This is a genomic window from Anaerocolumna aminovalerica (assembly GCF_900115365.1).
In the GTDB taxonomy this organism is placed as follows: domain Bacteria; phylum Bacillota; class Clostridia; order Lachnospirales; family Lachnospiraceae; genus Anaerocolumna; species Anaerocolumna aminovalerica.
This window is the reverse complement of record NZ_FOWD01000002.1, coordinates 1-57,671: the sequence shown is the minus strand read 5'-3', so window position 1 is coordinate 57,671 and position 57,671 is coordinate 1. Positions and strand designations below refer to the sequence as shown.

Here is a 57,671-nt window from a genome sequence, read left to right as displayed (position 1 = left end):
AATCGGGCTTATTGTACTATTAATGAAGGCCTTGGAAAAGTTCTTCGTTTTGGTGCTTTTGATGAAGAAGTACTTACAAGGCTTCGCTGGATAGAAAAAGATTTATATCCGGTTTTAAAAGCGGCAATGGAAATAAAAGGTGAAATAGATATTAAGACGATGATAGCTCAGCTTTTACAGATGGGGGACGAAGGACATAATCGAAACAAAGCAGGCACATCACTATTGTTCCGTGAACTTACCCCAGCTATATTAGAGGCTGATCTGCCCAATGAGAAGAAAATAGCAGCCCTTAATTTTATTAACAGCAACGATCATACCTTCTTAAATATATCCATGCCTGCTTGTAAATGTACTATGGATCCTATTTTTGATATTCAATACTGTACAGTAGCAGCTACCATGTGCCGTAACGGTACTGATTTTGGAATCCGAATAGCAGGACTTGGAAAGGATGTGTGGTTTACAGCTCCCGCAGAAAGGGTAGAAGGACTTTTATTTCCGGGATTTACGGAAGAAGATGAAGCTTATGACTTAGGAGATTCCTGTATTACTGAGACAGCAGGAATTGGAGGATTCTGCATGGCAGCAGCACCTGCTATTGTACAGTTCGTTGGAGGCCAGGTATCGGATGCAAAGAATTACACCATGGAGATGTATGAAATAACAATAGGGGAGGGTACTGCTTATAAGATTCCGGGGCTTGATTTCCGCGGAGCACCTACCGGCATTGATTTGCTTAAAGTAATTGAAACCGGCATTCGCCCTATTATCAATACAGGTATTGCACATAAGGAAGCAGGTGTGGGGCAGGTTGGTGCAGGACTGGTTCACCCGCCGGAAGCATGTTTTAAAAAAGCGCTGGCAGCATGTGTGAATAAGTGGTCTTGATAGTAAACGCTGTAAATGTTACTTTAATTTCTCTATTTATTGCGGACCTAAAATATAACCGGGTAAAGGATATTCGGTTAAATATATGATTATTATAATGGTGCTAAAGCACCGGAATCGAGGTTAATATGAGTAAATGGTCAGATATAACAATATACGAACTTTCAATTCCTATTGGAATTAATACACCCCCGTGGCCTACCTATGAGCCGCTGCAGATGAAATTCTTTAAACGTCTTGCTCCTAATGGTGCCAACGGACAGTTAATAACCCATAGTAACCATGTAGGTACACATCTTGACGGTCCTCTTCATTTTGATACGGCAGGACGTGATATGGCATCCCTTGAACTTACAAAACTCTGCCATCCTGGTGTGGTTGTGGATTTATCGGATCAGGCTGAGGATTTTGGAATCTATACACCGGAAGATATTGAGAAGAGAGTTGAAGTAAGAGAAGGGGATATTCTTATTATAAACACAGGTTATCACAAATATGGATGGGATCAGCCGGAAGCGGACGAGAGACGTTATATGCTTCGACATCCCGGCCCCAGCCTTGATTTTGTACAGTGGGTCCGTGATAAAAAGCTTCGCTGGATTGGTGTTGACTGCGGCAGTGCAGACCACCCAATGAATACGAAGATCCGTGACTGGGAACCTATGGAAGCAGTAAAATGTGATGAGTTGTTCAAGGAACGCTACGGAAAGAGCCTGAATGAAGTATATCCTTGGCCGGATCGCTATCAGGCAATGCATATTGAACTATTTCGTAAGCCATATGAAGCCATACACGCTGAATGTCTTGGGGGCGAAATTGACAAACTTAGTAACAAGCGCCTTGTAATCGGATGTTTTCCTTGGAAATTGGTTGACGGAGAAAGCTGCATAGCCAGAATCGTTGCATTTGATGGTTTTGAAGATGCTTAAAAAGATATAATTACATAACATTATAAATTAAATACTAGAGAAAAAAGGCTGTACCATAACTTAGACATTCTAAGTGAGAAGGCTGAAAAAGTTCATTATTTTAAACTTGTTATTTTGTATTAAAATTCCTTTTGAATTATACATTTTACAGCTTGGCTGATTAATGTTCAGAATAACAAAGAGATGACTTTTTTAGCGGTTTTGGTGACAGCCTTTTTTGTTAAATCTATATGAACTGTTAGGAGGGGCCAATGAAAGAATTTCAATATTTGAGGCCGGAAACAGTAGAAGAAGCGGTTGCACTTCGTTGTGAGCACGAAGGACGTTCTGTTCTCTTAAACGGCGGAACAGATATAGTAATCCAGCTTCGCGAACGTCTTATTGCACCGGAGTTTGTTATTGATATTAAGCATATTCCGGGGCTTAACCAGATTACTTTTAGCAAAGAAGAAGGTCTGTATATCGGTGCATGTGTAACCATGAATGATATCAGTGATAATGAAGACGTTAGAAAATATTATCCGTTCCTCTCAGAAGCAGCTCACTCTGTAGGAAGTAAACAGGTTCGTAACCGTGCAACTTTAGTGGGCAATATTGTAAATGCTTCACCTTTGTGTGATACGGGAACGCCATTATATGTCTGTGAAGCAAATATATGCATAGTTGGAAAAGAAGGAAAACGAGAAATTCCAATTACAGAATTTATTACTTTTGTAAGGAAGACGGTTTTAAAGCCTGATGAAATTGTTGTCGGTGTTAAAGTTCCCTATATAGAAGGAGCAAAAGGTATTTTTACAAAAATTTCAAGACGTAAGGAAGTAGATTTGGCCACTATCTGTGGTACAGTACTTAAGATTGGCGATAATTATAGGATGGCATTCGGTGCAGTGGCACCTACCCCCATAAGACTGCCTGAGACGGAAAGCTTGTTACAGGAAAAGAAACTGACACCTGAGTTAATAGATGAGGCAGCAAAGCATGCTTGTACAGAGGTTTCCCCCATCAGTGATATCCGGGCATCAAAGGAATACCGTCTTGATGTTGTGGAAGTTACTGTAAGACGCAGCCTTGAACAGCTGGCATAAGGAGGTACTTGCTATGAAATATAAAGTTAATTTTTATGTAAATGAAGAACCTGTTGAACTTTATGTTGATGGGAATAAGACAATGCTAAATATATTACGTGATGAACTTTGTCTTACAGGTACAAAAGAAGGCTGCGGTGCCGGCGAATGCGGTGCATGCACTATTATTGCCGACGGCAAACCTCTAAATGCCTGCCTGGTTCTGGCTCCTGAACTTGATGGCATGCATATTACAACAATTGAAGGTATTACTAAAGATGGTGAATTATCAGAATTGCAAAAACAATTTGTTGAACTTTCAGCTTTACAGTGCGGTTTCTGTACACCGGGTTTTATTATGTCAGGAACAGCCCTGTTACAGGAGAATCCAAATCCTTCCCGTGAAGAGATTAAAACGGCAATTGCCGGAAATCTTTGCAGATGCACCGGATATGTCCGCATTATTGAAGCTATTGAAGAGGCAGCCAAAGTTTTAAGGGGAGGTGAACGGTAATGGAATTAAAGTATGTTGGCCAATCTTATGAACGTAAAGATGCTGTTAAGAAAGTGACAGGAGAGGCAGAATACGTTGATGATATACGCCTTCCCAGAATGCTTTATGCCTGGTGTGTCAGAAGTCCTTATGCCCATGCAAGGATTCTTTCCATTGATACATCAGAAGCAGAAAAACTTCCCGGAGTAAAATGTGTAATAACAGGTGATGAATATCCTAACCGTGCAGGACTTTATCTGGAAGACAGGTATTTTATGGCAAAGATAGGAGATACGGCAAAATATATGGGTGAGGCAGTTGCCGCTGTTGCCGCAGATACCCCGGAAATAGCAAGGCAGGCTTGTGATCTTATTAAAGTTGAATATGAAGAATTACCTGGGGTCATCAATGCAGTGGATGCCATGAAACCGGATGCGCCTTTAATTCACCCGGATCTCCATACATATAAAGTGGCACCTATATTTTATCCTGAAAAGGGAACCAATATCTCTCACCATTACGTGCTGAGAAAAGGAGATGCAGAGAAAGGATTTGCAGAGGCAGACTATGTATTTGAGAATTCTTTCTATATCCCTCATGTACAGCATGTTCCATTAGAGCCTCATGCAGCAATTGCAAAATATGATACAGATGGAAAACTTACTGTTTGGGCAAGCTGTCAGTCCCCTTACGCAGTTCGCCAGGCACTTTCCGTTGCATTTGCAATGCCTCTGAATAAAATACGGGTTATCTCACCTACTGTTGGGGGCGGTTTTGGATCTAAGGCCGGAACCACTCTTGAAGGAATTGTTATACCTCTTGCAAAGCGCTGTAAAGGGCGTCCTGTTAAGCTGCTTTATACCCGTGAAGATGAGTTCGTAAATGCTTATGTCCGTCAGGGTATGCATGCCAGAATTAAAGCCGGTGTTGGTAAGGATGGAAAGATTATAGCACTTCACAATGAATTTATATGGGATGGGGGGGCTTATACGGAATACGGTGTTAATATAACTAAGGCAGGTGGATGGGCATCAGCAGGGCCTTATGATATTGATAATGTCTGGACTGACAGCTATTGCGTTTATACCAATCATCCCGTTGGAGGTCCATACCGTGGTTTTGGTATGTGTGAAATTCATTTTGCCATTGAACAGAACATGGATATAATAGCGGAGAAAGTTGGAATCTCACCAGTAGAAATAAGAAGGCTGAATGGAATAAAACCTGGCGGATATACAGGAATGGGTGAGAGAATGGATGTTGCCGGACTTATGGACTGTATTGACCAGGTAGTTAAGGAGATTGAGTATGATAAACCTTGCCAGCCGGCAGGTCCTCATAAGATACGGGCAAAGGGAATTGCCGCAGGCTGGAAATCCCCTTCCATGCCTACCAACGCAGGTTCCTCAGCTATAATCCGAATGAATGAAGATGGTACTTTCTTCTTAATGAGCAGTGGACAGGAAATCGGTCAGGGTGCAGCAACGGTGCTTGTACAGATTGCAGCAGAAGTGCTTTCTGTATCTCCCGATAAGATTACCTTTTGTTCAGGTGACACGGACCATACTCCTTACGAGTGGCAGACAGTTGCAAGCCGGACTACCTATTGTGCAGGTAATGCAGTTAAGTTAGCAGCAGAAGATCTGGTAGATAAAGTGCTTGATCTTGCACAGATTAAGATGGGCGTAGTAAAAAGAGACCTGGAATTCAGAGATGGATATGTTGCACATAAGATCTATCCGGAAAGAAAACTTCCAATATCGGATTTTGCATTGGGGGTATCTTTTAATGATGGCAGCGGATACGGCGGTCCTGCAATTGGTGTAGGATCATTCACACTGGAGAATAACATAAATACCGATAAGAAAACCGGTATTGCAAAACATCATCCGGCAGCCTTTTGGACTATGGGCATGAACGGATGTGAAATTGAAATAGATACCGATACCGGTGCATGTAAAGTGCTTAAGATGGTATCCTGTTTTGACGCAGGAAAGGTTATTAATCCAACACTTTTTGCAGCACAAAGTGAAGGTGCAATGGTTCAGGCATTGGGTACGGCATTATTTGAGGAACTAAAGCTTCAGAACGGCAGGGTTCTAAATAAGAGTTTTGTAGATTATAAGATACCTACAGCAGATGATGCCCCTGAACTTATTGTTAAGTATGTTGAACATGCAGAGCCTACAGGACCTTACGGTGCAAGGGGGGTAGGCGAACCACTTATGGTTCCCGGTGCTCCATGTATTGCAAATGCCATTTATAATGCAATTGGTGTACGCTTTCACAGAATGCCCATAACTTCGGAAGATATTTTAAAAGCATTAAAGGAAAAGAAACTAAAACAATGATATTTTTAAATGTAACCTCTATACAAAAGCCGTTAATTTCAAATTGTAAATATTTATTATAATGGTGCTAAAGCACCGGAATCGAGGTTAAAATGTCAACAAAAAATCAATCTATTGGCTATCTGCCAGATGAGAGGCCGCCTATACTGGAACTCATCCCGTTTGCTCTTCAGCAAATCATAGTTATGTTTCCGGCTACTGTTTTAGTTGCACTACTTACCGGCTTTCATGTATCAACCACCATTTTTGCCAGTGGTTTGGCAACTTTATGTTTTATTTTAATTACCGGCAGAAAGATTCCTTTATATTATGGTTCCAGTTTCTCTTACATTGCTGCCATTGTTTCAATTATGGGTGCCGAAACTTTCTCTTCTTATGCACTGAATGACAAGATCTCCATTGCTCAGTTTGGTATTGTAATGTCAGGATTTGTATCTATTATTGCAGGAATTATTATTAAACGTTCGGGTAAAGCAACAATAGATAAAATACTTCCGGCAACGGTTACCGGTAGTATTTCTATTATTATTGGTTTATCTTTGGCAGTAAGCGCCATGGCAAATGCTCATTCCATTCCTTCTGGAGTTGCGGAAGGAGATACATTCCTTGCCACCAATATGGCATGGATTATTGCAATTATTACATTATTATCAACTATTTTATATTCTGTATACCTAAAAGGTAAATTAAGTCAGCTGCCTATACTTTTTGGCCTTTTTACAGGTTATATTGCTGCTGCAATTATTGGCGCCATAACAGGAATACCTTTTATTAACTTTAATACACTGGAAGCAGACGGTATATTCAGCTTGCCTGTCTTTACATTGCCAAAGCCTAATTTAGCTGCTATTGCAGCCATTATGCCCATTGCAATTGCTACCATACCTGAATCTACAGCCCATATTTATCAATTGGATATTTATGTAAAAGACTTAGCAAAGAAAAAAGGTTCTGATAAGATTTATGATCTTGAAAATAAATTAGGCCTTAACCTAATTGGTGATGGTATCGGCGATATTGTATCCGGCTTTATCGGAGGACCGGCAGGAACAAATTACGGGGAGAATATCAGTGCAATGGCTCTGTCTAAAATATTCTCAGTTCCGGTACTTATTGCAGCTGCTATCATTACAATGATTATTTCATGTTTTACACCATTAATAAATATCGTTTACTCTATTCCTACATCTGTAATCGGCGGACTATCTATTTATTTGTTTGGAGTTATTGGTGCTCAAGGTATTGCAATTATGATGGAAAAGAAAGTGGATTTATTTGTAGCTAAGAATTTGGCTGTTATTGCTATTATTTTAATTATTGGACTTGGAGGAAGTTTTGGTTTTCCTAACGGCATGATACCTATGTTTGGAGCTGAGTTTCCTGCTATTGCATCTGCAGCTGTAGTGGGTATCCTGTTAAACTTAATCCTTTCATTTGGGGAAAAACCAAAAAAAGCAGAATAAATAAAAATTGTCGTGGACGCTTTGCTCTGTTGTTTGTTGGGAACTCAGAAAGTGCTTATTAAAGCTTTCATATGACTCAATTTATATATTCAAGGATAACAGGGTGTATAAGATTAATTTTGCTACCTTACCCTGCCGGCCGGATTACGCAAAATTAATCCTATGCACCCTGTTATCCTAATTTAATTTATGAGAGTCATTACGAAACCTATAAGCACTTTCTGAGTTCAATTTATGTTGTGAAGCAAAGCTGTTATTGCCGAATTTATAGTAACTAAGAAGCTTAGCTATGAGAAAAATGTACACGCTTAATTTTATGTTTTTATAGCTAATGATCATACTTAATGAATTATTATATTTTAAGGTACTAAATTAAATACAAATTTCATTACCTAAACTTTACCTCAATGTATAAATTGTGTTTTGGAGGGTTCGATAAGGATTTTAATTCTTTTTAAAAGATACTTGATACTTAAGTAGAAAGAAATAAAATTTTTGAAGGTGTTAAAACTAATAGTACGAGATGAAGGAATAAAAGAAAACTATTCCATAAACAGCTTTGCCTCACTGTGTAAATTGAGAACTCAGATAGGTTAAATGGGTTTTCGTAATGACCTCAACAAAATAAATTAGGATAACGTGATGTATGTGATTGATTTTGCGTAATCCGGCCGACAGGGTAAGGTAGCAAAATCAATCATATACATCACGTTATCCTTCATAGTATAAATTGTCATTCGAAGACCCATTTAGCACTATCTGAGTTCTTCACACAACTTCAGGGTAAAGCGTACGTTACTGCGATAAATTTCTATTTAGCTTCTGATTTTTTTGGAATTTTACCTTTACCGTAGTAAGCAACTCGATAAAGTTCTTCCAGTTCAGATACCAAAGGAAGTCTTGGATTGGCAGTGGTACATTGATCACCAAAAGCAAGATCAGCAAGAGCCGGTAATTTCTTTAGGAAGTCGCTTTCATCCAAACCATACTCTTTTAAAGTTGCAGGAATTCCAAGGTATTTATTCAACTCCTCTACTTTCCCGGCCAACATTTCTACGGCATCGTCATTATCCTTTGGAGCGAATCCAAGCTTCTTCATTAATACAAATATTTTATCACCTACGATATAACTTTCATATTTGGGGAAGGAATTAAATTTGGTCGGGCATCCTTCACCGTTATAGCGAATTACATGAGGAAGCAGGATAGCATTAGCACATCCATGAGGAATATGGTATTCTCCACCTAATTTGTGGGCAAGTGAATGGTTTATTCCAAGAAAAGCGTTTGTAAAAGCCATACCTGCCATGGTAGAAGCATTATGCATCTTTTCCCTTGCAATAGGGTTGGCTGCACCTTGATCGTAGGAAGCTTTTAGGTACTGGAAGACCATATCAATTGCATGAATAGCAAGTGCATCTGTATAATCGGAAGCAAGTACGGATACATATGCTTCTATAGCATGAGTCAGTACATCCATACCGGTCCAGGCAGTGGACTTCTTTGGAACCGTCATAACAAAATCAGGGTCAATAATTGCTACATCCGGAGTTAATTCATAATCTGCCAAAGGATATTTTTTATTTTCTTTTTTATCGGAGATAACTGCAAAAGAGGTTACCTCAGATCCTGTACCGGATGTGGTAGGGATTGCTACAAATTTAGTTTTATTACCAAGGGAAGGGAATTTATATGCCCTTTTACGTATGTCTAGGAATTTAAGAGACATATTTTCAAAATCTGCTTCCGGATGTTCATAAAACAGCCACATACCCTTTGCTGCATCAATTGCAGAACCACCACCCAGGGCAATGATGACATCAGGATTAAATTTTCTCATGGAATCCACACCTTTTAAGATGGTTTCCAAGCTAGGATCCGGTTCAACCTGGTCAAATATTTCACAATGTACATAATCGGCGCGTTTTCTTAACTGATACAGTATCTTGTTAACATAACCTAATTCTGTCATGGATGGATCAGTAACAATAAATGCTTTTGATATTTCTGGCATCTTAGATAAGTAGGAGATGGAACCAGATTCAAAATATATTTTACATGGAATCTTAAACCATTGCATATTAACCCTCCTCTTAGCTACCCGTTTGTAATTTACTAAATCTCTGGCTGATACATTATGAGTAGTTGAGTTACCGCCATAGGTACCGCAGCCCAGAGTAAGAGAAGGAACATTAGTGTTATACAGATCACCGATTGCACCATGGGTAGAAGGAGAATTTACGATGATACGCCCTGTTTTCATTCTTGAGGAGAATTCGTTGATGACATCATTATTATTAGAATGAATAACTGAGGAATGGCCAAGTCCTCCAAGATCAATCATTTTCTCACAATATTGGAAACCTTTCTCAACATTCTCTGCCTTTAAGACAGCAAGAACCGGTGATAATTTTTCCTTAGACAGTGGATGGTCAGGGCCAACCCCCTCTAACTCGGTACATAATACTTTAGTTTCTGCAGGAATCTGTATACCTGCCATAGCAGCAATAGTAGCTGGAGACTTACCTACAATTGCAGGGTTAACATTACCGGTTTCAGGGTTAATGACTACCGGTTCCAAAAGTTTGATTTCATCCTTGGTAGCAAAGTAACATCCCGCTTTCTTCATTAAACCTACCACTTCTGTATAAACAGAGGCTTCTATAATAACTGCCTGTTCAGAAGCACATATCATACCATTATCAAAGGATTTTGATAAAACCAGATCAGTTACGGCACGTTTTAAATTGGCAGTTTTTTCGATAAAACATGGTACGTTACCAGGACCTACGCCAAGGGCAGGCTTTCCGGCTGAATAAGCTTGTTTCACCATGCCGGCTCCACCGGTAGCTAATATCATGGAAACCTTAGGGTGCAGCATTAATGCCTGAGTAGCTTCTAAGGATGGATATTCCACCCATTGTATACAATTCTTTGGTGCACCTGCTTTTACAGCAGCATCTAACAAGGTTTTTGCGGCGGCTGTGGAACACTTTTGAGCTCCTGGATGAAAACCAAAGATAATAGGATTTCTGCCTTTTAAACTGGTGAGGCATTTGAACATAGTTGTGGAAGTAGGGTTTGTTACCGGTGTTACACCAGCTACCACACCAACCGGCTCAGCAACGGTCATATAATCTTCTTCTTCAACATCCTCAATTATTCCCACTGTTTTCTGATGTTTAATGGAATGCCATACATATTCAGTAGCAAATATATTCTTAGTTATTTTATCCTCGTAAATACCTCTCTTAGTTTCTTCTATTGCCATTTTTGCAAGTTCCTGTTGCTTTGCCAGTCCGGCAAGAGCCATTTCATGGACAATATTGTCGATTTGTTCCTGATCTAATAATAAAAGTTCATCTAATGCTGTAAGAGCATTATTTACTAAATTGTCAACATGTTCCTGGGGTGTAGGCTGTGTATTTTTTGTCATATTGGTAACCTCCTAATTTGCTTGTTAAAAATTTAACAATTGGTACAGATAAAAATATAGCAGATAAAATGGCCCTTGTAAAGAGTTATTTTTTTAAACATATTGATATTATGTTAAAAGATAAAATAAAAATACCAATAAATAATACAATAATGTATTATTTCTATTCATATTAATGAAACAAATTTTGGAAGTTAAAATTTGGTTTATATATTATGTATAGTGCATATTTATATATAAGGAATTCTTATTAAGCATACTGTGGAAATATAACTTTTAATATTCACTTTTATATGCTATAATACAACAAAAAGTCAGTGGAGGTAGAAAGATGTATTCGTTTGAAGATATTAAAACTTTTGATCCAGAGCTTGGGGAAGCTATGAAAAAGGAAATAGGAAGACAAAATGACCATATCGAATTAATTGCATCTGAGAACTTTGTAAGTAAGGCAGTTATGGCAGCTATGGGAAGCCCCTTAACGAATAAATATGCAGAGGGATATCCGGGAAAGAGATATTACGGCGGATGTGAATATGTTGATATTGCTGAAAATTTAGCTATCCAACGTGCCAAGAAATTATTTGGATGTACTTATGCAAATGTGCAGCCCCATTCTGGCGCCCAGGCTAATATGGCGGTATATTTTGCATTAGTAAAACCAGGTGAAACAGTACTGGGTATGAATTTAGCACATGGGGGACATTTAACACACGGCAGTCCGGTGAATATGTCAGGTACTTATTATAATATCGTTCCTTATGGTGTGAATGATGAAGGCTTTATTGATTATGATGAACTAAGAAGAATTGCCCATGAATGTAAACCAAAGATGATCATTGCCGGTGCCAGTGCTTATGGAAGAAAAATTGATTTTAAGAAATTCAGAGAAGTAGCTGATGAAGTTGGTGCCTTTCTAATGGTTGATATGGCACACATTGCAGGTTTGGTTGCAGCAGGCTATCATGAAAGTCCCATACCATACGCTCATGTGGTAACCACTACAACTCATAAAACATTAAGAGGACCAAGAGGCGGTATGATCCTGTCCAGTGAAGAATTTGCCACGGAACATAAGCTGAATAAATCCATCTTCCCAGGAATTCAAGGGGGCCCATTAATGCATGTAATTGCTGCAAAAGCAGTTTGTTTTAAAGAAGCATTGGATCCAGGCTTTAAAGATTATGCAGGAAGAATTATTGATAATGCACAGGCATTGTGCAAAGGTTTAATGGATAGAGGATTTAAAATTGTATCCGGTGGTACAGATAATCATCTTATGTTAGTAGATCTTACAAATAAAGATGTTACCGGAAAAGATGCAGAAAAACTATTGGAAGCTGCCAATATTACATGTAATAAAAATACTATTCCAAATGATCCGGCATCTCCAAATGTAACAAGCGGTATCAGACTTGGAACACCTGCTGTTACTACAAGAGGAATGAATACAGCGGATATGGATGTAATTGCAGAAGCAATTGCCCTGTTAATTGAAGATGTTGAGTCAAATAAAACGAAAGCAATGGAATTGGTTAAGACATTAACGGATAAATATCCATTGTATTAATAGAGATACTTTGTACTATCGTTTATACTGAGTTGTTGCATAACTTAGGTTATGCAACAACTTAATTTTGTGTAAAGCTGTTTTTCCTGTATTATTCGGTAACAACAATGTAAAATTCAAAGGGAAATCCCGTAGCTTCTTTTGTTAAAAAGTCTACGTTATATCCTATACCATCTTTGTAGAAGAACCCATTGGTCAATTCCATAATGGATTGGTAATCCCTTGCGAATAATTCATCATAACCTTCATGCTATTTTCAGAAACGTCCATTTACGATTCCCTTCTTTGAAATAAATGAAAAGACCTTCAAAAGCATGTATTAATACAGATTTTCCATACTTTAGAAGGTCCAGTCTCTTTAAAAGATAAGTATTATTTAGTCCAGTTCTCTATCTTTGTTCATAATTTTTAAATAACACATGGTTCCAAATACGATGCTTACAATCAGCACACCTGCAATGCAAACATATTTTACAATTTTGGTTACATCAATATTAAGAGATGAACCTGATTGCTCTACAAGAGCGTTGTTTTTTCCCTTACACATAAGAATCCTCCTTGCACAAATTTATTAATATCCAAGTTCTTCACCAACCAGTATTACCTTGATTCTTCCCGGAATTCTGGATTTTCTGGTTATTACAATCTGGCAACAAAGGCAGTCTTCTGTCAGGCAATTGGAACATCTGCCCAGTTCCGCACATGGCGTATGTTTATTCAAACGCACAGCATTTGGCGGTGTTGCCATATTTCTAACACGTTCAATACCAGTGTTTACATCGGTTACTATTTTATTCATACCGGCAACTATAATTACATTCTGAGGACCTGCAATAAGACAGGCGACCCGATTGCCGCTGCCATCAATATTAATCAGCTGACCATCCAAAGTAATGGCATTGGAGCTCATAAAGAAGTAATCACAAGTTACTATTTTGCCATACATAGCATCTCTTTCTTCCTGTGTTTTTGCAGAAGATCTGTCATATAGTATGTAATCGGAAGCTTCAAACTCTTGTATAAGCCCTATTTCTATTAAGGTTTCGGAGCCGCCCCAGGAAACGGAACAGCCTGGTGTTAAGAACCGTTTCGCCATCATTAGTGCTTCTTCTTTGTTTTCACAATAGTAACCTTCTATACCACGCAGATTGAATTTTTCTATAAGACTGTCAGCTAAGTTCTCATAGTTTTGTTTCTTCGGTAACATGAACACTCCTCCTACTATTTTTTAGGCATTATATTTTTTAACAAAACATACTCCTACAGCGCCAGGTCCGGTATTTGTTCCAATGGTTACACCAATTTGAAAGATAGGGTAGGTAACTTTACGGCCGATTAATTCTTCTAGTAGTCCTTGTACATAAAGGGTATCTTCTTCTGTTGTGGCATTAGCAAGACAAAAATCATAATCCTCATACTTTTCGCCAGTCTCTTTAAAATACTCTTCTGTCATGAACAATATTTTTTGAAGTGCTTTCTTGCGTCCTCTTATATTGGAGTAGGGAATTAATTCGCCGTCATGTAACTGAATCATTGGTTTTATATTTAACAGGGTCCCGGCTAGAGAGGCTACTTTGCCTATCCGCCCGCCTTTGGCCAGATATTCTAAGGTATCAACGGTAAACATGATTCTTGAAGTGTCTTTTATTTCATGAAAACGCTTTACGGTATCCTCAATAGAGTAACCGGCATTTCTCATATAAGCTAATTGAAGCAATACAATGCCTTGACCGGCAGTTGCCTGAATGGAGTCTAATATATGGATTTTAGCTTCCGGATATTTTTCTTCTAAAATTGATTTTGCATTTACAGCAGATTGATAAGATCCGCTGAATTTTTGTGTCAGGCATAGACACAGCACATCATGACCTCTTTGAATGGCCGGTTCAAAATGATTTATATAATCTTGAACGGAAGGCAATGAAGTTTTTGGAAACACATTCTGAGAGGTTAATATATTGTAAAATTTTTCATTACTTATTTCTGTATTTTCTTTAAAATAATTTTCCTGATCAAATGTGACATAAAAAGGGACTAATGTAATGTTTTGTTCTTTAATTAATTCTTGGGGTGCATCGCAAGATGAGTCGCTAAATAATTCGAATTCACTCATACTGAACTCCTTATCGTATTATATTTACAATAATTATATACAATATAGCGAAAAAAGTACAGTAAAATATACTATTAGTCATGTATCACTTTCTTAAATCCCTATTGTTCAGAAAGATTTATTACTCTATTTTAATAAATGGAGCACTTTTAAAAACGAAAGAGTTATGCTATGATATAAGGAGTAAATTATTAGAGAATTAGGTGAAAAAATAAAAAGCGATTTTTAATATCCTGGCTTTATGTGTGCTAAAGCCCTCAGATGGAAATTTGGATGAAAAAGCAATGTTTTTTAACCGGTAATTTGTGCTGGTTCGCACAAATTACTTTATCCAAAGTGCTAAAGCACCAGAATCCAGGTTAAAATGAAAGTTAAGAGAAAGTTGGATAAGATACATGTCTAAAAGTTTATACATCTCGGAAAAACCCAGTGTAGCACAGGAATTTGCCAAGGCACTTAAGGATAATTTTAAGAAACAGGATGGATATATGGAATCGGATACATCAATTGTAACCTGGTGTGTAGGTCATCTTGTAACTATGAGCTATCCGGAAAGTTATGACCCTGCTTTAAAAAAGTGGACGGTAGAAACCCTGCCTTTTCTGCCAAAAACCTTTCGCTACGAAGTGATTCCCAATGTAAGCAAACAATTTAATATAGTGAAAGCCTTATTAAACCGACCTGATGTGGATCGTATATATGTGTGTACTGACTCAGGAAGAGAAGGAGAATATATCTACCGATTGGTGGATCAGATGGCAGGAGTACCTGCAGATAAAGATAAAAGGCGTGTATGGATTGACTCTCAGACAGAAGAAGAGATTTTAAGAGGAATCAGGGAAGCAAAGCCTTTAAATGCTTATGATAATTTATCGGATGCTGCTTATTTACGGGCAAAAGAAGATTATCTGATGGGAATTAATTTTTCCCGGATACTGACTTTAAAATACGGTTATAACATTAATAATTATTTAGGAAACGGTAAACGTTCTGCTATTTCAGTAGGCCGTGTTATGACTTGTGTTCTGGGAATGGTAGTTAGAAGAGAGCGGGAAATACGGGCATTTGTTAAAACTCCCTTTTATAGGGTTTTAAGTACTTTGGATGCTTCCGGCAGAACTTTTGATGGTGAATTCAGAGCAATAGAAGGTTCTAAATACTTTAACTCCCCCTTATTATATAAGGAGAATGGGTTCAAAGAGCGTAAAGATGCAGAAGAGTTAATCAGGCAGCTGATTAATAGAGAACCAAATCTAATAGAACAAAATGAAAACGGGAAAACAAGTTTAACAGACACAATTTCAGAAGAAGAACAGCTTCAAGCAGAAATTGTCAGTATAGAAAAGAAAAAGGAGAATAAGAATCCTCCTTTGCTTTATAATCTTGCCGAACTTCAAAATGAATGTTCCAAATTATTTAAAATCAGCCCCGATGAAACCTTAAAAATTACACAGGAGCTTTATGAGAAGAAGCTGGTTACTTACCCAAGAACAGATGCCAGGGTATTATCTACCGCAGTAAGTAAAGAAATACATAAAAATATCGGAGGATTGCGGGGATACATTCATGGAAAGGAATATGCTGCTGAGATTCTTGAGAAAGGCACTTATAAAAATATTGCCAAGACCAGATATGTAAACGATAAGCAAATAACCGATCATTATGCCATTATACCTACAGGACAGGGATTTAATAATTTAAACACGTTATCAGCAACCAGTGGGAAAGTCTATGAAACTATCGTTCGCAGATTTTTAAGCATATTCTATCCTCCGGCAGTTTATCAAAAGATCAGTTTGACTACTAAAATAAAAAGTGAATGTTTTTTCTCCTCCTTTAAAGTATTGGTGGATGAAGGGTATTTGAAAGTGATAAACCATTCCTTTAAAAAGAATAATTCCAGTGATGCGAATCAAAAGACTTCTAAGGAGAATACAGAAAATAAAGACAATCAGGGAGAAGAAGAGGAAGAAAGTTTTGATACAGGTTTCTTTGAAGTTATTAAGGGACTGAAAAAAGGTATGCTCTTATCCCTGAAAGCTATGACTATAAAGGAAGGGGAAACAGCCCCGCCAAAACGCTATAATTCCGGTTCTTTAATACTGGCCATGGAGAATGCGGGCCAGCTTATAGAAGATGAGGAATTACGTGCACAAATTAAGGGAAGCGGCATTGGTACCAGTGCAACACGTGCGGAGATTCTGAATAAATTAATGAAAATTGATTATTTGAATCTGAATAAGAAAACCCAGATAGTTACCCCCACCCAGTTAGGAGAAATGATCTATGATGTGGTGAACTGCTCTATCAAGTCCTTATTGAATGCGGAATTAACAGCAAGCTGGGAAAAGGGACTGACTTATGTTGCGGAAGGCAGCATTACCAATGAAGAATACATGGAGAAGCTGGAAGGTTTCGTAAGTCGAATGACTAATGGAGTGAAAGGATTAAATAATCAGAGTATATTATTGCAATATTTTAATGAAACAGCGAAAAACTATAAATAAACTGGTCGATTGAATTTCCTGATACATCTAAGCCTGCTTTGTAATTTTGGTTATGAAAATTAAGTATTGAGATACTGTTTTCTGATGTAAAATCTGAGAGCTGATTTATTATTAAATTTCACATATATCAGGTGGTGCCAGACACCACCTGATATTTTGTTGACAGTTTAAAGGTTTGCGAATATTATATAAATATAAAAATGCAGGAAGGTAAAAAATATGTATAATGATATGCAAATTAGTAATATGTATGATACCACCCAAACAATAGCAAAAGAAATATTTAATGGAGTTACATATCCCTGGGAGGTTTTATCAAAGATCGGAGAGTTCATAATATCTCTTGGCAATCAGCTTTCGGAGGAAGAATATGATAAAGCAGGGGAGAATATATGGATTGCAAAAACAGCTAAAGTGGCGCCAACTGCTTATATTAACGGACCTGCCATTATTGGAAAAGATGCTGAGATACGTCATTGTGCATTTATACGGGGCAATGCCATTATCGGCGAAGGAGCGGTTGTAGGTAACTCTACAGAACTAAAGAATGTAATTCTATTTAATAAAGTACAGGTACCACATTATAATTATGTTGGAGATTCCATCTTAGGATACAAAGCACATATGGGGGCAGGCGCCATTACATCTAATGTTAAATCAGACAAAACATTAGTGACTATAAATTATAAGGGTGAAAAGATAAAAACCGGATTAAAAAAAATGGGAGCTATGCTTGGAGACAATGTAGAAGTAGGCTGTAATAGTGTGTTGAATCCGGGCACCGTGGTAGGAAAGTGCGCACATGTATATCCTTTATCCATGGTAAGAGGCTATGTTCCTGAAAAAAGCATATATAAGAAGCAGGGAGAGATTGTTTCCATTAATGAAAACTTCCTTTTGGGGTAGTAAGAATAAAAATTGTAGATAACTTACATAAAAGCTGACGAAGTAAAATAAGAAACCTAAAATATTAAAATACGCAAGGCGTAAAGATGGGAGTATTTGTATGTTTGATCAAAAATATCTGGAGTTACTGTCCGTTGAGTATCCCACCATTGGCTCTGCAGCCAGTGAGATCATCAACCTAAAGGCAATTCAGTGCTTGCCAAAGGGGACAGAATATTTCTTTAGTGACCTTCACGGAGAATACGAACCTTTTTTACATTTGCTTAAAAGTGCATCCGGTATGATAAGAGCAAAGATTGATAATATATTTGAGAATTCCATATCTGATGAAGAATGCAGTCAATTAGCTACATTAATTTACTATCCGGAAGAAGAGATTGAGAATATCAAGTGTCAAACGGATAATTTTGAAGACTGGTGTAAAGTGACTATGTACCGTTTGGTGCAAGTCTGTAAAGAAGTATCAAGAAAATATACCAGATCAAAAGTAAGAAAAAAGATGCCGGCTGATTTTGCCTATATCATTGATGAATTATTGCATGGCGATCATCTGGATATAAATAAGAAAAGCTATTACAGTAAAATTATACATTCCATTATTGATGCAGGAATGGCTGAAAAATTCATATGTAAAATCTGTGTTCTGATACAGCATCTTAGTATTGACAACCTGCATATTATTGGTGATGTATACGACAGAGGTCCCCGGCCTGACATTATTATGAATGAATTAATTAACTTTCATGATGTGGATATTGAATGGGGAAATCATGATATATCCTGGATGGGAGCAGCATCGGGAAATTTAGCCTGCATAGCTAACGTAATTCGAATGGGAGTCAGTTACAATACCTTTGATTTATTGGAAGACGGTTATGGTATTAATTTAAGAGCGCTTTCTATTTTCGCGCTGGAGACTTATAAAGAGGATCCTTGTGAAAGATTTTTACCTCATATTCTGGACGAAAATAAATATGATTATGTTGATGTACAACTGGCGGCGAAAATGCATAAAGCCATTACGGTTATTCAGTTTAAATTAGAGGGTCAGTTAATAAAAGAGCATCCGGAATACGGAATGGATGAAAGAAATGTATTGGAAAAAATTAATTATGAAAACGGAACCATTGAGTTAAATGGCAGCACCTATGAGTTGGTAGATAAAAATTTTCCTACCATATCTCCTGAAGCGCCGTTGAAGTTAACGGATGAAGAAGAAGTTTTGATCCGTACCCTTGCAGCCTCTTTTTCCCGCAGCAGATTATTGGAAAAACATGTAAAATTCCTTTATTCTAATGGAGGGGTTTATAAGTGCATTAATAATAACCTGTTATATCACGGATGTATACCTATGGAAAACAACGGAACATTTGCGCGGGTTAAAATCGGTGAGAAATTCTATAAAGGAAAAGAATATTTAGATTATATAACCCAATTAGCTTACAATGCTTATAATCTTCCTCTGAATTCACCGGATAAGAAAGAGGCAACTGACTTTATGTGGTATCTGTGGTGCGGTCCAAAGTCTCCTTTGTTTGGGAAAAGTAAAATGGCGGCTTTTGAGAATTATTTCATTCTTGAAAAAGAACCTTCGGAAGAAAACTTGGATCCCTATTACAGAGTGAGTTTAGATGAAGATGTCTGTAATATGATATTGGAAGAATTCGGACTTGATTCAAAATCAGGGCATATTATTAACGGCCATGTACCTGTTAAAATTATAAAAGGTGAAAAGCCTGTAAAGGCAAACGGAAAATTATTCTTTATTGATGGTGGAATATCCAAAGCTTATCAGCCAAAAACAGGAATTGCCGGATATACTTTAATATATAATTCCAAGCAGTTAAGTTTGGCGGAACATAAACCTTTTCAAAATGATCAGAACGGGATCATCAGAGACAATACCCCTAAGATTATGTCTGTAGAGATAATGAAAGAGCGGGTTACAGTGGCAAAAACTGATGTGGGGAAAAGGATTGCAGAAAAGATTGAAAGCCTAGAAGAATTATTAAAAGCGTATAAAGACGGAACTATTAAGGAAAAAAATTAGTACCAATTTTGGTACATATTTCAACAGGTGTAAAAGGGACGGCTGCATATTAAATTATTATCTGTGACAGGAATAATTTATATGCAGCCGCCCCTTTAAAAGGTTTTTTATGAAGGTCTAATCAATTTCTACTTTATCTGCATCCATATAAGGTGCAAGAGTAGATATCATTTTGACAACAGAATTGGAGTTATTAACTACATAATGAACCTCATTAGGCTCAATATGTATTAACTGCCCTTTTTTCACCGTATGCTTTACACCATCCACAAAGATATCAACTTCTCCCTCTAATATAAAAAAGTTTTCTTCCATTACATTGTGGTAATGTGCTTTAAAATCCTGACCGGCCTGAAATTGCACAACTGCAAAATTCGAACGTGGCCCTTTCATCAAATATTTTGGTCCGCTATCACCAAAGCGGTATTCCCTATCTTTTTCATCAATAATAAACATTTATTCTCCTCCTTCAATTAGATACAACTAGAATTCCCGGTATGAAAGTTTAATTTTTAGTTGGGAATCTGGTTTGATTTTTATGTCTGTTATACTCCCGGAGCATTCCACATATGCTTAGTTAACTTTCTGTCACTAAGAGAAAGCTGCGCAGAATATATTTCCCTCCAGTTCGTATACAAATGATTGTATATTGCATGATTTTCCTCATTAGGATGATATGTATTCTCTATTTTAACGATTCTTTTGGCTGCGGTTTCCACATCTTCATAAATTCCAACACCAATGCCTGCTAATATAGCCGCTCCAAGGGCAGTGGCTTCCTTTACTTTCGGAACATGTACCGGCAAGCCTAAAACATCAGCCACGATCTGACACCATAAGGTGCTTTTAGAAGCACCGGATGCAAAGATGATTTCAGATGGTTTCACTCCGGTAAGCTGGGATACTAAATCCATGTTGCCTTTTGTCACCATTGCAGCATTCTCCATAATTGCCCGGTAAAAAGTGAAACGGTTGAATTTTTCAGGATTTATCTGAAAATTGGTAAATCCAGGTGCAGCATGTTTCCAACATATGTAATTCATAACATCTGAAAAGGTACATAGCATACCATAAGAACCTGCCGGAATCTTTACTGCCTCTTCATTCATAAATTCATAAGCATCTTTTCCGGTTTCTAAAGCTTTTTGTTTTTCTAACTGGCAAAATCCATCTCTGTACCAACGCATAATCAAGCCCGGATAAAAGGCTAAGGCCTCATATTGCCAGAGCCTGGGTATTGCATGACAATTAACCCTTACACGGCACTGGTCATCTGTTTTTACATTATCAGTATTAAATTCATATTGCCAGAAACTTCCCCCGAAAACAGCAGCTTGGTTTGGTGACACAACACCTACTCCAATACTGCCAAGTTGCGCATCTCCGCCACCGGCAACTACAGGAATCCCTTCCGTTAATCCGGTTTCAGCAGCAGCCTCCTTAGTTACATAAGCTACAATGGAGCTGCTTTCGTAAACTTTAGGGAAAATATCTGTTCGCAAACCGCATTTTTCAGCAATGGATGTATCCCACATTCTGCTTTTCAAATCAAAAATACCAGTTGTACAACCATTACTGGGCTCTGCAGATAAAACTCCTGTCAGTTTAAAAATCAACCAATCATTGAACATTGTTACCGTAGCAGTTTTCTCATAAATCTCAGGCATCTTGTTCTTGACCCAAAGGATACGGGGAAGAGCACCCAGTGCGAATGTCTGGCCGGATACTTTATAAATATCCTGCTCTAAAGCAGAGGATTTATTGATTAATTCAATAACTTCATCATTAGAACGGGCATCTACATTAGCACATGCCCATATTTCATTTCCGTCCTTGTCATATAAAACAATGCCTTCTCTCATACAAGTTGTGGATATGGCTGCAATGTCCTGAGGATGAATGCCCCATTGCCCAATCGCTTCTTTGATACAGGAGGAAGTAAGCTGCCAATTGTAAACCCAGTCAAAATCCATAGAACCCGGAAAACGGGGATCTTCTTTATGTTCCCATTCTCTGGCGGATACAGCTACTTGATTACCATCCGTATCAAATATTACCGCCCTGACACTTCCTGTACCGGCGTCAATGGCCATTAAATATTTGCTACTACCCATATATATACCTCCTAATCATAATTAACATTATATTTAACAGATTTATAATTTGTCAGAATTACAAGAATCACGTTTTCCCCAAGTTGTTAATTTTGTTCTATTAAGTTTCGAGCAGTATCTTCATCTGTAATAAGTACATCTATATAACCGCCCTTTAATGCGGCTCTGATTGCGGGTATTTTATTTTCTCCTGCCGCAACGCCTATTACATTATCAAGTTCCTTTATGGTAGGTAATGATGTGCTGATTAATCGGGATTCATATTCGTTTTCTATCAGGTTTCCATCCTTATCTATGAAATGAGAAAGTATGTCACCTACAGCTCCCTTCATGCTCAATAAAAGGAAATCATTCTGGCTTAGTATGCCGGATTTAATAATAGTTGCATTATCATTCATTGCACCAATTCCTACGATTGTCATACTTGCCAACTTTGTCATATTTGAAATTTCTTGTATGGAAGTCTCATTCTTAATGGCTTCGGCCATTTCTTGCGATGAAGCAATTAAGGGCGATGGCATTAAATAAAGTTTAGCGCTGAATATATTAGATTGGGCATTTGGTAAATAGTAGTGTACTCCTCCTGTTAAGGATACATAGGATACAGCGCAGTCCACATTGGATGCTAAATGATTTAAAGTTCTTGATGGTGTATCCCCATAACCGAAGTTAATAAAGCAATTGTCGGTTATTCGATTACCTATATACATAGCGGCACCTTTTGCTATGGTCTCATTGATTTCGTCTTTATTTGGATTTGTTGGTACTATATAAGTATCTTTTAAATTAAATTTTTGGACTAATTCACGCTCTAAATTTAATCTTTTACTTTGATTGGAACGTATTTGAAATTGTACAATACCGGTTTTCCTGGCTTTTTCTAAAAGCTTAATAACCCTCATACGGGACATGCCCAGATGTTCTGCAATGTTTTGCTGGGTCATATCTTCCATGTAATAATACCAAGCGACCTTGGCCATTAGTATTTCTTCGAATTCTTTTTCCATTTTATCCATATAGAATCTCCCACTACTTATTTAGTTATAAAAAAGTAACTTGAAACAAATTTACAATATCAAAAGTTATGATGCTAAACATTTGATAACTTACAAATACAGTATATCAGTATGCAAATAAAATGTCAATAATAAACTATAAACATTAAAAACAAAATAACAGTAAAAGTTCCCGCTATGAGAAAAAGTGTTATTTAATTTGTATAACATAATATAAGAAGGGATTGCGGCAATTATTAATAATCACAATAAACATTGATGTTATTTCAAAATTATTAATCAAAAATGTTATATTATATATTGACAATGGATTTAAAATGGATTATTATTGAGACGTAATAGCAAACAAAATATACATAGCCAAACAAATGTAACGGTTTTTTAATGTATAAATTGTTTTAGCAAGTAGATAGGAGGAGGCAAAATGGGAACAATTGGGGAACCACCTATTAGCAATGGGATGATATCAATCCGGGGTATTTGTAAATGCTTTTCTTCCAATTCCGTGTTAAAAGGAATTGATTTAGATGTTCATTCAGGAGAAGTAATAGCCTTAATTGGTGGAAATGGAGCAGGAAAAAGCACGTTGATGAAGATTATTATGGGAATTTATCAACCGGATGGGGGAACTATTTACCTTAACGGTGAAAAAGTAAATATGTCAAAACCTTCTGTTGCTTTAGCCCATGGCATTTATTTAGTACCTCAGGAACCAATGTTATTTCCAAATATGTCAGTAGAAGAAAATATTGCCATAGGGTTTACTGATAAAAAGAAAGAATTACATACCAGAATTGTGGATATTATGAGTCAGCTAGGATGGGAGATCAGATTGGACAGAAAAGCCAATACATTATCCATTGCAGAACAGCAGCTGGTTGAAATAGTAAGAGGATTGTTACGAAATGCAAATATTCTTATATTAGACGAACCTACTTCATCGTTAACTTTTAATGAAATAAAATCTTTATTCCAATTAATTGAAGACTTAAAGAAAAAGGGAATATGCATATTTTACATAACCCATCGGCTTACAGAAGTTTTTGAGATAGCTACCCATGTTGCTATTATGCGGGATGGAATGATTACCCTAAAGGGACTGGTTACTAATTTTACCAAAGAGGATTTAATAAAAGGCTTGCTTCCTTCTGAGGCTAAGATTAAGAATACTGAAAAATCAGAAGATGAGATAGAATATTCGAAGTTAGAACCGGTACTTGAGGTAAAAAGTTTAAGCGGATATGGATTCAGGGATATCGACTTAGAAGTTTATCCCGGTGAAATTCTAGGGGTAGCCGGTGTAGTAGGTGCAGGCAGAACAGAATTTGCCACCACGGTCTTTGGAATGGACGAAGTGAAATCCGGTAATGTACTTTTAGATGGTAAAGATATAACAGGTCTTTCCACCAGGCAGGTGTTAGATAAAGGATTAAATTATGTTCCGGAGGACAGATATCTGAATGGAATATTTAAAACCGGAGAAGTTGGAATTAATATATCTTCTGCCTTTCTTAGAAATAGCAGTAAGTTCTTTCTAAATACCAATGCAGAAAAGAATTTAGCAGATAAATATATAAAGGATTTTAGAATAAAAGTAACCGGACAGGATCAAATTATGGGTTCGCTATCCGGTGGTAACCAGCAAAAAGCGGTTATAGCAAGAGTGCTTTCAACATCACCAAAGGTTGTAATACTGGATGAACCTACAAGAGGTATTGATGCAGGTGCCAGATGTGATGTATATGCAATCATTAATCAATTAAAGAAACAAGGAGTGGCAGTATTATTAATTTCTTCTGATTTTGAAGAAATTGTTGAACTAAGTGACCGGGTGGTTACTATGTATCAGGGAAGAATTAACCATCGGTTTAATAAGAAAAAGATTACTTTGGATAATCTGACTGCTGCTTCATTTGGAGTATACGAGGAGGGTAACGATCATGAAATTGGTGAATAGGATTTTTAAAGCCAGAGAAATTTCCTCCCTCGCGTTTCTAATTGCTATGTTTTTAATTGTTGGAGCAGTGAATCCGGCATTTTTACAAACGAAGAATCTTTTCTTAACCTTTAACGGCAGTGTTGTTTATATTCTTATGGCTGTGGGTATTGCATTTGTAATACTCAGCGGTGAGATTGATGTTTCCATTGGTGCCACTTTAGGATTATCTGCGGCAGTATCTGCAACTCTATTAAGAAACGGAAGTTCATGGGGAATAGCAATTGCTGCAGCTGTAGCAGTGGGAGTAATAATAGGTGTCATAAATGGAATAGGCGTTACGGTATTTAAAGTTCCTTCTATTATAATGACTTTGGGTGTAAATGGTGTGGTCAGAGGGTCTATATATGTGTATACCAACGGAAAATGGGTGGAAAATGTTCCATTTGATTTTAAATCATTATCACAAGCTACTTTTATGGGAACTTTAACTTATTTTCTGTTGGGGGTTATAGTTTTAACAGCAGTAGTACATCTGATACTTTCTAAGACGAAAAGAGGAAAATATTTTGCGGCGGTGGGAGATAATGTGTCAGGAGCAACTTTAATTGGAATTCCTGTTGAAGGAACCAAAGTAGCTGCCTACATAACAAGCGGAATATTTGCCGCTTTAGCAGGTCTTATGTATGTGAGCCGGGTTGGTTTTGTAACACCTACTGCAGGGAACGGATATGAAATGAAAGCAATTGCAGCATGTGTGTTAGGAGGTATTAGCTTAACAGGAGGGGTAGGAACGGTAATTGGCGCAGCAATAGGGTCTGTTATTATGTCATCTATTAGCCGTGTATTAGTATTTTTACAATTTTCATCAGACTATGATAATACAATAACAGGTATATTGCTTATTGTGATTGTAGTTGCAGACTCCTTAATTCAGAGACGCTTAGCTGAAAAGGCCCGAAGGAAACGACTATCAGCAAGAACTTTAGAAGAGGTGGGAGGTGGAAGCAATGAATAAAAAAGTATGGAAGAATAAATTGTTTCGTTGGGAGAGTGCACTGGTTTTAATACTGCTCACGGAAATTATCATATTTGGTTTGCTGAATCCAAAGTTTTTGCAGGCAAAAGTTTTACTTGGAAGTATTAACGACTTTATATCCATATGTATTATATCTTTATTTGTTACTTTTGTACTGATAACAGGGGGAATGGATATTCAAGCCGGCTCTATCGTTGGATTAACCTCTATCACCCTGGGGGTATTGTGGCAGGATGCAGGATTAAATATATGGGCAGCTGTATTTGTTGCAATCTTATTAGGAGGACTTTGCGGTGCAATAAGCGGGTTTTTGGTAGCTTTTACCGGAGTTCAGGCTATGGTTGTTACACTAGGAGGGCAGTTCTTATATTCGGGATTAGCCCTTGCAGTAGTAAACTTATCCTCCTCAAGTGCTTTTGAAGGGATAAGCGGATTCCCAAGTTCCTTTATTAAATTAGCTTCCGGTAGCATACTTGGAATACCCAATCAGGTTATTATTTTTATAGTTCTAATTGTGCTTAGTTATGTTCTTTTACATAAAACGAAGTATGGCAGGTATGTATTTTTATGCGGAATTAATAGAAATGCCGCCATATATTCCGGTATTAAAACCAAATTAATTATTATGAGTACCTACATTTTATCCGGTATGAGTGCTTCAGCAGCAGGTATTGTATTAACAAGTTATCTTGGATCTGCAAGGGCTGATTTAGGTAAAGAATTAACCCTTCCAATTATAACTGCCGTTGTTCTTGGCGGAACCTCCAATTTAGGAGGAAAAGGAGGAGTTATCGGAACCGCTTTGGCGGCTATTGTAATTGGTATTATGAGATTTGGTTTAGTTATGGCAGGTTTACCTACACAATATTTGGACATTCCCATTGGATTACTGTTAGTAGTGGCAGTTGCTGCCAGAACGATTTCCTGTAATCAGGGGTTAATGAGAAAGGTGAATAAATTATTGAAAAGGGCATAGTATGATGCCATGGTGCTAAAGCACCGGAACCTGGGTTATTATATTTTTATAATAATAAAAACTATATTATGTATTGAGGAGGAAAAGGGATGAAAAAAAGATTACTAAGTGTTCTGATCTGTGCGGCTATGGCTGCAACATTATTAAGTGCATGTGGTAAGAAGGAATCAGGTGCCGGAAAGGAAACAAGTTCACAAGAAACCAATGCAGACACAAAATCAAGCGGAGGCGAAGAAACTAAATCAGGTGATATTTCAGTTACATTCGTTCCAAAGTTATCAGGTAATGCATTCTTTGAATCTGCAAATGTTGGGGCTCAGGAATATGCAAAAAAAGTGGGTGGATATTCTGTTAAATATGACGGTAATCCGGAAGCTTCTGTAGCTAACCAGGTAGCCATTATTAACAATGCAATTTCTCAAGGATCAAATGGTGTATGTGTATCTTCCGTTGATGCAACAGGATTGGATGCAGCAATGAAGAAAGCAAAAGAGGCAGGACTTGCAGTTGTTACCTGGGACTCTGATGTTAGTGGTGATGCACGTTCTTTAATGGTTTCACAGGGAACTCCGGAACAATTAGGACAGATGTTAGTTGATATGGCAGCAGAAGGCATGGAAGATCCAAATGCAGAAGGAATTACATATGCTTGGCATTATTCACAAGCTACAGTTGCTGACCAGAACTCATGGCAGGTAGCAGGTGAAGCTTATATTAAAGAAAAATACCCTAACTGGACCAATGTAGCACCCAATAATTATTACAGCGAACAAGATGCTGAAAAGGCAATTTCTGTTGGTGAATCAATATTAACTGCACATCCGGATATTACAGCTATCATTTGTAATGACTCAACTGCTTTACCAGGTCAGGCACAGGCAGCACAAAACCTTGGTTTAACTTCTAAAGATGTTGTTATTACAGGCTTTGCAGCTCCAAACTCCATGAAAGATTACTGCCGTGCAGGTATCATTGAAAGATGGGGATTATGGGATTGCCAAATACAAGGTGCTATGGGAACCTATCTTGCTTATTGGTTAGCAGCCGGCAATACATTTAAAGTCGGGGACAAGATTGATATTCCTGAAATCGGTACAGTAGAGGTTATGCCTAATACAGTATTAGATCCGAAAGCGTATACAGCAGATGATTCCGGCGTTGTATTACTGCCTGAAAGAACCGTATTTGATATTAATAACATGGATAATTACGATTTTTGATTGAAATGTGAAGGTGCATTTTAATTATTGTAAAGTATTTTAATGTAACTTTTTAAGTATTTCCAATACAGGTTTAAACTTATTTCATATTGGAATTACTTACTGGGAAACTTCTTTTATTGAAACAAACAGGAAGGATGTTATTAATATTAATCCCTCATTAAAACCTTTCCAAAAAATCAGGCAAAAGCTCATATATTTTAGCTTGTAATATAGTTTTTTCTATACTGATTTTTTGGAGGTTTTAAAAAGTTAGAATCTTTCATAAAGCTTCATTAAGTTATTAAGATAAATTTAATTTTAAAACAACAGTAAGAATTAATTTTGGCAATAATAATTAGAAAATCTTAAAGTTAACAGTAAAATAAGGTAGAAAAGATATTAATGAAAATTGGAAGAAGAACAAATTAAACCGAAAGGTTATACTGAAATTGTAAATTATGAAAACATAAAGATATATTCTTTTTGTAATATAAATTAAGGAGGAAAATAATATGGCAGATGTAGATGGTTTAAAAGTTGCAAAGGACTACCATGTTGATAAACCTTTTGCTAAGCAAGGGGGATTTTATGTAAAAGGAATGGCAGATGTAGATTGGGGTATGAAAACCCGTTTGTCAAGTATCTTTAATCCGGAAAGCGGCCGTACTGTTATGCTTGCTTTCGATCATGGATACTTTATGGGATCCACCGCAGGACTTGAAAGGCTGGATTTAGTAATTCCACCGGTACTTGACCATATAGATGTATTAATGGCTACCCGGGGAGCACTTCGTACCTGTATATCACCCAGCACCGGTAAAGCAGTAGCTTTACGTGTTAGCTGCGGTTCCTCTATACTGAAAGATGATTTAAGCCATGAAGTAATTGGTGTAAGTATTGAAGATGCTGTTCGTATGAATGCGGCTTGTATGGCGGTTCAAACCTTTGTTGGTGCAGATGGTGAAAAAGAAAGTTTAGATAATCTGTGTAAAACAGTAGATGCAGGTATAAAATATGGGATTCCAACAATGGGTGTTGTTGCAGTTGGAAAACAAATGGAACGTACCGGCCGTTTCTTTAAATTAGCAACCCGTATACTGCCTGAATTAGGTGCACATATTGTGAAAACATATTATTGTGAAGACTTTGAAGAAATTACTGCGGCTTGCCCGGTACCTATAGTAGTTGCCGGCGGAAAAAAATTACCGGAAAATGAAGCGTTAACGATGTGTTATCGTGCAATTTCTGAAGGTGCAGCAGGTATTGACATGGGACGTAACATATTCCAGAGTCTTGATCCAGCAGCTATGGCTGGAGCAGTTGGCATGATTGTGCATAAAAATGCTACTGACAAAGAAGCTTACGAATACTTCTTGGATATGAAAAAGAATAACTAGGGTGTGTTTGAAAAATGCTTATTCCAAGGTGTGTGTCACACTTTGTGGGAGATTTGTTCCGAATAAGGGCGGCGTAGTGGGCTACGCCAACCGAATTTGGGGCAAATATACCGCAAAGTGGGGCATACAGATTGGGGCAATGATTTTTCAAACAGCCCTGGTATAATAATTTAACAAAATTATTTTATAAGCAAAATAAGAGGCTGCTACATGTTAAAGTATGTAACAGCCTCTAAAGTGCTTTACATTACAGAATGAAAAGACGCTATAGCGCCAGAATCAAGGTTATGCATTACATATACTGTGAAGGTGATTATGCAAATGATGAAATCAATTAAAACAAAACTTATAATTTGGTTTTCCATTCTAATATTAATATCATCCTCGGCCATTGGAATTATTAGTATACTCCTAGGTATAAATACTGTAACTGAAGAGGCAAAAAAATCCCTGGTTGCTTTATCAAAAGAAGCCGCCAACACCACTTACAGCAGAATGGAAAAAGAAACACAGGTGTTAGAAACCATAGCTTCCCTTGATGATATTCAAGATATGGATTGGAAAAAACAAAAACGCATTTTAAGTGATCAATTGGAATCAACGGAATTTCATGATTTGGGAGTAATGGAACCCGATGGAAAAGTTAAGTATTCCAGTGGAACCACAACTCAAATACAAGAATCAGATCCTTTAAGAAAAGCATTGCAAGGAGAAGAAAAAATATTAAGCTTTTCTGTTGACTTTAAATCCAATACGGTAATTTTAATATTTGCCACCCCAATTGAATATGAGGGTAATGTGGTAGGTGCTTTATTAGGCCGAAGAGACGGTAATACCTTAAGTGATATTACCGATGATATCAAATATGGTGAAAAGGGAAGTTCTTATTTGATAAATACAGAGGGAACCATAATTGCCCATACCGATCGGAATAAGGTTCTTAGCCAATACAATGCTATTAATTTAGCCAAGGAAGATGAAAGTAAACAATCAGAAGCATTCGCTACGAAACAGATCATTCAGGAAAAATCAGGAACTAGTGAATATACTTTAGAAGGCGAAAAAGTGTATTTTGGATATTCTTCTGTGCCAAATACGGAATGGATTATGGTGCTTACTGCTAATCAGGATGAAGTTTTAAAAAGTATTCCTGGTTTAGTTCGCACCAATGGAATTATAATTATTATTACATTAATAGTAAGTATCCTATTCACTTATTTAATTGGTAAGTCTTTTACCACACCTATTGTAGAAGTAGCAGTACATTTAAAATTAATCTCTCAATTGGACATAACGAAAGAAGTTCCTAAAAAACTTCTAAAGAAAAAAGATGAAATAGGAATCTTTGCAAATGCAGTAGAAGGTATTATAAGTAATTTCAGAAGAATAATATCGGAAGTTAATATTGTATCTGAACAAGTAACTGCTTCATCGGAAGAGTTAACAGCAACATCACAAAATGCAGCTACAGCTATTGATGAAGTAACAAAAACAGTAGAGGAAATCGCTAATGGAGCTTCTTGGCAGGCAGAAAATACGGAAGATGGATCTGCCAAAGCCATTCTATTAGGAGATGTAATCAGCAGTAATTATGAGAAAGCTGTCGCTTTAAATGAAGAGGCAGGAAAGGTTTCAATTGCAGTAAACCAAGGTATTAGTGAAATTGAGAAATTGCTGAAAATAACAGAAGAATGTAGCAACGAAACAAAAGAAATATACCGGGTAATACAATTAACCAATGAAAGTTCTCTTAAAATTAGTGAAGCAAGTAATGTTATCGATTCCATTGCAGAAGAAACGAATTTGTTAGCGTTAAATGCTGCTATAGAAGCTGCCAGAGCAGGAGAGGCAGGTAAAGGATTTGCAGTGGTAGCTGAGGAAATTAGAAAATTAGCAGAACAGTCTGCCAATTCAGCAAAATCAATTGAAAATATTGTTTTAGAATTACACAAGAATTCAATGAATGCTGTAAATTCAGTTGAAAGAGTATCCTCCATTGTTGAAGAACAAAATATAAGTGTTAAACACAGTAAAGAGGAGTTTGTTTTAACCGATGCTGCTATGAAGGTTGTTATTCATACCGCTGAGCAATTAAGGATTTCTGGAGAAGAAATGGATAAGATGAAAAATCAAATTCTGGATTCCTTACAAAATCTTTCTGCCATTGCAGAAGAGAATTCCGCCTCATCAGAAGAAGCCTCCTCAGCTATGGAAGTTCAGACGCAATCCATGAATGAAATTGCAAATGCCAGTGAGGAGTTGGCAGTTCTAGCCCAAAGCTTGCAAACAATTATTAAGAGATTCCATTATTAGTATAGGTTACCCATTGTAAAGTTTACAAAGCAGTGTAAAATGCCGCAAACCCGCATAGATACCATATTTTTGGCAGGGTTGCGGCACTTTCTTTTTCCTGTTTCGACATTTCACCCACATATCTAACATTCTCCCATTTCTAAGGAAACTTTAAAGTTTAATTCCTTACGGTTTTAACTTCGTTGTTATTAACCAGTATAGCGTCGTTATTACTAATGGGAGATAAATTCAAAGTGGAAGAATAGCTATCTATTATTTTCTGAGCAATTTTCTTAAAAGGCGGATTGGTATAATGGGGTACTGTGTAAAACTCCACTAAGCTTAAAGCTTTAAAATCTACCAAGTCCGGGGCTTTTTTAACGCTATCCATTCCCTTTACATATTCAATGTTCGCTGCTGTAACTATTGCCCCTACAGATTCTCCGATATAGAGTTTGCCTGCATTTACTTCCTCGATAATTATTTTATCTGCTCCGGTTCTTTTTAGCTCTTGCAACAGGTAAAAAGTATTGCCACCTGTTACATAGATAAAATCGTTACCTTTTAATTTGGCACTTATTTGATCAGTGGTAGCTGTGGATATTTCTAACTCATCAATAATTAGACCTAATTTCTCAAGTGCTTTTTTTCCCGCGTCTATATAAAAGACAACCTTTTCTACTACGCTTGCGGTAGGTATAAAAGTTACGGTTTTACCATTCAGGTTTTTTTCAAAGTCTGCGAATATATTGGCTACATCTTTGAAAGATGAAACTTTACTTAGAAAACGGTCAATATTTTATTCGAGGCTTTTATAACAAAGGAGAGGAATCTTTTATTACAAACTACTTTATAGGTTACGGTGAAAATATTTTATCCATACAACCCATATCACTCAAAAATCTAATTATTGAAAAGTTAGTTGTTCTCAAAAAATATTTCTCTGAAACATAAAAAGTTGCTAGATTAGAATTATTTGTCCTATTACTCTTATCCACCTTAACCTGAATTATTTCAGGCTTTTAATCAAAAAAAATAGAACCCTTCCAACTACAGCCTGTTTCTAATATTCTAACAACTTCTTCCAATCCTTCTTTATCCTCTTCATCAAATCTTTCCGTAACAGGGCTGTCTATATCCAATACACCAACAATCCTTCCATCACTATGAATGGGAATTACGATTTCTGATCTTGAGGCACTGTCACAGGCAATATGCCCGGGAAACTGATGAACATCCGGTACTAATTGGGTTTCGTCTTTTAAAACTGCAGTTCCGCATACACCTTTACCAATTGCTATATGTACACATGCAATTTTACCCTGAAAAGGCCCTAAAAGTAATTCATTATTATGCATAAGATAAAATCCTACCCAATTTATATCTGTTAAAGCTTCATTTAGAAGGGCAGAAGTATTACTTAAGTTTGGAATGACATGTGGTTCGTCTTCCAAAATGGATTTTAATTGTGAATGTATTAATGAATAACACTCCTTCTTATCAGAAGGATACATGGAATTTATTTCTTTCATAGCCGGCTCCTTTAATAAAAATAAATGAGATAAACTTGTAAACAAGTATATCTCATTTATTTCTATCAATCAAGGAATTCATTAGATTATGGTCATTTGTTTTTTATCGAAAACTGTTTCCATCTGTAATATGTGATACAAGAGAGTCCATTTCATCTTTGGAACGAACGGAGTGGGTTTGCTCAATAATCCGTCTCTTACCCTCAACATCCAGATTAGAAAAATGGTTCATTGCGGCAGGATTCTTTGCTAAAGCCATTCCTAAACCGATTGGTACTTCCGGGTGATTTAAATAATTTTCCATATAACCATCCCTTTCTGTATTTTTGTTTAAAATCATTAGTTATAGAATATAGTATGTCTTTATCTATCAATTTTATAATAGAAAATCCTTATTAAAAATGTTAATTAGTGGTTCTAATATAAGTTAAAAAAACTAATAAAAAACTAACGTTGAAAAATTAATTGTTTGTCCATTCAGAGGTATTTTATAGACATGTTTCGAATATAATGGACTAGTAAGAAAAGAATTCATATTGAGGCGGAGAAAAGAGAAGCCATTATTATAAAGAGCAGACACTCTTTATAATAGTGGCTTTTTGCGATTTTTCGATAAAAATAAACAAATATTTTGTTGATAAGTTTTTTTATGAAATTATGTCTATGTGCAAAGGCTTGTACATAGATTTAATTATAAAAAATAATATATAATAGGAGGTATTTATGTCAACTTTTTTAGCAGAACTTCTTGGAACAGCTACCCTGATTTTATTGGGTGATGGTGTTGTAGCGGGTGTAGCGCTTAACAAAAGTAAGGCAAAAGATGGGGGATGGATAGTAGTAACTATGGCATGGGCAGTAGCAGTTGCAACTGCAGCTTGGATTTTTGGGCCAATTAGCGGGGGTCATTTTAATCCGGCTTTAACTATAGCATTGGCAGCTATAGGTAATTTTGCCTGGGGTAAAGTACCAGCATATATTGCGGCTCAATTTATCGGTGCAATTGTAGGTGCTGCTTTAGTATGGCTTTCATATCTTGCTCACTGGAAAGAAACTGAAGATAAGGCTACAAAACTTGGGGTATTCTGTACTGCACCGGCAATCAGAAATGTTGGTGCTAACTTAATTACAGAAATCGTTGGTACGTTCATGTTAGTATTTGGCATCCTTGGTCTTGGGGAAACTAAGATGGCAGATGGTTTTGGAACGTTCGCAGTTGGTTTATTAATCTTAATCATTGGTCTCTCCTTAGGCGGACCAACCGGATATGCAATTAATCCTGCAAGAGATTTAGGACCTCGTATTGCTCATGCAATTCTTCCTATTGCCGGAAAGGGTGGTTCTGATTGGGGCTATGCATGGATACCAGTAGTTGGACCAATCATTGGGGGCTTACTTGGAGGTCTGTTATACACATTAATTTTCTAAAAGAACACCTACTAAAAATATTAAGAAAAATGGAGGAGTAAATCATGGGTAAAGACTTTATAATGGCATTGGATCAAGGTACCACAAGTTCAAGATGTATTATATTTAACAAACAGGGAGAAATGGTAGCAGTAGCACAAAAAGAATTCACACAGATATATCCAAAGGCAGGATGGGTAGAGCATGATGCAATGGAAATATGGGGAACACAGGTAGGCGTTGCAAAAGAAGCATTAGCAAAAGCAGGACTGGAAGCTGAAGATGTGGCAGCCATCGGTATTACTAACCAGAGAGAAACTACAGTTGTGTGGAATAAGAATACCGGAGAACCTATTTATCATGCTATTGTTTGGCAATGCAGAAGGACGGCTGAATATTGCGATGAGTTAAAAGCAAAAAGCTTTGATAAAATCATTAAAGACAAAACCGGTTTAATTGTGGATGCATATTTTTCGGGAACTAAAATCAGATGGATTCTTGAAAATGTTCCAGGTGCAAGAGAATTAGCTGAGAAAGGCGATTTGTTATTCGGTAATATTGATACTTGGTTAATTTGGAATTTGACAAAAGGTAAAGTTCATGTGACAGACTATTCCAATGCATCCAGAACCATGATCTATAATATCCATGATTTAAAATGGGATGAAGAAATATTAGCAGAACTTAATATTCCAGCGTCCATGCTTCCGGAAGTAAAGACTTCCAGTGAAGTATATGGTGAAACTGATGATACCGTATTTGGTTCACCTATACCAATTGCGGGGGATGCAGGGGATCAGCAGGCAGCTTTATTTGGACAGTTATGCTGCAAAGAAGGTATGGCTAAGAATACATACGGAACAGGTTGTTTCTTGCTTATGAATACAGGCAACCAACCGGTGGAATCCAAGAACGGTTTATTAACCACTATGGCTGCATGCTATAACGGAAAACCGGAATATGCACTGGAAGGAAGTATCTTTGTAGGCGGTGCGGTTATTCAATGGCTACGTGATGAATTAAGAATTATTAGTAATTCTGCAGAATCTGAGAAATTCGCAGCAGAAGTAGAAGATACCAATGGTGTATATTTAGTACCTGCATTTGTAGGACTTGGCGCTCCTTATTGGGATCAATATGCAAGAGGAACTATTGTTGGACTTACCAGAGGTGCAAAGAAGGAACACTTAATCAGAGCTGCCTTAGAATCCATGGCATATCAGACTTATGACGTATTAAATGCTATGGAACAAGATTCCGGAATCCGTTTACAGGCATTAAAAGTCGACGGCGGCGCTTGTGCAAATAATTTCTTAATGCAATTCCAGGCTGACGTATTAGATACACCAGTTGAAAGACCGGCAGTTATTGAAACTACAGCTTTAGGTGCAGCTTACCTTGCAGGTTTGGCAGTTGGATATTGGAAAGATTTGGATGACATTAATTCCAGCGGTATTGCACCAACAACATTTACTCCTGACATGGAAGCAGCTAAGAGAGAAAATGCTACGGCAGGATGGCATAAAGCTGTAGAAAGATCAAGAGACTGGGAAAAATAAATTGAAGAAATAGACCCTTTGCCTGATATAGTTATGCACACCTTCGAGAGTATAGAATAATATTATTTCATTCCATACTCTCGAAAGTCAATTTATCTATGAGGGCAGAGCAGTGAATTAGTTATCACTTGTTTAGGAATTTCTCAATTAATTAGAAAACTGGTAATAGAATAAAAAATATTAAGGTGAAACAAATCATCTATAACAGGGGGAGATTACATGAAGAATGAGTTCTATCACAGGCTGCAAATAAATCCAATTATTGCGGCAATTAAAGACAGCAATCAGTTAGAAAATGCCATAAAGTCTCCCTGTGAGGTTATTTTTATATTAAAATCGGATATTTTTAATATAAAATCGTATATTGAAAGGGTAAGAAACTCAGGAAAATTATCCTATGTACATGTAGATTTAATTGACGGGTTTTCAAGAGATGCACTGGCTTTGCAATATATTCACGATAATATTAAACCGGATGGCATTATTACAACGAAAACAACCCTTGTTAAAGCCTCCAAAAATATAAATATGTTTGTAATCCAAAGGCTGTTTATGCTGGATCATTTGTCCTTAGAAACCGGTATCAGTTCCATTGAAGACATGCATCCTAATGCTGTTGAGATTTTACCGGGCATTATGCCTAAGATTACAAAAAAGATAGTTGGAGAAACAAAAGTACCGATTATCACAGGCGGTTTAATTATGGACAAGGAAGATGTTATGCAAAGCTTAAAGGCAGGAGCAACAGCAATATCCACCAGTTGTGAAGAAGTCTGGTATATGTAACATATATATTTGGCATACAAAATGTAAAATAGACAAAGGGGGCAATCACATTGAAAAAATTAATCAATCAACCGGAAAATGTAGTTGAAGAAATGATAGAAGGTATCGTATTGGCACATCCCGAATATGTTAGGAAATTAAAGGAATTTAATGTGTTGGTAAGAAAGAATTCACCGATAACAGGGAAAGTAGCTTTGGTAAGCGGCGGCGGAAGCGGACATGAACCATCTCATGGGGGGTATGTAGGAAAAGGTATGTTAGACGGGGCAGTTGCAGGAGATGTATTTACATCACCCACTCCGGATCCTATATATGAAGCTATTAAGGCAGTAGACGGCGGAGCAGGGGTTCTTCTGATTGTAAAGAATTACACCGGAGATATAATGAACTTTGAAATGGCAAAAGAAATGGCAGAAATGGAACTGATTAAAGTAGACTATGTTGTGGTAAATGATGATGTTGCTGTAGAAAATAGTACATACACTGCAGGAAGGCGTGGAATTGCAGGAACTGTATTTGTACATAAAATTGCAGGGGCAAAGGCTGAAACAGGTGCAACTTTGGAAGAAGTAAAAGAAACTGCCCAGAAAGTAATAGATAATGTAAGAAGTATGGGTATGGCTTTAACTCCTTGTATTGTACCGGCAGCCGGAAAAGCAAACTTTACATTGGGCGAAAATGAAATGGAAATCGGCATGGGTATTCATGGAGAACCGGGAACCCACAAAGATACTTTAAAAACCGCAGATGAAGTTACAGAACACTTAGTTTGTAAAATCTTAGAGGATCTGAAATTAAAAGATGGTGAAGAAGTAGCCGTTATGGTGAACGGCCTGGCCTCCACTCCTTTAATGGAATTATATATTGTAAATAAAAAAGTCAATGAAATCCTTTGGGAAAAAGGTATAAAAGTATATAAGACACTGGTTGGCGAATTCATGACTTCTCTTGAAATGGCAGGATGTTCTGTTAGTATTTTAAAATTGGATAAAGAGTTAAAAACATTGTTAGATGCAACTGCAGATACACCGGCTTTTAAATCTTTATAGTCTGCTAAAGAAGATAGGGTTTCTTAAGATTTCTGCCGTTATTAATGGCGCTAAAGCGCCTGAATCGAGGTAAACATGAGTATCAACAGAGCAAAGGTCATTGAGATAATCAATAAAATAGCAGATAGAATCGAAGAAAATAAGCTGTATCTGACAGAACTGGACGCGGTTATAGGAGACGGAGACCATGGTCTTAATATGAGTAAAGGGTTTCATGCAGTTAGAGAAAAACTAAAGGAGGATGCCGGTAACAATATAGGAGACATTCTAAAAAAGACGGGAATGACTTTAGTTTCTAATGTGGGTGGTGCTTCAGGCCCCTTATATGGAACCGCTTTTATGAAAGCCGGACTGGAGGCAGGCAGCAAAGAAGAAATAGATGTCATTGATTTTGAAAAGATGTTAACAGCAGCTTTAGATGGAATTAAAATGAGAGGAAAGGCTGTATTAGAGGATAAAACCATGGTAGATGCCATAGAACCGGCACTTTACGCTTTAAGCAAGGCCATTCAACTTGGGTTATCTTCCAAAGAAGCATTAAAAGAAGCAGTAGATGCTGCTTACAAAGGAGTGGAACATACAAAAGCTATTATTGCCCGTAAGGGCAGGGCAAGCTATCTGGCAGAACGCAGCATTGGTCATCAGGATGCAGGAGCCACTTCAAGTGCACTTATTTTTAAAACTATATATGAAGAAATAAATGTGTAGAGTAATATTATTCCTATAAGGTAAATCATTATAAGGTAATGTTAGGCAATTTTAAAAATATTAGTTTCATGAAAATTTATCATAATGGTATAGCAGATGATACTATAATCACCTTGGTAAAAATACATAACTAGGAGAAAAAATATGGTAGGACTGGTAATCGTATCTCATAGTGAAAAAATAGCAGAAGGATTAAAAGAATTGGCAGGGCAAATGGCAACAGACGTATCCATTGCAGCAGCGGGAGGGACTAATGATGGACGATTGGGTACAGATGCAGAAAAGATAATCACTGCCATAAATAAAGTGTATACACAAGATGGAGTTCTTGTCCTTTTTGACATCGGTAGTGCTTATATGAGTGCGGATATAGCCTTAGAATGCCTCTCAGAAGAAATGAGAGAAAAGGTGGAAATCCTTGATACTGCTTTAGTGGAGGGAACAATTACAGCAGCCATTGAATGCAGCCTCAATAAGTCACTTACTGAGATCAAAGAAGAATTAAAATCCTTAAGTATAGTAAAAATGCCCCAATAACCGTAACGATGCAAAGTTTTCAGATTCTATGCAAGTCATACGAAGAAGAATAATAAATAGGAGGGTAGTATTTATCCCTCCTATGAGTACCGAATAAAGATTAATTTGCAGAAAGCAAAAGAGTCTCAATTCTCCTGAACTATTTCTAAAATACTCTTTTTGATAGCCTCTGCTCTATCAACTTTATTTCTTCCCAAACTATATAACGTCACGTCCTCATGTTTTGTATTTTCACTTATATCTTTTGTATATCTATTAAATCTAACATTTCCATTTGATGTAATAAAAAGGTATGTCATATTTGTGTATATTTGAATTTGCCATGAAATATCTTTTTCTTCTCTATCTTTATCAAAAACTCCTTTTATGTTATGATAAAGTTTTTGTTCTTCCACGATTTCTTTTATATAATCATACCGTACATCATTTATTTCCACGGAATAATTAGTATACTTTATTGTTGGCTCGCCATCTTTTATATCAAATTCAACGAATGCAATATAAAGGTCGTTCCATTTTTCTTCAATATCAAGTTTAAAATAATTAGGCTTAAAAAAATAAAATACTATCAATGTTATTACTATAAAAAGACCTATAAATAACCATCTTTTTTTCATTAATCTCACCCTACAATTCCAAATTTAACTTGAATTATTCATGATAATTCGCAACGGCGTTTCACGCTGTATAGTTACTTATTTTATATTTATATTTCATCTTATAAGTTAATTAATTGTATAGAAAAAGACTTCAACTTTGTTAAAATTTAAGTAATCCACTCCAAACAATGACAAAGGGGAAACCTTTCTATGTCCAGTTTAACAGCTCAATTTCTTGAAAGCAATAATTATTTTAAAATGCCTGCTTTTGAGCAAATATTTATTTCTCCGTTTCGTCTTTCGAAGCTAATCTACACTTGATTTGGCCTGATAAAAGAGAAATACTTACTAATATAAAGGAAAAGATTATCATATAAAATGCAATCTTTAAATTAAATGCAAATGAAATTATTAAAATGATACTTTCAATGAAGTCAATTCAGGTTATAAACTCAAAATAAAAATATTGACATATATAGATTAACTATATATAATGACATATATAGATAATCTATATATAAAGGAGGACAATATACTGTGATTGATAAAAGCTTGATTACAGGCAGTACAACAACTCTTATCCTGAAATTACTTGAAGAACAGGATATGTACGGGTATCAGATGATTGAGACTCTCGCAAAGAAATCCGATGATACTTTTCATCTGAAAGCCGGTACCTTATATCCAATTCTTCACAATCTGGAGAAGGAAGGAATGGTGGAGGCTTACGAGGAAAAAGCAGAGGGAGCCAAGATTCGAAAGTATTACCACTTAACCTCTAAGGGCAGAAAGCTTTTAAAAGGGAAGCAACAGGAATGGATGGAGTATACTGCTGCAGTGAATAAGGTGTTGAATGGAGGTGTTAGTGTTGCCCTCATCTGATGAAATTACAAGATATAGCACAACCGTATGTGAACAAGTGAGATGGAAAAAAGCACATCCTGGTATAGCGAAGGAGATAGAAGATCATCTTTGTGACCAACGTGATTATTATCTATCGGAAGGAGAAGAGGAAGAGACAGCAACTGAAAAGGCAATCCTGCAAATGGGTGACCCGGTCAGTGTGGGGCTGGAACTTGATAAGACATATAAGCCTAAGCCTCAATGGATACTGATTTTGCTGACGGTTACTTTAATGTTGGTGGGAACCGGGGCAAGATATTTTATTGATAGTTCTGAGGCATCTTTAAGGAACTTCAGTATTGTTCCCCATATTATTGCTATAGCAATATTTTTTGCGGCTTATTTTCTGGATTTTACAACCCTGGCAAAATATCCAAAGGCAGGTTATTCTTTGATTTTATTACTTAGTATGGTTGGTCTTGCTTTAGGTCCCGAAGTAAATGGAAGAGCCTGGTTTGCCTTTGCCGGATTTGCAGTCAGCCTGTCCTATTTAGCCCTAATATTTCCTCTTACCTATTCACTACTTATTTATTCAATGAGAAATAAAGGAACCAAAGGATTACTTCTTTGTGTAATAGGTTATGTACCCTACGGAATTATATTATTACTGGTTCCGTCTATTACCGGTTTTGTATTTTATACTTTTTCCGCATTTATTCTATTATTCGTAACAGTAAGAAGAGGATGGTTTGGGGGCAGTAAAAAAACTGGTTTGCTTATGGTTCTCATTCCCGCGGCTTTAGGGGCCATCTCAATGATATCTATATTTCTGCTTCAGCCTTACCGGCTCCAGCGGCTTACAATACTGCTGGATCCTTCATCCGATCCAAGAGGATATCAGACTACAGTTATACGTGATCTCATATCCGGTGCGGTATTTATAGGTAAGGGGACAATTCCACAGCAATATGAAAGTACTGTGTTATTAATGCCAGGAATTGATACAGACCAAATACTTACCTTATTAATACATAACTATGGATGGATTGTGTTCATAGGTATTACACTTTTATTTATTGTATTTTCAATTTTAGGCTTTAAGTATGTATCCAAGCAGCGAAGTGTACTGGGTTTTCTGGTCTCTCTATCCATTCTGCTGATTTTTGTAATGCAGACTGTTTCTTACATTGCTGGTAATCTTGGATATGGCTTATTAACACAATTGTCCTTACCTTTGGTATCCTATGGGAGATCGGCATTGTTGTTGAATGCCGGATTAATCGGTATCATGCTTTCTGTATTTCGAACCGGGGATGTTGTTCAGGATGGCGGTCAGCCATATGTTAAGGATGGCTCATTTATTTCCTATGAAAACGGGAAGCTGATTATTAATTTAAAAGGATAAAAAATATTAAAGATATGATTGACAAACTGCATTTCCATCTATATTATATCAGGTAATAAGAAAAAGATATTGAAAAGGAATAGTAGTGGAAAGCCTCCTTTTCGTCTCTTGTCTTAAGAGAGGAAAAGGGGGCTTTTATATTCTAAATTATAAGAAAAGGACATATGAAATAGTAAATAAGGCCAACAAGGAGACTATATGGAAAAAGCAAGAGAACATAAAAGGAACAGTAACATCAATGCCGAAAGCCAACAAGACCGGAAGGAAGCAAAGGCGAATTATGGTTTACTTACAGCAACTACAATGATTATTGGAATCGTTATTGGTTCCGGCATATTTTTTAAAAGTGATGATGTATTAATCTATACTGGAGGAGATGCAAAGTTAGGAGCTTTGGTATTCTGTATCGGAGCATTCAGTATTATATTTGGAAGCCTCACTCTCATAGAATTCTCAGTTAGAACAAAGAAAAATGGAGGTTTTGTAGGATATTATGAAGATTTTATATCTAAAAGAGTTGCATGTGGATTTGGGTGGTTTCAAACGTTTATCTATTTTCCATCCGTAACTGCAGTAGTTTCATGGGTAGCCAGCCTTTATATTTTTTCACTGTTTAATATAGAGGCAGGTCTTGAAGCACAGATCATATTAGGATTCCTGCTTATGACCATGATATATGCCCTTAATATAATATCAGTTAAAGTAGGAGGATATTTTCAAAATGCATCAACCATACTTAAGCTGATTCCTTTAATAGGGTTGGCTATTATTGGATTGTTCTGGGGTGCTTCCAATCCTGAAATTCCGGCGGGTATAGAAATCATTGAAAAAAGTAAAGTAGGGTTAAGATGGGTGGCTGCTTTAACACCTATTGCATATTCCTATGATGGCTGGACTATTGCAACCAGCATTACCAATGAAGTTAAGAATCCAAAAAAGAACATGTCTCTTGCCCTTGTTATTGGCCCTTTGGTTGTGTTGGGTGTATACTTGATGTATTTTCTAGGACTTAGCAATATGCTGGGAACAGAATATCTTATGTCTACCGGTAATAACGCCGTAAATAAAGCCGGTGAATTAATATTGGGAAGCAATGGATCTAAAATTATAGTAATATTCGTAATTATTTCTGTTTTAGGTGTGGTTAATGGTGTAATCTTGGGAGGTTTAAGAATGCCTCAGGCCCTGGCAAGTAAGAATATGATTCCCAATTCTGAGAAAATCGCAGAGATACAGCCTAAGGTGGGGCTATCCCTCAGCTCCTGTTTTATTTCTTATGTTACTGCTGTTATCTGGTTAGTACTTCATTATTTAACACAAAAAACCGGAATATTAAGAAATTCAGATGTCAGTGAAATATCGGTAGTATTTAGCTATACCTGCTATATTGTATTATATATTAAAGTAATTAAGATGTGGAAAGACAAAATAGTAGACAGCTTTTTTAAGGGAATGATATGCCCGATATTTGCCATACTGGGATCTCTGATTATATTTACAGGTGGTATTGTAACAAATCCGTTCTATGTAATTATTTTCATGATCACATGCTTTATAGTTTGTATAGCTGGCTTTTTATATTATAAGAGAACCAATAAATAATAATAATGCACATGATATTCTGAATCATATATATATTCAATTATGAAGATATTCTAAATTTAGTGATGGTTTTTGAATCCTATAATATTCTGAACCATAATGGCCTTTTTGCATGATGAATTATTATGTGATCCCGAACATTATATTATTCTGTCATGTCATTCTAAGCCAGAAAGGCGAAGAGTCTCAATAATAGAAGATTCTTCGCCTTTCTGGTTCAGCGTGATAGTTTTACAGTAATCCTTTATAATAGGATAGGATAAATTTTCAGCAAAGGATATGCTAAGTTCTTTATATGATAGTTATTTCTCACCTTTTAGGACTTCTCTTGCTATTAGTAAACCTCTCATTGTTTTAGGAAATCCTGCTGTTGGAGCTACTAAAAGAATAGAGTGTTCGATCTCATCTCTTGTACATCCGCCTTTTAATGCTTTCAGGATATGTGTTCTTAAGGAAAATTCGTTTTGACATTCTGTTGATAGTGCCACTTTAATTAACCATCTTGTTTTCTCATCCAAAGGGCCGCCTTTTTCGTGAACTAATTTTCCAAAGTTTTCATAGGCATCATATATTTCACCGTGTTTTTCGATAAAGTAGTCCAGATTTTTTTCTATTACTTTGTAATTGTTTATTTCCTGATCCATTTAATCACCACCTTTGTTGTATTATTTCCAATTTTGATAATCTTTAATATATGGAAATGAATTTTTTGTTCATTAGATAGAAGAAATTGTTACTTAAATCAGAAAGGGTAGCCGATGCAAACCATCCCCCGCAGCAGTTAAGCTAATGAAAAAGTTGTGGATGAAGCCACTTTAAGTGATTTTGCAAAGCAACCGAAAGCTCCGATGCCTTTTTTATTGAGGCGGAGGGAGAAGCACTTGTCCTAATTTATCCACAGTGCTACTGCGCATTTGTGAAACGCTCTGAAAACCTTGTTCCTATGCAGTGGTGTTACTGCTCTCTAGGCTATGCATAGGAAATGTTCAGCGCGGTGACAGGACATTCTGCAAAGGCGTAATTAAGAATTTTTATCAATAAAATACTTGCTATTTTAGTATTTTTATTATATCCTAGTATACAAGTTATTGTAGTAAGTAATGATAGTAATATAAATGAAATATTAATATTTGGGGATGCTATCGATAAGATCGGTAGCATTTTTTATTTTATAGGATGCTGCAACCTGTAAAATGCAGCAAACGCTTTCTTGTTTTTTAGATAAGAATATATAAAATTTTACTTAAAATGAAAGGTGATCAAAATGAGCGATACCATGAGAATACTTTCTTTTGAAAGTCTCCTTGACATAACTTTAAAAGACTACTATACAAAAGGAAAAATATTTGAAATAGAAGAGAAGTTTTTTTATAAACCAGGCAATGAAAGTTTGGAAATGAATTTTAACGGTGAGTACTTAAGAACTCCAATAGGGCCAGCGGCAGGGCCTCATACACAATTAGCACAGAATATATTATCGGCTTATATAACAGGCTCCAGATTTTTTGAACTGAAAACGGTTCAAATCATAGATGGTAAGCAAATGCAGGAGATTATTAAGAAGCCATGTATTGATGCAAGAAACGTAGGTTATAACGTGGAATGGTCAACGGAATTATCAATAGAAGAAGCCAAAAGTGAATATATCAAAGCTTCCGTACTGTTACAGGTTATGGCAATTGAATTGGGTATATCGGATATAAAAGATTTTGCGTTTAACATAAGTGTGGGATATGACTTACAGGGAATTCAATCTAAGAAAGTATCGGAATTTATCGATGATATGAAAGAGGCAAAGGATACCGAAACTTTTAAGGAATGTATTGTTGTATTAAAAAATAATATTCATGAATTTAAGAGATTTAAATCTGAAGACATTAGCAAAATATCTTCTAATATTACAAATTTAGTTACGGTATCCACACTTCATGGATGTAAACCGGAAGAAATTATTGATATTGGTACCCATTTGATTACCAATAAAAAAATAAATACTTTTATTAAATGTAATCCAACTTTGTTAGGATATGATTATGTAAGAGAAATCTTGGATAATTTAGGATATGATGAAGTAATTATCAAAAGAGAAGACTTTGACAGTGACCTAAAATATGATAAGGCAGTTGATATTATTTCGGAATTGAAACAATTAGGTAAGGAAAACGGAGTAAGGGTTGGAATCAAGTTAACCAATACATTGGCAGTTGATAACCGCAGAGATGTGTTACCTGGCAAAACAATGTATTTATCAGGAAAACCTCTTTATGCTATTGCCCTTGGTATAGCAGCTAAATTCGCGGAAAGTTTTGAAGGCAACATTCCTATTTCCTTATCAGGAGGGATTGATAAGAACAATATAGTTTTTGTAATAAGAACAGGTATTGCTCCTGTAACATTTTCCACCATACTTTTAAAACCACGGGGATACATTAATATAAAAGATATTGTTGGTAAGTTAAAAAACGAGAATTTCTCATTTGACCGGCTTGATATAGATGGTATAAAGGAATTGGCAGAGGCTGCAAAATCAGATGTAAATTACAAAAATAAAGGGGACGGAAGAATACTGGAAGATACGCTCCCTTGCTATGACTGTTTTAAAGTAAATTGTGGTTTATGTGTGGATGTATGTCCAAACCGTGCCAACATTAAATTATATGATGACCGTTTTGATGCTCCATACCAGATTGTACACATTGAAAGCAGGTGCAATGAATGTGATAACTGCCATACCTTCTGTACAAGAGGGGGATTCCCATATTTTAATAAGCCAACCATATTTGCTGATTCAGAAGAATATAATAATTCTGAAAATGCAGGTTTTCTATCATTAGGAGAACACAAATATCAAGTTCGAAATGAAGATGGCATCGAGTATGTTTATGATGCAAAAGCAGAAAAATCTTCAGAAGGCAAGCAAATTGACATGATATTGCAGTCATTAATAAAAGATTATTCGTATTTACTTGAAAATAAATAAGAACAAAATTAGTCACAATCTTTATAGAATTCATATTTCTTAAAAAGATTGTGGCTTTTTCGTTACTATATTTTCACGTTATATGTTATTATAATAGTATAATACATATATGTTAAGAAATGCTTATAAAATATGAATACATATAGAACACTTTATACTATGACGAGTAAAGAAATGTATAAAAAATCCAGAAGAAAGGTGAAGCCTGTTTACACCCTTTGATATATACAGTTTTATGAGATTTTTTATCTACATTTCTATCCAATATCAATATTAAACTCAAAGGAGGATTACAATGAACAAATTTGAATTCTATTCACCCACAAAAGTTATTTTTGAGAAAGATGCAGAGCAGAGAGTAGGTTCTGAAATAAAGAAATGGGGCGGTAAGAAAGTATTAATACATTACGGCGGCAGCAGTGCAAAGAAAAGCGGACTTCTTGACCGTGTGGAAGCTTCTTTACGGAAAGAAAATATGGATTACGTTATGTTAGGGGGAGCCCAGCCGAATCCACGTCTTTCCTTAGTAAGAGAAGGTATAGAACTTTGCCGGAAAACAGGCGTTGATTTTATTCTTGGAGTAGGGGGAGGCTCTGCTATAGATTCCGCTAAAGCAATTGCTTTAGGAGTTCCTTATGAAGGTGATGTATGGGAGATATATGAAGGAAAGGCTGTGCCAAAAACTGCGCTTCCTCATTGTAATATTATAACTTTAGCTGCAACCGGAACAGAAACAAGTGCAAGCAGTGTTATTACCAATGAGGAAGGATGGTTAAAGAAAGGTTATAATTGTGAATTTAACCGTCCGCGTTTTACATTATTAAATCCGGAACTGCTTTATACTTTACCACCATATCAGACTGCCTGCGGTGTTGTTGATATTATGATGCATACTATGGATCGCTATTTTTCACCGGGGGGAATCAATGAAATGACAGATAGAATTGCAGAAGCAGTGTTGCGTACTACAATTCAATATGGGGCTGTATGTATGAAAGAGCCTGAGAATTATGAGGCACGTTCAGAGATTCTTTGGGCAGGAAGTTTGTCTCATAATACTCTCACCGGCCTTGGACGTAAGGGAGACTGGGCAGTACACCAAATGGAACATGAATTAAGCGGTAAATATGATGTGGCACATGGCGCAGGTTTGGCTGCAATATGGGGTGCCTGGGCAAGGTATGTATATAAAGAAGATGTTATGCGGTTTGCACGGTTTGGTGTGAATGTATGGAACTTAAATCTAAACTATGAGAATCCGAAAGAAACTGCTTTAGCTGCCATAGAGGTTACTACAGACTATTTCTGTTCCTTGGGAATGCCAATTAACATACCGGAATTAATCGGAAGAAAGGCCACAGAAGAGGAAATGCGGGAAATGGCTGTAAAATGTACTTTCTTTGGCAATAGAACTATTGGAGGCATAAAAGTATTAGGTGAAGAAGATATTTATAACATATATGTTGAAAGTAATAAATAATCTTATAATGAATGATTTATGTGGAGATAATAACTACTTTTGAAAACTGAATAAACTTTTAAAAAACTGTCATTCTGGGAATAAGTCAATATAGCCGAAATATAAATTAAGCACTGCTTTTAGAACTGTATGGAGTTCCCGATCCATACAGTTCGTTGAGCTTCGGCGTAATTCGGTCAAGAATTTATAATTGTTTCTGCTGAATTCTGGGGAAGAATCCGGGCTTTGGGAAAATTCAGGCTTATTTAAGCTCAAAGATTCCTCACATAAACAGCTCAGGATGACAGTTTATTATATTTTTTTAAAGAACTCCATGGGCTATTGCAAAAACTGATACATTTCAGTAAATTAATTTACAATTTACTTAGAAAGATTAAGAAAGAAGATGTCTTATCTGTATATTAGTTTTAATATCATATATTGGAACATATTATTATTTAGTTAGTATGTTTTTCTATATGAAAGGTATAACGCCATGAAAAATATTAAAATAAAAGGTTTCTTCAAAAGGCAGGTTGTAGAAAAGGTTGTTATTATAATAGCTTCCATTGCGCTTATTTATTTGATAATTTCATTGTATTTTATAAATCATTTTTTCTTTCGAACAGTAATAAACGGGGCGGATGTCTCCTTAAAAGCATATGATGATATAGAAGAAATATTTGAGCGTTATACCCATGATTATGAATTAATGCTACTTGAACGAAATGATGAAACGGAAAAAATAAAAGGGGCAGATATAGGATTACGGTACAATAAAAAGAATAGTGTGTCCAAGATCTATTCCATGCAAAGCTCACTGGGATGGTTCCCTTCTTTATTTAAAGAACAAAAGTATAATGTAAATGATCTATTTGTTTATAATACTGAAGAATTAAAAAGTAAAATAAATGAATTAGAATGCTTAAATAAAAAAATAATTGAGCCAAAAAACGTAGGCTTTAAGTATTCAAATGGCTCCTATTTAATGGTTAAAGAACGGTATGGAAATAAGACAGATAAGGTTAAATTAGTGAAAACTATTAAAACTGGAATATTGACAGGAGTAACAAAAATAGATTTAGATGAAAAGCAATGTTACGTAAATCCAAAGTACACTATAAATTCCCAGAAGGCTATGGAAACCAGGAAGTTATTAGATAAATATGTAAAAGCAAAAATCACATATTTATTTGGAAGTGAAAATGAAGTACTGACGGGAAATATAATAAATAAATGGTTAACAGTGGACGAAGAGTTGGAAGTAGTAATAGATGAAGCAGAGGTAATGAAATATGTGCAGGCTTTGGGTAAAAAATATGATACCATCGGTGTTACACGAGACTTTAAAACTTCTACCGGAAAAATAGTGGAAGTTAAAGGCGGAATTTACGGCTGGAAAATTAATAAGGCCAAGGAGACAGAAGCCTTGCTAGGGCATATAAAACAAGGTGAAAGTATTGAAAAAGAACCCCAATATTCGCAGAAGGCTTTTTCCAGGGAGAAAAACGATATTGGTAATACATATGTAGAAATCAACATAACCAGACAGCATGTTTGGTTTTATAAAGATGGGAAAATGATAATTCAGGGCCCGGTAGTCACGGGAAATCCAAGTAAAGGTAATTCCACAAAGCTTGGAACATTTATGTTGAACTATAAAATAAAAGGAGCAACTTTAAGGGGACCGGGTTATGAGGCAAAAGTAACTTATTGGATGCCTTTTTATGGAAATATAGGGTTGCATGATGCAAGCTGGAGATATTCTTTTGGAGGAGATATTTATAAGAGAAGAGGTTCCCATGGATGTGTAAACGCTCCGAAACATTTGGCTAAAATTATTTTTGAATATATCGAAGAGGGAACTCCAATTATTTGTTATGAAGAATAAAGAGATGCTGAAAAACTGCCCGAAGGGAAAACAGGGGCAGTTTTTATATTGTTTTTGTATTTTAGCAGAAGGATAGAGAGTAATTTCATTTAAGATATGAAGGGAAGGATTTCACATGGATATGTTCTATGTATTAGGATAGAGAATTAAGTGTATTTTTATATTCTCTGTAGTATAATTATCATATTCATAAATGCTTATGTTGGGAGCAGGACTAAGGATAATTCTGAAACCAGAAAAAGTATAACAACAACTCCCAGCCACGGTGCCTAAGGGGTATCACAATATTAATGAAGATTCATATGGGAGGAATTTTATGGATAAGCAATTAAATTTACTTTATTTAAGTGCAACTGACACAACAGCTAAGATTGTGAAAGAAATAGCATATGGTATCGGAGAGCCGGTAAAGGAGTACAATATTACATTACCGGGGGACAGGCAAAAAGAACTTAGCTTTCATAATGATGAGGTAGTAATTATTGGAGTTCCTGTTTATGCTGGGAGGGTTCCGGAATTTTTAACAGAATATTTTGTAAATGTAAAGGGAAATCATACCAAAGCAGTTTTTCTCGTTGTATATGGAAACCGTGATTATGAAGATGCTCTTTTAGAGTTAGAAGATATTTTTGAAGGGAATGGATTTATTGGTATTGCAGCAGGAGCCTTTATTGGTGAGCATTCCTATACTGGAAAGTTAGCTGCCGGAAGACCGGATGAAGATGACTTAAAGTCTGCCCGGGAGTTTGGAATGAAAATAAAAGATAAATTAATAAATATAAATGCTCATGGTAAGATAGAAAAACTTATTGTCAAAGGAAATTATCCATATAAGGAAAGAAAGTATCAACAACCTGTTGCACCAGAAACAAATGATAAATGCATTAATTGCGGAATATGTGCAACTCATTGCCCTAAGGGTGCTGTTGATCTTGTGAACTTTAGAGTCGTTGACGCAACTAAGTGTATTAAATGTTGCAGATGTGTAAAAAGATGTCCTGCTAATGCAAAGGCTATAAATCAAGAATCATTTATTCAGTTTACCCAAGGTCTAATTGATAAATTTAGTATAACAAGGCATGAGCCAGAAATATTTCTATAATTTTCCTTGTTACATACAAATTAATATATATTTGAATGGTAACATAGAATCTATATGAACTATAGGAGGTATTTTATCATACTATATTACAAAAGCATTTAAGGAATAAATTGTATGAGTCAATACGGACCTCCCGGCAGCCCACCCCCTGCAACTATTCCACGAAAACCAAGAAATTCTTATATTATTGACTGTATGTACTCATATACGTATGTATGGCCTATAAATGGAAGACCCTTCTGGTTCTATCCTACAAGTGTAGAGTATGGTGCAGTATCTGGATATAGATGGACTGGAAGTTTCTGGACATTTTATGGATTTGATCCCAGATTTATTGATCAAGTTGCGTGTTATCCAGTTCCAACTCTTTACTAAATAAATTTGAGAAAATCCACCAGTAGATTTCTTTTATGCCCTTTGTGTACAGTATTGTATATTAAGGGCATTTTTTTAAGTACAAGAGGAACTGATTGGTTACATGTTTTAAGACTAAACTGGTTAGTAAGCTGGAAACAGCCCTATCTTTTTACTTGGAAATTTAAATTACGGATTCCGAAGTAATGTCATTAGTGGTATAATTAGTTTTGCGACGAACACAATTACAAAAATACCAAAAGTTCAAGGAGGACTACTTTTGAAAGAAAGACTAAATTATAAGCAAAACATACTAATAGGTTCGTTACTATTTGGATTATTTTTTGGTGCAGGTAACTTGATTTTTCCGGTGAAAATGGGCCAGGCAGCCGGGAATAATATGCCACTGGCTACTATTGGATTTCTAATTACAGGGGTGGGACTGCCTGTGTTAGGTATTATTGCATCAGCCCTTTCGGAAAGTGAAAGTTTATATGATATGGGCAGGCCCGTTAGTTCATTATATTCAATTGTATTTACTTGCTTATTATATTTGACCATTGGACCATTGTTTGCTATTCCACGTACTGCTACAGTTGCATTTGAAGTAGGAATGCATCCGTTTATTGGAGAAGAAAATTTAAAGTTGGGATTATTTATTTTTTCCTTTATCTTTTTTGCTCTGACTTTATATTTTTCCCTGCGGCCAGGGAGGATTTTAGATTGGGTAGGGAGATACCTTACTCCTGTTTTTTTAGTTCTTTTGTCTATTTTGTTAATTGCAACCTTTGTAAAACCGATGGGACAGATAAGTCCTTATCCGCCACAGGGAGATTATATTGCAAAACCGCTGTTTACCGGGCTATTAGACGGGTATAACACAATGGATGCATTAGCCTCTCTAGCTTTTGCTATTATTATTATTTCTAACATAAAGAAGTTTGGAATTAAAGATTCACGTTCTGTTGCCATTGAAACCTGCAAATCAGGATTGGTTGGTGTTATTGGCATGGCAGTTATATATGCCTCATTAGCATATATGGGAGCTACAAGCTTAGGAAGTTTAGGCAGTGCTGAAAACGGAGGAATTATTTTATCCATGGTCAGCAATCATTATTTTGGCTCTGTAGGTAAAGTATTACTTGCGGCTATTGTTGGAATTGCGTGTTTAAAAACCTCTATCGGACTAATAACTTCATGCTCTGAAATGTTTAGTACCATGTTTCCAAAAACCATCTCTTATAAAAAATATGCAGTAGTATTTACAATTTTTTCTTTTATAATTGCAAATTTTGGATTAAACAATATAATTCAGCTATCGATACCGGTATTAATGTTTCTCTATCCACTGGCAATCACTTTGATTGTATTGTCTTTATTAGCGCCATTTATTCATAAGCAAAGGGATATTTATAAATGGACAACGGGATTTACAATTGTTGCGGCAATACCTGATTTTTGTAAAGCTCTGCCTGAAGCTATGGGAGGTAATATGGTGGTAAAACAGATTGTTAAATTCGCTCATTTATATTTGCCCGGATTTGATTATGGATTTGGTTGGATAGTACCGGCATTTTGTGGGTTTCTTATTGGGTTGATTATATGGGGAGTTCGTGCAAAAAAAGCATAGTATCTTCTAAAAAAACAAGTAATCTAATTAATAAAAGGGTAAGTCTAAAACGTTAATCTGGTATGTAAAAAGAACTTATATAATAATAAATCCTATAGGAGAAGTTTTATGAAGGATAAAACACTGGAATATTTAATAAATAATTCTTGCCCAACTATAGCCATGCGGATTAGAGAAGAAATATATGAAGAAAAGCTTAGTAAAGCAGAAAAAGTTGATTATTTTACTGAAATCATAAATCAAACAACAGTTAAGAAAGTATTAGAATGGCAAGGTAAGGAGGGCTATTTTGGTACAAGATTTCATACTCCCCCTTCCAACAGTAAGGTATGGTCACATGAAGGCTGTGTAAGATATTTACTTGAATTGGGGCTGGACCTTAGTTTTCTGCCATTAAAAAAGGCACTGGATGTATTACTTTTAGAAGGATGGGAAAAAGAATGTACTGGTAAGGCAGCGGAAATCTTTGGTGCCGGTAATATTAAGGCAAGTCTTTTTGCACAAGCTGGGTTAGAAGATTATGATTTTATGAAACAATGGATAGAAGTAGCATTACAAGCCTTTCGATTTATTTATGAAGCTCATGATTTAACTGATATTGCAATTCCATATAAAGATAAGCAGATATTCGTTGAGGGAAAATACTTACCTATCATATACCATTTAAGAATACTTGCATTTACATACTCTTGGAGGAACGATAAAAACATAGCTATGATAATGGAAGCTTTTAATAAATTATATAAATGGCTGCCCATAAAGCCTATATATATAAAATATAAATCCCAATTAATTGCTCCAGGTGGCAATATAGCTTATGAATATAATAATGACTTATTTAAGATAGAAAAGAAATTTGCATTTCATTGGCTAAGCTTCTATGAACTGATAGCTCGTATGGGGATGCTTTATGATAAATCACCTTTTAGGAAGCATTTTGAAAGTCTTTTGTCATACCTTAAAGAGAACCATGGATTCTTTTTAGAAAAGTATGATAAAAAAGCATTTGTTTACTGGTCCGGATACTCTGGTATGAGTCTGGAAGACAATTGGAGAAGCCATAAAAATCAGATTAACGACCTGACTTTCCGCGTATGCTTAATTGAGGCATTGGCGGATAGGGCATGTATATATTAAATCGTTGTTGACAGTAATTATTATGCAATGTAATATAAGAATATAATTTAATAGAAAAGGTGATGGAAGTCCGGCATACCAGATGTCATAAAATCAGTGACTTGAGTATGACTGGAAAAGAGTAGATGAAATCAATTCAATAGGTTAAATTCTAACTGTTTTAAACAGTTTAGTTTTTGTACCTAATGTTTGATTTTGTTTTACTCTTAACCTTTCTTTACCTTAGGAAGATTAGCCGTAGAGTAAAATCTACGGCTTTTTATTTTGGCCAGTTATGGAAGGAGAAATGATTATGTTCAATGCTATGACTAAAATTTTAGAAAGACCTGCTCTTTATAAAAACACAGAGGTTGCATTTTGGAATGATGAATACATTTCCAAACAAATGCTCAAAGCACACCTTGACCCCGAATTTGAAGGTGCAAGCAGAAAATTAAAGTTTATAGAAAAATCCGTTGCATGGATAAAAGAAATAGTACCCCCCTCAAGTTACCCGTTACTTCTTGATATAGGGTGTGGACCTGGAATATATGCTGAAAGGTTCACGGGAATAGGCTATCAAGTAACTGGAATTGATTTTTCAATACGGTCAATAGACTATGGGCAAAACTCGGCTATAAAGCAAGGTCTAGATACAATTCCTTCAGAAGAGTAGTATAATGGAAAAGAATATATTAAAGTATTTGTGTTATAATCTCATGTGAACATGAAAAATAAAGAGAGCAAGTTATTAATTCAATTATTTATGTCTAAATATTTAACGCAGATTCTCATATATATATGAAATAATAAAATTTAAGGAAGTGTCTTGTAATGTTAAAGAGAATTAGAAAGTTTAGGAATGTGGCAGTGTGACCTAAGTTAAGGAATAAATAAAAACTTAAATTTAGGAGGACAAGATGAATAATACTATACTGTTATAGGAGGAAATCCTGCAAAACATATAAAAGAAAGATTTGATAAAGACAAGATAGATATGTTACTTGAAATGAAATGGTGGGATTAATAACGTAGATATATTGTCTAGTTCGGATATAAGTAAATTGTATAAATACTGAATCAATTTAAAATAATGGTATATTTTGAATACAGCCTTATTTATTTAATGTACAACAGGTTATGGGCATAACTACTATATTTATTACTTTTAAATTATGAAGCAGTAAACTCATAAAAAATTATCCTCAAAAATAAAAGCTATGGGATTATATCTCATAGCTTTTTCGGGTATAGTAATAAAGATAAAAAATGAATGAAGGGGAGCGTGATAATATGCCAAAAGAAAAAATAAATGAAAAAGCTAATAAGCTGATAAATGAAAAATCACCATACCTATTACAGCATGCATATAACCCAGTAGATTGGTATCCATGGAGAGAAGAAGCTTTTGCAAAGGCTAAGGAAGAAGATAAACCAATATTTCTATCCATTGGTTATAGCACCTGCCACTGGTGACCAGTTTGTAAAAGCAAGTATATATTATAAACTAAGTATGAGATTTTGACGTTCCTAAAGTGGAGCGTCTTTTTTTTTGCCCTTTAGAGAGAGCTTTTTAATATAGAGGTATCGTGAAAATGATACTCTTTTTAGGCGTTCAGAAATGAGTGCCTTTTTCTTGTCTATATGAAAGGAGATGAAACATTGAAATATAACATAATTTACGCCGATCCGCCGTGGCAATACCGCCAAAGCAAGGGGCAGGGAGTTGCGGAAAATCATTACCTCACGATGCCGATTGAGGATATTTGTAATCTTCCTGTTAGCTCCATAAGCCATAATGATAGTATTTTGTTTTTATGGACGACATTTCCCCAACTTCCAGAAGCATTAACAGTAATGAGGTCATGGGGATTTACTTATAAAACAGTTGCTTTTGTATGGGTAAAACAAAATAAATCAGGTAATGGTTTCTTTTTTGGGCTTGGCTACTGGACACGTTCCAATGTTGAAATATGTCTGTTGGGTGTGAAAGGTCATCCAAAAAGAGTTTCAAAAAAGGTACACCAGCTTATTGTCAGTCCATTAGAACGGCATAGTAAGAAGCCTGATATTATAAGGGAAAAGATTATTGAGCTTGTAGGAGATTTGCCCCGTATTGAACTGTTTGCCAGACAGGAAACGGCTGGATGGGATATATGGGGAAATGAAGTGAAAAGCAGTATTTCATTGGAAAGGCTGTGTAAGCATTGAAACAAGTACGATCCCGTTCCCCTCCGCATATCATTCTGTGGAAATTCAGTCAGTTAAAGCTGATGGAAATATCCCTTATTCTGCTTGATTGCTAATTACCTGTTTGAATGGGATTTTATCAAGGGTGCGAAAGCACAACGCTTGCCCTTGATAAAGCACAGGCAGACAGGTATATTCTGTAAAGCAGAATGAGGACATAACTCTGATGAACCAGTTACCATTTTGAGAAAGGAAAGGTAAAACATATGGAATTGAAATTTGTTATCCCAAACATGGAAAAGACATTCGGCAGTCTGGAATTTGCCGGAGAAAACAAAGTAGCACAGCGAAGAATCAACGGGAAAATGACCTTGCTGTCACGTAGCTTTAACCTGTACTCGGATATTCAGAGAGCAGACGATATTCTTGTGATTCTTCCGGCAGAAGCAGGCGAAAAGCATTTTGACTTTGAAGAAAAGGTAAAACTGCTTAACCCACGCATTACCGCAGAGGGCTATAAAATAGGCACTCGTGGTTTCACGAATTATATTTTGCATGCCGACGATTTGGTAAAAGCATAAGGAAAGAGAGGGATTATTCTATGAGATTAGCAAATGGAATTGTAATTGACAAGGACGCAACCTTTGGTATGTTGAAGTTCTCTGCTCTCCGTCGTGAGGTTCATATCCAGAATGAGGACGGAACGGTATCAGACGAAATTAAGGAACGCACCTATGATTTGAAATCAAAAGGTCAGGGCTGCATGATTCAAGTCAGTATTCCTGCTGCGATTCCGCTGAAAGAGTTTGATTACAACGCAGAAGTGGAACTTGTGAATCCTGTGGCGGATACCCAATGTCGTCAACTTAAGGACACTACCGTCATATTGTATATTTATTTATAGGTGTTTTGGTTAAAATGCGAATTGACAAACAAATGTTCCCTTCAAAATTTTATTAGATACATTTTATCTATTAAATTTTGGAGGGATTTTTATGTCTATTCGTAATAACTTAAAGGATTTTTTTCAAGAAATGAATACTCTTCTTACTTCTAATGAGTTTATTGAACAACACAGAGCAAACAATTCAGCATTTTCAAGAACGAGGAAGTTATCCTTTACAGATATTATTCACTTTCTTTTAACACTTCCTCAAAAATCATTGTCCGTATCTTT

The 57,671-nt window shown here is 36.1% G+C and carries 49 protein-coding genes and 3 pseudogenes (1 of these 52 running past the window's edge); 40 read left to right on the top strand and 12 right to left on the bottom strand.

Going from position 1 to position 57,671, the window contains the following annotated elements; translation table 11 throughout:
- From BM183_RS01385 to BM183_RS01360, 6 genes are all read left to right on the top strand, one after another.
- A protein-coding gene (locus BM183_RS01385; protein ID WP_091683865.1) for a YlbE family protein crosses the window boundary here: on the top strand, positions 1–891 show its 3' portion. The gene continues 534 nt to the left of window position 1, outside the view; only the last 891 of its 1,425 coding nucleotides appear in the window; its start codon lies off the left edge, out of view; it ends in the stop codon at positions 889–891.
- A 128-nt stretch (positions 892–1,019) separates the two neighbouring features.
- Entirely contained in the window at positions 1,020–1,820 is an 801-nt protein-coding gene (locus BM183_RS01380) for a cyclase family protein (protein ID WP_091683863.1), read from the top strand.
- A 251-nt stretch (positions 1,821–2,071) separates the two neighbouring features.
- The gene (locus BM183_RS01375) at positions 2,072–2,905 is read left to right on the top strand and encodes an FAD binding domain-containing protein (RefSeq protein WP_091683861.1); all 834 of its coding nucleotides are present in this window, start codon (positions 2,072–2,074) and stop codon (positions 2,903–2,905) included.
- Between the two features lie 13 nt (positions 2,906–2,918).
- Positions 2,919–3,398 (top strand): (2Fe-2S)-binding protein, encoded by a 480-nt coding sequence (locus BM183_RS01370; RefSeq protein WP_091683859.1) that lies wholly within the window; start codon positions 2,919–2,921, stop codon positions 3,396–3,398.
- The gene (locus tag BM183_RS01365; protein ID WP_091683857.1) at positions 3,398–5,728 is read left to right on the top strand and encodes a xanthine dehydrogenase family protein molybdopterin-binding subunit; all 2,331 of its coding nucleotides are present in this window, start codon (positions 3,398–3,400) and stop codon (positions 5,726–5,728) included. The genes BM183_RS01370 and BM183_RS01365 overlap by 1 nt, the downstream gene beginning before the upstream one ends.
- Positions 5,729–5,820: 92 nt before the next feature.
- Positions 5,821–7,191, top strand: a complete 1,371-nt coding sequence (locus BM183_RS01360) for a uracil-xanthine permease family protein (RefSeq protein WP_091683855.1) — start codon at positions 5,821–5,823, stop codon at positions 7,189–7,191.
- Between the two features lie 811 nt (positions 7,192–8,002).
- On the opposite strand, the gene adhE is transcribed toward BM183_RS01360, so the two are convergent.
- Positions 8,003–10,627 carry a bifunctional acetaldehyde-CoA/alcohol dehydrogenase gene (adhE, locus tag BM183_RS01355; RefSeq protein ID WP_091683853.1) on the bottom strand — a complete coding sequence of 875 codons (2,625 nt, stop codon included), beginning with the start codon at positions 10,625–10,627 and terminating at the stop codon, positions 8,003–8,005.
- 331 nt (positions 10,628–10,958) lie between these two features.
- On the opposite strand from adhE, the gene glyA reads away from it, so the two are divergent.
- Complete coding sequence (gene glyA / locus BM183_RS01350) at positions 10,959–12,197, top strand: serine hydroxymethyltransferase (protein ID WP_091683851.1); 1,239 nt, start codon at positions 10,959–10,961, stop codon at positions 12,195–12,197.
- A gap of 376 nt (positions 12,198–12,573) precedes the next feature.
- Here glyA and BM183_RS20645 read toward each other — a convergent pair whose 3' ends face one another.
- From BM183_RS20645 to BM183_RS01340, 3 genes are read right to left on the bottom strand one after another with little or no spacing between them, the layout of a single operon-like run.
- Positions 12,574–12,744: a hypothetical protein gene (locus tag BM183_RS20645; RefSeq protein ID WP_170847853.1), complete on the bottom strand. Its 171-nt coding sequence runs from the start codon at positions 12,742–12,744 to the stop codon at positions 12,574–12,576.
- A 24-nt stretch (positions 12,745–12,768) separates the two neighbouring features.
- The gene (locus tag BM183_RS01345; RefSeq protein ID WP_091683849.1) at positions 12,769–13,404 is read right to left on the bottom strand and encodes a lactate utilization protein; all 636 of its coding nucleotides are present in this window, start codon (positions 13,402–13,404) and stop codon (positions 12,769–12,771) included.
- A 21-nt stretch (positions 13,405–13,425) separates the two neighbouring features.
- Entirely contained in the window at positions 13,426–14,310 is an 885-nt protein-coding gene (locus BM183_RS01340; protein ID WP_091683847.1) for a DegV family protein, read from the bottom strand.
- 395 nt (positions 14,311–14,705) lie between these two features.
- On the opposite strand from BM183_RS01340, the gene BM183_RS01335 reads away from it, so the two are divergent.
- The 3 genes from BM183_RS01335 to BM183_RS01325 all read left to right on the top strand — a co-directional run bounded on the left by BM183_RS01335 (position 14,706) and on the right by BM183_RS01325 (position 19,773).
- Complete coding sequence (locus BM183_RS01335; protein ID WP_091683845.1) at positions 14,706–16,817, top strand: DNA topoisomerase; 2,112 nt, start codon at positions 14,706–14,708, stop codon at positions 16,815–16,817.
- A 219-nt stretch (positions 16,818–17,036) separates the two neighbouring features.
- Positions 17,037–17,723: an acyltransferase gene (locus BM183_RS01330; RefSeq protein ID WP_091683843.1), complete on the top strand. Its 687-nt coding sequence runs from the start codon at positions 17,037–17,039 to the stop codon at positions 17,721–17,723.
- A 100-nt stretch (positions 17,724–17,823) separates the two neighbouring features.
- Positions 17,824–19,773, top strand: a complete 1,950-nt coding sequence (locus BM183_RS01325) for a fructose-1,6-bisphosphatase (protein WP_091683841.1) — start codon at positions 17,824–17,826, stop codon at positions 19,771–19,773.
- A 117-nt stretch (positions 19,774–19,890) separates the two neighbouring features.
- Here the strand turns inward: BM183_RS01325 and BM183_RS01320 are convergent, their stop codons facing one another.
- The 3 genes from BM183_RS01320 to BM183_RS01310 form a co-directional block, all read right to left on the bottom strand.
- The gene (locus BM183_RS01320; RefSeq protein WP_091683838.1) at positions 19,891–20,229 is read right to left on the bottom strand and encodes a cupin domain-containing protein; all 339 of its coding nucleotides are present in this window, start codon (positions 20,227–20,229) and stop codon (positions 19,891–19,893) included.
- An 89-nt stretch (positions 20,230–20,318) separates the two neighbouring features.
- Positions 20,319–21,887: an autoinducer-2 kinase gene (lsrK, locus tag BM183_RS01315; protein WP_091683836.1), complete on the bottom strand. Its 1,569-nt coding sequence runs from the start codon at positions 21,885–21,887 to the stop codon at positions 20,319–20,321.
- Between the two features lie 86 nt (positions 21,888–21,973).
- Positions 21,974–22,903: a sugar-binding transcriptional regulator gene (locus BM183_RS01310; protein WP_308742042.1), complete on the bottom strand. Its 930-nt coding sequence runs from the start codon at positions 22,901–22,903 to the stop codon at positions 21,974–21,976.
- A 424-nt stretch (positions 22,904–23,327) separates the two neighbouring features.
- Between BM183_RS01310 and BM183_RS01305 the strand changes: the two genes are divergently transcribed.
- The 7 genes from BM183_RS01305 to BM183_RS01275 all read left to right on the top strand — a co-directional run bounded on the left by BM183_RS01305 (position 23,328) and on the right by BM183_RS01275 (position 31,766).
- A complete protein-coding gene (locus BM183_RS01305; protein WP_242960796.1) occupies positions 23,328–24,860 on the top strand; it encodes a sugar ABC transporter ATP-binding protein in 1,533 nt (510 codons plus the stop codon).
- The gene (locus tag BM183_RS01300) at positions 24,844–25,857 is read left to right on the top strand and encodes an ABC transporter permease (protein WP_091683834.1); all 1,014 of its coding nucleotides are present in this window, start codon (positions 24,844–24,846) and stop codon (positions 25,855–25,857) included. Before BM183_RS01305 ends, BM183_RS01300 begins: the two co-directional genes overlap by 17 nt.
- Positions 25,850–26,854, top strand: a complete 1,005-nt coding sequence (locus tag BM183_RS01295) for an ABC transporter permease (RefSeq protein ID WP_091683832.1) — start codon at positions 25,850–25,852, stop codon at positions 26,852–26,854. Before BM183_RS01300 ends, BM183_RS01295 begins: the two co-directional genes overlap by 8 nt.
- An 89-nt stretch (positions 26,855–26,943) precedes the next feature.
- Complete coding sequence (locus BM183_RS01290; protein WP_091683830.1) at positions 26,944–28,074, top strand: substrate-binding domain-containing protein; 1,131 nt, start codon at positions 26,944–26,946, stop codon at positions 28,072–28,074.
- Positions 28,075–28,568: 494 nt separating this feature from the next.
- Complete coding sequence (gene lsrF / locus BM183_RS01285; RefSeq protein WP_091683828.1) at positions 28,569–29,453, top strand: 3-hydroxy-5-phosphonooxypentane-2,4-dione thiolase; 885 nt, start codon at positions 28,569–28,571, stop codon at positions 29,451–29,453.
- Position 29,454: 1 nt separating this feature from the next.
- On the top strand, positions 29,455–29,619 hold the full coding sequence (locus BM183_RS21430; RefSeq protein ID WP_422664681.1) for a DUF6783 domain-containing protein: 165 nt from the start codon (positions 29,455–29,457) through the stop codon (positions 29,617–29,619).
- 155 nt (positions 29,620–29,774) lie between these two features.
- Entirely contained in the window at positions 29,775–31,766 is a 1,992-nt protein-coding gene (locus BM183_RS01275) for a methyl-accepting chemotaxis protein (RefSeq protein WP_242960794.1), read from the top strand.
- A gap of 157 nt (positions 31,767–31,923) precedes the next feature.
- Here BM183_RS01275 and BM183_RS01270 read toward each other — a convergent pair whose 3' ends face one another.
- The 3 genes from BM183_RS01270 to BM183_RS01260 form a co-directional block, all read right to left on the bottom strand.
- Positions 31,924–32,541: a peptidase E gene (locus BM183_RS01270; RefSeq protein ID WP_091683824.1), complete on the bottom strand. Its 618-nt coding sequence runs from the start codon at positions 32,539–32,541 to the stop codon at positions 31,924–31,926.
- A 226-nt stretch (positions 32,542–32,767) separates the two neighbouring features.
- Positions 32,768–33,277, bottom strand: a complete 510-nt coding sequence (locus BM183_RS01265) for a GAF domain-containing protein (RefSeq protein WP_091683823.1) — start codon at positions 33,275–33,277, stop codon at positions 32,768–32,770.
- A 103-nt stretch (positions 33,278–33,380) separates the two neighbouring features.
- Positions 33,381–33,581: a hypothetical protein gene (locus BM183_RS01260; RefSeq protein WP_091683821.1), complete on the bottom strand. Its 201-nt coding sequence runs from the start codon at positions 33,579–33,581 to the stop codon at positions 33,381–33,383.
- Positions 33,582–34,000: 419 nt separating this feature from the next.
- Between BM183_RS01260 and BM183_RS01255 the strand changes: the two genes are divergently transcribed.
- The 6 genes from BM183_RS01255 (at position 34,001) to dhaM (ending at position 39,323) form a co-directional block, all read left to right on the top strand.
- A complete protein-coding gene (locus BM183_RS01255) occupies positions 34,001–34,705 on the top strand; it encodes an MIP/aquaporin family protein (RefSeq protein ID WP_091683819.1) in 705 nt (234 codons plus the stop codon).
- 44 nt (positions 34,706–34,749) lie between these two features.
- Entirely contained in the window at positions 34,750–36,243 is a 1,494-nt protein-coding gene (gene glpK, locus BM183_RS01250; protein WP_091683817.1) for a glycerol kinase GlpK, read from the top strand.
- 219 nt (positions 36,244–36,462) lie between these two features.
- Complete coding sequence (locus BM183_RS01245) at positions 36,463–37,029, top strand: glycerol-3-phosphate responsive antiterminator (RefSeq protein ID WP_091683815.1); 567 nt, start codon at positions 36,463–36,465, stop codon at positions 37,027–37,029.
- 50 nt (positions 37,030–37,079) lie between these two features.
- A complete protein-coding gene (dhaK, locus tag BM183_RS01240) occupies positions 37,080–38,078 on the top strand; it encodes a dihydroxyacetone kinase subunit DhaK (RefSeq protein WP_091683813.1) in 999 nt (332 codons plus the stop codon).
- Between the two features lie 75 nt (positions 38,079–38,153).
- A complete protein-coding gene (gene dhaL / locus BM183_RS01235) occupies positions 38,154–38,786 on the top strand; it encodes a dihydroxyacetone kinase subunit DhaL (RefSeq protein WP_091683811.1) in 633 nt (210 codons plus the stop codon).
- A 144-nt stretch (positions 38,787–38,930) separates the two neighbouring features.
- Positions 38,931–39,323, top strand: a complete 393-nt coding sequence (gene dhaM / locus BM183_RS01230) for a dihydroxyacetone kinase phosphoryl donor subunit DhaM (protein WP_091683809.1) — start codon at positions 38,931–38,933, stop codon at positions 39,321–39,323.
- 125 nt (positions 39,324–39,448) lie between these two features.
- Here the strand turns inward: dhaM and BM183_RS01225 are convergent, their stop codons facing one another.
- The gene (locus BM183_RS01225; protein ID WP_091683807.1) at positions 39,449–39,940 is read right to left on the bottom strand and encodes a hypothetical protein; all 492 of its coding nucleotides are present in this window, start codon (positions 39,938–39,940) and stop codon (positions 39,449–39,451) included.
- Between the two features lie 519 nt (positions 39,941–40,459).
- On the opposite strand from BM183_RS01225, the gene BM183_RS01220 reads away from it, so the two are divergent.
- From BM183_RS01220 to BM183_RS01210, 3 genes are all read left to right on the top strand, one after another.
- Positions 40,460–40,804 (top strand): PadR family transcriptional regulator, encoded by a 345-nt coding sequence (locus BM183_RS01220; protein WP_330392274.1) that lies wholly within the window; start codon positions 40,460–40,462, stop codon positions 40,802–40,804.
- Positions 40,788–42,170, top strand: coding sequence for an FtsW/RodA/SpoVE family cell cycle protein (locus tag BM183_RS01215; RefSeq protein ID WP_170847852.1), 1,383 nt, complete (start codon positions 40,788–40,790; stop codon positions 42,168–42,170). Before BM183_RS01220 ends, BM183_RS01215 begins: the two co-directional genes overlap by 17 nt.
- 198 nt (positions 42,171–42,368) lie before the next feature.
- Entirely contained in the window at positions 42,369–43,772 is a 1,404-nt protein-coding gene (locus BM183_RS01210; RefSeq protein ID WP_091683803.1) for an APC family permease, read from the top strand.
- Positions 43,773–44,074: 302 nt separating this feature from the next.
- Here BM183_RS01210 and BM183_RS01205 read toward each other — a convergent pair whose 3' ends face one another.
- Entirely contained in the window at positions 44,075–44,416 is a 342-nt protein-coding gene (locus tag BM183_RS01205) for a carboxymuconolactone decarboxylase family protein (RefSeq protein ID WP_091683801.1), read from the bottom strand.
- 620 nt (positions 44,417–45,036) lie between these two features.
- Between BM183_RS01205 and BM183_RS01200 the strand changes: the two genes are divergently transcribed.
- From BM183_RS01200 to BM183_RS01135, 14 genes and pseudogenes are all read left to right on the top strand, one after another.
- The gene (locus tag BM183_RS01200) at positions 45,037–46,752 is read left to right on the top strand and encodes a hypothetical protein (protein ID WP_091683799.1); all 1,716 of its coding nucleotides are present in this window, start codon (positions 45,037–45,039) and stop codon (positions 46,750–46,752) included.
- Positions 46,753–47,047: 295 nt separating this feature from the next.
- Positions 47,048–48,232, top strand: a complete 1,185-nt coding sequence (locus BM183_RS01195) for an iron-containing alcohol dehydrogenase (RefSeq protein ID WP_091683796.1) — start codon at positions 47,048–47,050, stop codon at positions 48,230–48,232.
- 475 nt (positions 48,233–48,707) lie between these two features.
- Positions 48,708–50,102 carry a L,D-transpeptidase family protein gene (locus tag BM183_RS01190; RefSeq protein ID WP_091683794.1) on the top strand — a complete coding sequence of 465 codons (1,395 nt, stop codon included), beginning with the start codon at positions 48,708–48,710 and terminating at the stop codon, positions 50,100–50,102.
- Between the two features lie 316 nt (positions 50,103–50,418).
- The gene (locus BM183_RS01185; protein ID WP_091683792.1) at positions 50,419–51,204 is read left to right on the top strand and encodes an EFR1 family ferrodoxin; all 786 of its coding nucleotides are present in this window, start codon (positions 50,419–50,421) and stop codon (positions 51,202–51,204) included.
- Positions 51,205–51,318: 114 nt separating this feature from the next.
- Positions 51,319–51,579: a transporter gene (locus BM183_RS01180; protein WP_091683790.1), complete on the top strand. Its 261-nt coding sequence runs from the start codon at positions 51,319–51,321 to the stop codon at positions 51,577–51,579.
- 259 nt (positions 51,580–51,838) lie between these two features.
- Positions 51,839–53,188: a branched-chain amino acid transport system II carrier protein gene (gene brnQ, locus BM183_RS01175; RefSeq protein ID WP_091683788.1), complete on the top strand. Its 1,350-nt coding sequence runs from the start codon at positions 51,839–51,841 to the stop codon at positions 53,186–53,188.
- A gap of 108 nt (positions 53,189–53,296) precedes the next feature.
- Positions 53,297–54,325, top strand: coding sequence for a hypothetical protein (locus BM183_RS01170; RefSeq protein ID WP_091683786.1), 1,029 nt, complete (start codon positions 53,297–53,299; stop codon positions 54,323–54,325).
- Positions 54,326–54,617: 292 nt separating this feature from the next.
- The gene (locus BM183_RS01165; protein ID WP_139221467.1) at positions 54,618–54,980 is read left to right on the top strand and encodes a class I SAM-dependent methyltransferase; all 363 of its coding nucleotides are present in this window, start codon (positions 54,618–54,620) and stop codon (positions 54,978–54,980) included.
- Positions 54,981–55,235: 255 nt separating this feature from the next.
- A pseudogene (locus BM183_RS21600) lies at positions 55,236–55,328 on the top strand (acetyltransferase); the annotation flags it as partial.
- 269 nt (positions 55,329–55,597) lie between these two features.
- The gene (locus BM183_RS01155; RefSeq protein WP_330392272.1) at positions 55,598–55,780 is read left to right on the top strand and encodes a DUF255 domain-containing protein; all 183 of its coding nucleotides are present in this window, start codon (positions 55,598–55,600) and stop codon (positions 55,778–55,780) included.
- 168 nt (positions 55,781–55,948) lie between these two features.
- Positions 55,949–56,515, top strand: coding sequence for an MT-A70 family methyltransferase (locus BM183_RS01150; protein WP_091683784.1), 567 nt, complete (start codon positions 55,949–55,951; stop codon positions 56,513–56,515).
- 245 nt (positions 56,516–56,760) lie between these two features.
- A complete protein-coding gene (locus BM183_RS01145) occupies positions 56,761–57,075 on the top strand; it encodes a YdcP family protein (protein ID WP_091683782.1) in 315 nt (104 codons plus the stop codon).
- Positions 57,076–57,095: 20 nt separating this feature from the next.
- Positions 57,096–57,389: pseudogene (locus BM183_RS01140) on the top strand (YdcP family protein); the annotation flags it as partial.
- A 100-nt stretch (positions 57,390–57,489) separates the two neighbouring features.
- Positions 57,490–57,671: pseudogene (locus BM183_RS01135) on the top strand (hypothetical protein); the annotation flags it as partial.

What these genes read in the sequence shown, in the direction of transcription:
- BM183_RS01375 (WP_091683861.1), top strand. Translation starts at nt 2,072, where the DNA reads ATGAAAGAATTTCAATATTTGAGGCCGGAAACAGTAGAAGAAGCGGTT.
- BM183_RS01190 (WP_091683794.1), top strand. Translation starts at nt 48,708, where the DNA reads ATGAAAAATATTAAAATAAAAGGTTTCTTCAAAAGGCAGGTTGTAGAA.
- BM183_RS01205 (WP_091683801.1), bottom strand. Translation starts at nt 44,416, where the DNA reads ATGGATCAGGAAATAAACAATTACAAAGTAATAGAAAAAAATCTGGAC.
- BM183_RS01305 (WP_242960796.1), top strand. Translation starts at nt 23,328, where the DNA reads ATGGGAACAATTGGGGAACCACCTATTAGCAATGGGATGATATCAATC.
- BM183_RS01340 (WP_091683847.1), bottom strand. Translation starts at nt 14,310, where the DNA reads ATGAGTGAATTCGAATTATTTAGCGACTCATCTTGCGATGCACCCCAA.
- BM183_RS01320 (WP_091683838.1), bottom strand. Translation starts at nt 20,229, where the DNA reads ATGTTTATTATTGATGAAAAAGATAGGGAATACCGCTTTGGTGATAGC.
- BM183_RS01360 (WP_091683855.1), top strand. Translation starts at nt 5,821, where the DNA reads ATGTCAACAAAAAATCAATCTATTGGCTATCTGCCAGATGAGAGGCCG.
- BM183_RS01210 (WP_091683803.1), top strand. Translation starts at nt 42,369, where the DNA reads ATGGAAAAAGCAAGAGAACATAAAAGGAACAGTAACATCAATGCCGAA.
- BM183_RS01185 (WP_091683792.1), top strand. Translation starts at nt 50,419, where the DNA reads ATGGATAAGCAATTAAATTTACTTTATTTAAGTGCAACTGACACAACA.
- BM183_RS01200 (WP_091683799.1), top strand. Translation starts at nt 45,037, where the DNA reads ATGAGCGATACCATGAGAATACTTTCTTTTGAAAGTCTCCTTGACATA.
- BM183_RS01145 (WP_091683782.1), top strand. Translation starts at nt 56,761, where the DNA reads ATGGAATTGAAATTTGTTATCCCAAACATGGAAAAGACATTCGGCAGT.
- glyA (WP_091683851.1), top strand. Translation starts at nt 10,959, where the DNA reads ATGTATTCGTTTGAAGATATTAAAACTTTTGATCCAGAGCTTGGGGAA.
- lsrK (WP_091683836.1), bottom strand. Translation starts at nt 21,887, where the DNA reads ATGGGTAGTAGCAAATATTTAATGGCCATTGACGCCGGTACAGGAAGT.
- BM183_RS01180 (WP_091683790.1), top strand. Translation starts at nt 51,319, where the DNA reads ATGAGTCAATACGGACCTCCCGGCAGCCCACCCCCTGCAACTATTCCA.
- BM183_RS01165 (WP_139221467.1), top strand. Translation starts at nt 54,618, where the DNA reads ATGTTCAATGCTATGACTAAAATTTTAGAAAGACCTGCTCTTTATAAA.
- BM183_RS01275 (WP_242960794.1), top strand. Translation starts at nt 29,775, where the DNA reads ATGATGAAATCAATTAAAACAAAACTTATAATTTGGTTTTCCATTCTA.
- BM183_RS01255 (WP_091683819.1), top strand. Translation starts at nt 34,001, where the DNA reads ATGTCAACTTTTTTAGCAGAACTTCTTGGAACAGCTACCCTGATTTTA.
- BM183_RS01310 (WP_308742042.1), bottom strand. Translation starts at nt 22,903, where the DNA reads ATGGATAAAATGGAAAAAGAATTCGAAGAAATACTAATGGCCAAGGTC.
- BM183_RS01325 (WP_091683841.1), top strand. Translation starts at nt 17,824, where the DNA reads ATGTTTGATCAAAAATATCTGGAGTTACTGTCCGTTGAGTATCCCACC.
- BM183_RS01260 (WP_091683821.1), bottom strand. Translation starts at nt 33,581, where the DNA reads ATGGAAAATTATTTAAATCACCCGGAAGTACCAATCGGTTTAGGAATG.
- glpK (WP_091683817.1), top strand. Translation starts at nt 34,750, where the DNA reads ATGGGTAAAGACTTTATAATGGCATTGGATCAAGGTACCACAAGTTCA.
- lsrF (WP_091683828.1), top strand. Translation starts at nt 28,569, where the DNA reads ATGGCAGATGTAGATGGTTTAAAAGTTGCAAAGGACTACCATGTTGAT.
- BM183_RS01295 (WP_091683832.1), top strand. Translation starts at nt 25,850, where the DNA reads ATGAATAAAAAAGTATGGAAGAATAAATTGTTTCGTTGGGAGAGTGCA.
- dhaM (WP_091683809.1), top strand. Translation starts at nt 38,931, where the DNA reads ATGGTAGGACTGGTAATCGTATCTCATAGTGAAAAAATAGCAGAAGGA.
- dhaL (WP_091683811.1), top strand. Translation starts at nt 38,154, where the DNA reads ATGAGTATCAACAGAGCAAAGGTCATTGAGATAATCAATAAAATAGCA.
- BM183_RS01365 (WP_091683857.1), top strand. Translation starts at nt 3,398, where the DNA reads ATGGAATTAAAGTATGTTGGCCAATCTTATGAACGTAAAGATGCTGTT.
- BM183_RS01150 (WP_091683784.1), top strand. Translation starts at nt 55,949, where the DNA reads ATGAAAGGAGATGAAACATTGAAATATAACATAATTTACGCCGATCCG.
- BM183_RS20645 (WP_170847853.1), bottom strand. Translation starts at nt 12,744, where the DNA reads ATGTGTAAGGGAAAAAACAACGCTCTTGTAGAGCAATCAGGTTCATCT.
- BM183_RS01195 (WP_091683796.1), top strand. Translation starts at nt 47,048, where the DNA reads ATGAACAAATTTGAATTCTATTCACCCACAAAAGTTATTTTTGAGAAA.
- adhE (WP_091683853.1), bottom strand. Translation starts at nt 10,627, where the DNA reads ATGACAAAAAATACACAGCCTACACCCCAGGAACATGTTGACAATTTA.
- BM183_RS01170 (WP_091683786.1), top strand. Translation starts at nt 53,297, where the DNA reads ATGAAGGATAAAACACTGGAATATTTAATAAATAATTCTTGCCCAACT.
- BM183_RS01290 (WP_091683830.1), top strand. Translation starts at nt 26,944, where the DNA reads ATGAAAAAAAGATTACTAAGTGTTCTGATCTGTGCGGCTATGGCTGCA.
- BM183_RS01265 (WP_091683823.1), bottom strand. Translation starts at nt 33,277, where the DNA reads ATGAAAGAAATAAATTCCATGTATCCTTCTGATAAGAAGGAGTGTTAT.
- BM183_RS01300 (WP_091683834.1), top strand. Translation starts at nt 24,844, where the DNA reads ATGAAATTGGTGAATAGGATTTTTAAAGCCAGAGAAATTTCCTCCCTC.
- BM183_RS01345 (WP_091683849.1), bottom strand. Translation starts at nt 13,404, where the DNA reads ATGTTACCGAAGAAACAAAACTATGAGAACTTAGCTGACAGTCTTATA.
- BM183_RS01370 (WP_091683859.1), top strand. Translation starts at nt 2,919, where the DNA reads ATGAAATATAAAGTTAATTTTTATGTAAATGAAGAACCTGTTGAACTT.
- BM183_RS01245 (WP_091683815.1), top strand. Translation starts at nt 36,463, where the DNA reads ATGAAGAATGAGTTCTATCACAGGCTGCAAATAAATCCAATTATTGCG.
- BM183_RS01155 (WP_330392272.1), top strand. Translation starts at nt 55,598, where the DNA reads ATGCCAAAAGAAAAAATAAATGAAAAAGCTAATAAGCTGATAAATGAA.
- BM183_RS01335 (WP_091683845.1), top strand. Translation starts at nt 14,706, where the DNA reads ATGTCTAAAAGTTTATACATCTCGGAAAAACCCAGTGTAGCACAGGAA.
- BM183_RS01380 (WP_091683863.1), top strand. Translation starts at nt 1,020, where the DNA reads ATGAGTAAATGGTCAGATATAACAATATACGAACTTTCAATTCCTATT.
- BM183_RS01225 (WP_091683807.1), bottom strand. Translation starts at nt 39,940, where the DNA reads ATGAAAAAAAGATGGTTATTTATAGGTCTTTTTATAGTAATAACATTG.
- BM183_RS01330 (WP_091683843.1), top strand. Translation starts at nt 17,037, where the DNA reads ATGTATAATGATATGCAAATTAGTAATATGTATGATACCACCCAAACA.